This window comes from Streptomyces sp. NPDC058525, assembly GCF_042719495.1.
In the GTDB taxonomy this organism is placed as follows: Bacteria; Actinomycetota; Actinomycetes; order Streptomycetales; family Streptomycetaceae; genus Streptomyces.
Window position 1 is genome coordinate 109,570 of the sequence record NZ_JBHXNP010000003.1, and the last position, 54,962, is coordinate 164,531.

58 protein-coding genes and 3 pseudogenes (2 of these 61 only partly in view) are annotated in these 54,962 nt (G+C 70.7%); 35 read left to right on the forward strand and 26 right to left on the reverse strand.

From position 1 onward, the window contains the following. Positions 1-212 carry the beginning of an SRPBCC family protein gene (locus ACFWP3_RS02760; protein ID WP_384215610.1) on the reverse strand. 280 nt of this gene lie to the left of the window's left edge, so the window shows 212 of its 492 coding nt (coding positions 1-212); the start codon lies at positions 210-212; its stop codon lies beyond the left edge, outside the window. 477 nt (positions 213-689) lie between these two features. Between ACFWP3_RS02760 and ACFWP3_RS02765 the strand changes: the two genes are divergently transcribed. Beyond that, complete coding sequence (locus ACFWP3_RS02765) at positions 690-1,583, forward strand: Ig-like domain repeat protein (protein ID WP_384215611.1); 894 nt, start codon at positions 690-692, stop codon at positions 1,581-1,583. 43 nt (positions 1,584-1,626) lie between these two features. Here the strand turns inward: ACFWP3_RS02765 and ACFWP3_RS02770 are convergent, their stop codons facing one another. After that, entirely contained in the window at positions 1,627-2,121 is a 495-nt protein-coding gene (locus ACFWP3_RS02770) for an ArsI/CadI family heavy metal resistance metalloenzyme (protein ID WP_384215612.1), read from the reverse strand. Positions 2,122-2,207: 86 nt separating this feature from the next. Here ACFWP3_RS02770 and ACFWP3_RS02775 point away from each other — a divergent pair, with 86 nt between their 5' ends. Genes ACFWP3_RS02775 through ACFWP3_RS02790 form a run of 4 tightly spaced genes read left to right on the forward strand, consistent with a single transcriptional unit; the run spans position 2,208 to position 4,295 of the window. Further along, positions 2,208-2,597 carry an ArsR/SmtB family transcription factor gene (locus ACFWP3_RS02775; protein WP_384215613.1) on the forward strand — a complete coding sequence of 130 codons (390 nt, stop codon included), beginning with the start codon at positions 2,208-2,210 and terminating at the stop codon, positions 2,595-2,597. Next, on the forward strand, positions 2,594-3,367 hold the full coding sequence (locus ACFWP3_RS02780; RefSeq protein ID WP_384215614.1) for an aquaporin: 774 nt from the start codon (positions 2,594-2,596) through the stop codon (positions 3,365-3,367). Before ACFWP3_RS02775 ends, ACFWP3_RS02780 begins: the two co-directional genes overlap by 4 nt. After that, positions 3,367-3,786, forward strand: coding sequence for an arsenate reductase ArsC (locus tag ACFWP3_RS02785; RefSeq protein ID WP_384215615.1), 420 nt, complete (start codon positions 3,367-3,369; stop codon positions 3,784-3,786). Before ACFWP3_RS02780 ends, ACFWP3_RS02785 begins: the two co-directional genes overlap by 1 nt. Beyond that, positions 3,783-4,295, forward strand: coding sequence for a GNAT family N-acetyltransferase (locus ACFWP3_RS02790; RefSeq protein ID WP_384215616.1), 513 nt, complete (start codon positions 3,783-3,785; stop codon positions 4,293-4,295). Before ACFWP3_RS02785 ends, ACFWP3_RS02790 begins: the two co-directional genes overlap by 4 nt. A gap of 188 nt (positions 4,296-4,483) precedes the next feature. Here ACFWP3_RS02790 and ACFWP3_RS02795 read toward each other — a convergent pair. Continuing rightward, a pseudogene (locus ACFWP3_RS02795) lies at positions 4,484-4,723 on the reverse strand (DUF3592 domain-containing protein); the annotation flags it as partial. Positions 4,724-5,122: 399 nt separating this feature from the next. Between ACFWP3_RS02795 and ACFWP3_RS02800 the strand changes: the two are divergent. After that, positions 5,123-5,662, forward strand: a complete 540-nt coding sequence (locus ACFWP3_RS02800) for an ArsR/SmtB family transcription factor (RefSeq protein WP_384215617.1) — start codon at positions 5,123-5,125, stop codon at positions 5,660-5,662. Next, entirely contained in the window at positions 5,659-6,933 is a 1,275-nt protein-coding gene (locus ACFWP3_RS02805; RefSeq protein ID WP_384215618.1) for an MFS transporter, read from the forward strand. Before ACFWP3_RS02800 ends, ACFWP3_RS02805 begins: the two co-directional genes overlap by 4 nt. 193 nt (positions 6,934-7,126) lie before the next feature. Here ACFWP3_RS02805 and ACFWP3_RS02810 read toward each other — a convergent pair whose 3' ends face one another. After that, entirely contained in the window at positions 7,127-7,630 is a 504-nt protein-coding gene (locus tag ACFWP3_RS02810) for an N-acetyltransferase (protein WP_384215619.1), read from the reverse strand. Between the two features lie 608 nt (positions 7,631-8,238). Here ACFWP3_RS02810 and ACFWP3_RS02815 point away from each other — a divergent pair. From ACFWP3_RS02815 to ACFWP3_RS02825, 3 genes are all read left to right on the forward strand, one after another. Beyond that, a complete protein-coding gene (locus ACFWP3_RS02815; protein WP_384215620.1) occupies positions 8,239-9,531 on the forward strand; it encodes a hypothetical protein in 1,293 nt (430 codons plus the stop codon). A gap of 192 nt (positions 9,532-9,723) precedes the next feature. Beyond that, positions 9,724-10,404 (forward strand): hypothetical protein, encoded by a 681-nt coding sequence (locus tag ACFWP3_RS02820; RefSeq protein WP_384215621.1) that lies wholly within the window; start codon positions 9,724-9,726, stop codon positions 10,402-10,404. Positions 10,405-10,531: 127 nt separating this feature from the next. Beyond that, entirely contained in the window at positions 10,532-11,659 is a 1,128-nt protein-coding gene (locus ACFWP3_RS02825; protein WP_384215622.1) for an NADAR family protein, read from the forward strand. A gap of 181 nt (positions 11,660-11,840) precedes the next feature. On the opposite strand, the gene ACFWP3_RS02830 is transcribed toward ACFWP3_RS02825, so the two are convergent. Further along, positions 11,841-12,341 (reverse strand): SMI1/KNR4 family protein, encoded by a 501-nt coding sequence (locus ACFWP3_RS02830; RefSeq protein ID WP_384215623.1) that lies wholly within the window; start codon positions 12,339-12,341, stop codon positions 11,841-11,843. Positions 12,342-12,700: 359 nt separating this feature from the next. After that, positions 12,701-13,459 (reverse strand): maleylpyruvate isomerase family mycothiol-dependent enzyme, encoded by a 759-nt coding sequence (locus ACFWP3_RS02835; RefSeq protein ID WP_384215692.1) that lies wholly within the window; start codon positions 13,457-13,459, stop codon positions 12,701-12,703. 134 nt (positions 13,460-13,593) lie between these two features. Here ACFWP3_RS02835 and ACFWP3_RS02840 point away from each other — a divergent pair, with 134 nt between their 5' ends. Next, complete coding sequence (locus tag ACFWP3_RS02840) at positions 13,594-14,334, forward strand: class I SAM-dependent DNA methyltransferase (protein ID WP_384215624.1); 741 nt, start codon at positions 13,594-13,596, stop codon at positions 14,332-14,334. An 80-nt stretch (positions 14,335-14,414) separates the two neighbouring features. Here the strand turns inward: ACFWP3_RS02840 and ACFWP3_RS02845 are convergent, their stop codons facing one another. Next, positions 14,415-14,960: a DUF6886 family protein gene (locus ACFWP3_RS02845; protein WP_384215625.1), complete on the reverse strand. Its 546-nt coding sequence runs from the start codon at positions 14,958-14,960 to the stop codon at positions 14,415-14,417. 275 nt (positions 14,961-15,235) lie between these two features. Next, positions 15,236-15,772 (reverse strand): helix-turn-helix domain-containing protein, encoded by a 537-nt coding sequence (locus tag ACFWP3_RS02850; protein WP_384215693.1) that lies wholly within the window; start codon positions 15,770-15,772, stop codon positions 15,236-15,238. An 84-nt stretch (positions 15,773-15,856) separates the two neighbouring features. On the opposite strand from ACFWP3_RS02850, the gene ACFWP3_RS02855 reads away from it, so the two are divergent. The 4 genes from ACFWP3_RS02855 to ACFWP3_RS02870 all read left to right on the forward strand — a co-directional run bounded on the left by ACFWP3_RS02855 (position 15,857) and on the right by ACFWP3_RS02870 (position 19,638). After that, a complete protein-coding gene (locus ACFWP3_RS02855) occupies positions 15,857-16,723 on the forward strand; it encodes a class I SAM-dependent methyltransferase (RefSeq protein ID WP_384215626.1) in 867 nt (288 codons plus the stop codon). Between the two features lie 170 nt (positions 16,724-16,893). Then, positions 16,894-18,627: a hypothetical protein gene (locus tag ACFWP3_RS02860; protein ID WP_384215627.1), complete on the forward strand. Its 1,734-nt coding sequence runs from the start codon at positions 16,894-16,896 to the stop codon at positions 18,625-18,627. Next, positions 18,615-18,848: a hypothetical protein gene (locus ACFWP3_RS02865; protein ID WP_384215628.1), complete on the forward strand. Its 234-nt coding sequence runs from the start codon at positions 18,615-18,617 to the stop codon at positions 18,846-18,848. The genes ACFWP3_RS02860 and ACFWP3_RS02865 overlap by 13 nt, the downstream gene beginning before the upstream one ends. Before the next feature lie 172 nt (positions 18,849-19,020). Then, positions 19,021-19,638, forward strand: coding sequence for a hypothetical protein (locus tag ACFWP3_RS02870; RefSeq protein ID WP_384215629.1), 618 nt, complete (start codon positions 19,021-19,023; stop codon positions 19,636-19,638). A 143-nt stretch (positions 19,639-19,781) separates the two neighbouring features. On the opposite strand, the gene ACFWP3_RS02875 is transcribed toward ACFWP3_RS02870, so the two are convergent. Next, a complete protein-coding gene (locus ACFWP3_RS02875; protein WP_384215630.1) occupies positions 19,782-20,066 on the reverse strand; it encodes a hypothetical protein in 285 nt (94 codons plus the stop codon). Between the two features lie 2 nt (positions 20,067-20,068). Between ACFWP3_RS02875 and ACFWP3_RS02880 the strand changes: the two genes are divergently transcribed. The 3 genes from ACFWP3_RS02880 to ACFWP3_RS02890 all read left to right on the forward strand — a co-directional run bounded on the left by ACFWP3_RS02880 (position 20,069) and on the right by ACFWP3_RS02890 (position 24,156). Next, positions 20,069-20,884, forward strand: a complete 816-nt coding sequence (locus ACFWP3_RS02880) for a hypothetical protein (RefSeq protein ID WP_384215631.1) — start codon at positions 20,069-20,071, stop codon at positions 20,882-20,884. Positions 20,885-21,211: 327 nt separating this feature from the next. Further along, positions 21,212-22,642: an AI-2E family transporter gene (locus ACFWP3_RS02885; protein ID WP_384215632.1), complete on the forward strand. Its 1,431-nt coding sequence runs from the start codon at positions 21,212-21,214 to the stop codon at positions 22,640-22,642. Between the two features lie 941 nt (positions 22,643-23,583). Next, positions 23,584-24,156, forward strand: a complete 573-nt coding sequence (locus ACFWP3_RS02890; protein ID WP_384215633.1) for a snapalysin family zinc-dependent metalloprotease — start codon at positions 23,584-23,586, stop codon at positions 24,154-24,156. Positions 24,157-24,469: 313 nt separating this feature from the next. Here the strand turns inward: ACFWP3_RS02890 and ACFWP3_RS02895 are convergent, their stop codons facing one another. Then, on the reverse strand, positions 24,470-24,664 hold the full coding sequence (locus ACFWP3_RS02895; protein ID WP_384215634.1) for a hypothetical protein: 195 nt from the start codon (positions 24,662-24,664) through the stop codon (positions 24,470-24,472). Positions 24,665-25,243: 579 nt separating this feature from the next. Between ACFWP3_RS02895 and ACFWP3_RS02900 the strand changes: the two genes are divergently transcribed. Then, positions 25,244-25,447 (forward strand): hypothetical protein, encoded by a 204-nt coding sequence (locus ACFWP3_RS02900; protein ID WP_384215635.1) that lies wholly within the window; start codon positions 25,244-25,246, stop codon positions 25,445-25,447. Here the strand turns inward: ACFWP3_RS02900 and ACFWP3_RS02905 are convergent. From ACFWP3_RS02905 to ACFWP3_RS02930, 6 genes and pseudogenes are all read right to left on the reverse strand, one after another. After that, positions 25,432-26,013 carry a dihydrofolate reductase family protein gene (locus ACFWP3_RS02905; protein ID WP_384215636.1) on the reverse strand — a complete coding sequence of 194 codons (582 nt, stop codon included), beginning with the start codon at positions 26,011-26,013 and terminating at the stop codon, positions 25,432-25,434. The two genes, ACFWP3_RS02900 and ACFWP3_RS02905, sit on opposite strands and share 16 nt — an antisense overlap. A gap of 137 nt (positions 26,014-26,150) precedes the next feature. Beyond that, a complete protein-coding gene (locus ACFWP3_RS02910) occupies positions 26,151-26,477 on the reverse strand; it encodes a hypothetical protein (RefSeq protein WP_384215637.1) in 327 nt (108 codons plus the stop codon). 103 nt (positions 26,478-26,580) lie between these two features. After that, on the reverse strand, positions 26,581-26,787 hold the full coding sequence (locus ACFWP3_RS02915) for a hypothetical protein (protein WP_384215638.1): 207 nt from the start codon (positions 26,785-26,787) through the stop codon (positions 26,581-26,583). Between the two features lie 46 nt (positions 26,788-26,833). Beyond that, positions 26,834-27,154, reverse strand: coding sequence for a hypothetical protein (locus ACFWP3_RS02920; RefSeq protein ID WP_384215639.1), 321 nt, complete (start codon positions 27,152-27,154; stop codon positions 26,834-26,836). Positions 27,155-27,215: 61 nt separating this feature from the next. After that, positions 27,216-27,980: a maleylpyruvate isomerase family mycothiol-dependent enzyme gene (locus ACFWP3_RS02925; RefSeq protein WP_384215640.1), complete on the reverse strand. Its 765-nt coding sequence runs from the start codon at positions 27,978-27,980 to the stop codon at positions 27,216-27,218. A 62-nt stretch (positions 27,981-28,042) separates the two neighbouring features. Further along, a pseudogene (locus ACFWP3_RS02930) lies at positions 28,043-28,371 on the reverse strand (IS5/IS1182 family transposase); the annotation flags it as partial. Positions 28,372-28,787: 416 nt separating this feature from the next. Here ACFWP3_RS02930 and ACFWP3_RS02935 point away from each other — a divergent pair. Beyond that, entirely contained in the window at positions 28,788-29,765 is a 978-nt protein-coding gene (locus ACFWP3_RS02935; RefSeq protein ID WP_384215641.1) for a teichoic acid biosynthesis protein C, read from the forward strand. A 181-nt stretch (positions 29,766-29,946) separates the two neighbouring features. Then, positions 29,947-30,147: a DUF6479 family protein gene (locus tag ACFWP3_RS02940; RefSeq protein ID WP_384215642.1), complete on the forward strand. Its 201-nt coding sequence runs from the start codon at positions 29,947-29,949 to the stop codon at positions 30,145-30,147. 549 nt (positions 30,148-30,696) lie between these two features. On the opposite strand, the pseudogene ACFWP3_RS02945 reads toward ACFWP3_RS02940, so the two are convergent. Together ACFWP3_RS02945 and eno are read right to left on the reverse strand one after the other, a co-directional pair. After that, a pseudogene (locus ACFWP3_RS02945) lies at positions 30,697-30,904 on the reverse strand (DUF664 domain-containing protein); the annotation flags it as partial. A 77-nt stretch (positions 30,905-30,981) separates the two neighbouring features. Next, complete coding sequence (gene eno, locus ACFWP3_RS02950; RefSeq protein ID WP_384215643.1) at positions 30,982-32,289, reverse strand: phosphopyruvate hydratase; 1,308 nt, start codon at positions 32,287-32,289, stop codon at positions 30,982-30,984. Positions 32,290-32,451: 162 nt separating this feature from the next. Between eno and ACFWP3_RS02955 the strand changes: the two genes are divergently transcribed. From ACFWP3_RS02955 to ACFWP3_RS02975, 5 genes are all read left to right on the forward strand, one after another. Then, the gene (locus ACFWP3_RS02955; RefSeq protein ID WP_384215644.1) at positions 32,452-32,874 is read left to right on the forward strand and encodes a MarR family winged helix-turn-helix transcriptional regulator; all 423 of its coding nucleotides are present in this window, start codon (positions 32,452-32,454) and stop codon (positions 32,872-32,874) included. A gap of 631 nt (positions 32,875-33,505) precedes the next feature. Then, positions 33,506-36,394, forward strand: coding sequence for an ALF repeat-containing protein (locus ACFWP3_RS02960; RefSeq protein ID WP_384215645.1), 2,889 nt, complete (start codon positions 33,506-33,508; stop codon positions 36,392-36,394). Further along, a complete protein-coding gene (locus tag ACFWP3_RS02965; RefSeq protein ID WP_384215646.1) occupies positions 36,322-36,855 on the forward strand; it encodes an FG-GAP repeat domain-containing protein in 534 nt (177 codons plus the stop codon). Before ACFWP3_RS02960 ends, ACFWP3_RS02965 begins: the two co-directional genes overlap by 73 nt. 295 nt (positions 36,856-37,150) lie before the next feature. Further along, a complete protein-coding gene (locus ACFWP3_RS02970; RefSeq protein WP_384215647.1) occupies positions 37,151-38,395 on the forward strand; it encodes a Kelch repeat-containing protein in 1,245 nt (414 codons plus the stop codon). 192 nt (positions 38,396-38,587) lie between these two features. Continuing rightward, positions 38,588-39,238: a hypothetical protein gene (locus ACFWP3_RS02975; RefSeq protein WP_384215648.1), complete on the forward strand. Its 651-nt coding sequence runs from the start codon at positions 38,588-38,590 to the stop codon at positions 39,236-39,238. Between the two features lie 70 nt (positions 39,239-39,308). On the opposite strand, the gene ACFWP3_RS02980 is transcribed toward ACFWP3_RS02975, so the two are convergent. Continuing rightward, entirely contained in the window at positions 39,309-40,049 is a 741-nt protein-coding gene (locus ACFWP3_RS02980) for a class I SAM-dependent methyltransferase (RefSeq protein WP_384215649.1), read from the reverse strand. A 398-nt stretch (positions 40,050-40,447) separates the two neighbouring features. Here ACFWP3_RS02980 and ACFWP3_RS02985 point away from each other — a divergent pair, with 398 nt between their 5' ends. Both ACFWP3_RS02985 and ACFWP3_RS02990 read left to right on the forward strand, forming a co-directional pair. After that, positions 40,448-41,302: a hypothetical protein gene (locus tag ACFWP3_RS02985; RefSeq protein WP_384215650.1), complete on the forward strand. Its 855-nt coding sequence runs from the start codon at positions 40,448-40,450 to the stop codon at positions 41,300-41,302. Positions 41,303-41,422: 120 nt separating this feature from the next. Next, positions 41,423-42,175: an excalibur calcium-binding domain-containing protein gene (locus ACFWP3_RS02990; protein ID WP_384215651.1), complete on the forward strand. Its 753-nt coding sequence runs from the start codon at positions 41,423-41,425 to the stop codon at positions 42,173-42,175. 231 nt (positions 42,176-42,406) lie between these two features. Here the strand turns inward: ACFWP3_RS02990 and ACFWP3_RS02995 are convergent, their stop codons facing one another. Next, positions 42,407-43,090, reverse strand: a complete 684-nt coding sequence (locus ACFWP3_RS02995) for a hypothetical protein (protein WP_384215652.1) — start codon at positions 43,088-43,090, stop codon at positions 42,407-42,409. 605 nt (positions 43,091-43,695) lie between these two features. Between ACFWP3_RS02995 and ACFWP3_RS03000 the strand changes: the two genes are divergently transcribed. Then, positions 43,696-44,229, forward strand: coding sequence for an EF-hand domain-containing protein (locus tag ACFWP3_RS03000; protein WP_384215653.1), 534 nt, complete (start codon positions 43,696-43,698; stop codon positions 44,227-44,229). Between the two features lie 242 nt (positions 44,230-44,471). On the opposite strand, the gene ACFWP3_RS03005 is transcribed toward ACFWP3_RS03000, so the two are convergent. Together ACFWP3_RS03005 and ACFWP3_RS03010 are read right to left on the reverse strand one after the other, a co-directional pair. Beyond that, the gene (locus ACFWP3_RS03005; protein ID WP_384215654.1) at positions 44,472-44,693 is read right to left on the reverse strand and encodes a helix-turn-helix domain-containing protein; all 222 of its coding nucleotides are present in this window, start codon (positions 44,691-44,693) and stop codon (positions 44,472-44,474) included. Beyond that, positions 44,693-45,142, reverse strand: a complete 450-nt coding sequence (locus tag ACFWP3_RS03010) for a DUF2975 domain-containing protein (RefSeq protein ID WP_384215655.1) — start codon at positions 45,140-45,142, stop codon at positions 44,693-44,695. Before ACFWP3_RS03010 ends, ACFWP3_RS03005 begins: the two co-directional genes overlap by 1 nt. A 104-nt stretch (positions 45,143-45,246) precedes the next feature. On the opposite strand from ACFWP3_RS03010, the gene ACFWP3_RS03015 reads away from it, so the two are divergent. Next, positions 45,247-46,089, forward strand: a complete 843-nt coding sequence (locus tag ACFWP3_RS03015) for a MerR family transcriptional regulator (RefSeq protein ID WP_384215656.1) — start codon at positions 45,247-45,249, stop codon at positions 46,087-46,089. A 491-nt stretch (positions 46,090-46,580) separates the two neighbouring features. On the opposite strand, the gene ACFWP3_RS03020 is transcribed toward ACFWP3_RS03015, so the two are convergent. Further along, complete coding sequence (locus ACFWP3_RS03020) at positions 46,581-47,162, reverse strand: TetR/AcrR family transcriptional regulator (RefSeq protein WP_384215657.1); 582 nt, start codon at positions 47,160-47,162, stop codon at positions 46,581-46,583. 97 nt (positions 47,163-47,259) lie between these two features. Here ACFWP3_RS03020 and ACFWP3_RS03025 point away from each other — a divergent pair, with 97 nt between their 5' ends. The 5 genes from ACFWP3_RS03025 (at position 47,260) to ACFWP3_RS03045 (ending at position 51,033) form a co-directional block, all read left to right on the forward strand. After that, positions 47,260-47,745: a VOC family protein gene (locus ACFWP3_RS03025; protein ID WP_384215658.1), complete on the forward strand. Its 486-nt coding sequence runs from the start codon at positions 47,260-47,262 to the stop codon at positions 47,743-47,745. A 209-nt stretch (positions 47,746-47,954) separates the two neighbouring features. Further along, positions 47,955-48,518 (forward strand): TIGR03086 family metal-binding protein, encoded by a 564-nt coding sequence (locus ACFWP3_RS03030; RefSeq protein WP_384215659.1) that lies wholly within the window; start codon positions 47,955-47,957, stop codon positions 48,516-48,518. Positions 48,519-49,350: 832 nt separating this feature from the next. Beyond that, positions 49,351-49,905: an AAA family ATPase gene (locus ACFWP3_RS03035; protein ID WP_384215660.1), complete on the forward strand. Its 555-nt coding sequence runs from the start codon at positions 49,351-49,353 to the stop codon at positions 49,903-49,905. A 42-nt stretch (positions 49,906-49,947) separates the two neighbouring features. After that, complete coding sequence (locus tag ACFWP3_RS03040; protein ID WP_384215661.1) at positions 49,948-50,268, forward strand: hypothetical protein; 321 nt, start codon at positions 49,948-49,950, stop codon at positions 50,266-50,268. Positions 50,269-50,658: 390 nt separating this feature from the next. Then, complete coding sequence (locus ACFWP3_RS03045) at positions 50,659-51,033, forward strand: hypothetical protein (RefSeq protein WP_384215662.1); 375 nt, start codon at positions 50,659-50,661, stop codon at positions 51,031-51,033. Positions 51,034-51,730: 697 nt separating this feature from the next. Here the strand turns inward: ACFWP3_RS03045 and ACFWP3_RS03050 are convergent. The 3 genes from ACFWP3_RS03050 to ACFWP3_RS03060 form a co-directional block, all read right to left on the reverse strand. After that, complete coding sequence (locus tag ACFWP3_RS03050) at positions 51,731-52,822, reverse strand: GNAT family N-acetyltransferase (protein ID WP_384215663.1); 1,092 nt, start codon at positions 52,820-52,822, stop codon at positions 51,731-51,733. A 643-nt stretch (positions 52,823-53,465) separates the two neighbouring features. Continuing rightward, positions 53,466-54,191, reverse strand: coding sequence for a hypothetical protein (locus ACFWP3_RS03055; RefSeq protein ID WP_384215664.1), 726 nt, complete (start codon positions 54,189-54,191; stop codon positions 53,466-53,468). A gap of 684 nt (positions 54,192-54,875) precedes the next feature. Further along, on the reverse strand, positions 54,876-54,962 hold the final stretch of the coding sequence (locus ACFWP3_RS03060) for a hypothetical protein (RefSeq protein WP_384215665.1). The gene runs 453 nt beyond the window's last position; only the last 87 of its 540 coding nucleotides appear in the window; its start codon lies off the right edge, out of view — the gene reads right to left on this strand; it ends in the stop codon at positions 54,876-54,878.

The window sequence follows — 54,962 nt, forward strand, 5'->3', positions numbered from 1 at the left end:
TCCCGGCGTGTGATGGTCTCGGTGCACTCCATTTTCCGCTGGCCCATCTGAAACACGACCCGCGACGTGGTGCCGAGCTGCCCGTGTTCCCCGCTCAGCGGCTCGTGCAGCACCAGGCCCCGCAGCCATTTCGGCAGCTGTGCCGGGTCGGCGAGCAACTGGGCCACCTTCTCCCGCGGCAGGGCGATCTCGATGGAGGTCGTGTACTTCATGGGGCGCACCATTCTCTTCCTTCGAGGTGTGGGACAACGCGCATTCGTACCGCTCGTCGTGCTCCTCGGCTGAGGGCACTGCACCGCACTGCACGGCACTGCATTCATGTATCGCACTGGCGTCTACTCTGTGGGATCGCCACCCGCTGGTGCGTTTCCTCCGACTCTCGGGTTGTTCGCGGCGCACCGAGCCGCCGACCATCACCGGGGGAGTGAGACGGCCTTCCGAGTGGTTTCGGGCGCTGCCGTGGTGGCGGATGCCCGAGCGGCCGATCGGCGCTGTCAGAGTGCTGCCCTGCCGGATCGCGACAGGGGCGGTGGCTCACGCTCCGGTGTCCCGGCCGGCCGGCCGACCGTGATCTGTGAGGGTGCCGCGTGATCAACCTGTCCGTTCGATGCCCAGCCCGCACCACCGGCTCTCGTACGTCCAGCGCGGACCCTGGCGCAGAGCGCAGACGCAGGGGCGTCCTGGCAGCCGTGACCGGCGCGATGTGCCTCGCCGCGCTGCTCGGCGCTCCGGGGGCTCATGCCCAGGACTTCGGCACTCCGGCCGACCATCCCGTCGGCAATGCGCCGCGCACCGCGGCCACGCGTAACGTCGACGCGAACAGCAATCCGGCGCGCGCCGTCGCGCATTCGGTGGAGGACAGCGTGTCGCCAGCAGGCACAGCCCCGGCGACCACCGTACTGGTCTCGTCCGTCAACCCGTCCGTCGTCGGCCAGACGGTGACCTTCACCGCGACGGTGACCGGTGCCGAGGGCACCCCGACCGGTACGGTCCTCTTCAAGGACGGCGACACCAACCTGGGCCCCGACGCCCTCGACGCCACCGGCACGGCGTCGCTGCCCATCAGCGACTTGGCCGTCGGCATCCACCACATCACCGCCGTCTACGGCGGGAACACCACGTACGCGCCCTCCACCAGTAATACCGTCGTCCAGGTCGTGAACCCGCTGGCCTGCGACAACGCCGTCCTCACGGTCGTCGGCACCAACCGTGCGGACCGGCTCGTAGGCACCGCCGGCAACGACGTGATCTTCGCGCTGGGTGGCAACGACAGGGTCGACGGCGCCGGCGGCGACGACCTCATCTGCGGCGGGCAGGGCAACGACATCCTGGTCGGCGGCCCCGGGAACGACCGCATCGAGGGCGGCGACGGCAACGACAGGATCACGGGCAACGGCGGCGACGACACCCTCTTCGGCGGCAACGGAAGGGACATCCTCCGCGGCAACGCCGGCAACGACTCCCTGTTCGGCGAAGCAGGCAACGACCGCCTCAACGGCGGCACCGGTACCAACACCAACAACGGCGGTCCCGGCAGGAACATGTGCACCGCCCCCACCACCGGCCCCGGCTGCTCGATCTGACCTGCCCCCACCTGACTGGGGCCGTTTCTTGGGAGAACGTCGGTCAGTTGCCGCAGGCGCACCCTGCGGCCGTCTTATCCTCGGCATGAGCCTGCGCCGGCCCGGCTACCTGTTCGCCGGTGGTACCGCAGCACGCATCCGGGGCGCTGTCGGCACTCTTGCCAAGGGTGTCGGCGTCAGCCTTGACGACGTACACCTCCCAGGGCTCCTTGCCGGGGCCGGTGACCCAGACCTTGTCCTGGAGGGCGTAGCAGCAGGAGGTGTCGTTCTCCTCGAACGTCGCCAGGCCCGCGTCCCCGAGCCGGGCGGTGGCCGCGGTGACGTCCTCGGTGGAGGCGACCTCGACGCCGAGGTGGTCCAGGCGGGTGTCCTCGCCGGATTCACCCTCGATGAGGACGAGCTTGAGCGGGGGATCGGTGACGGCGAAGTTGGCGTAGCCCTCGCGGCGCTTGGCCGGCTCGGCGCCGAACAGCTTGGAGTAGAAAGCGATCGAGGCTTCGAGGTCGGCAACGCGCAGGGCGAGCTGGACACGGGACATGACGGACTCCCATCGAACGTCTTGTTTCGACAACTGTCGATACAGTCGACCTTGCCACCGGCATCGATGACTGTCAATATTGAAGAATGTCGAAACAAGCTGGTCTGCCGGTGCTCGGGCTCGGGCAGGATGACGATGCGGCGTGCTGCGCACCGATGACGCGCGAGCCGCTGGGCGAGGAGGCCGCGGCCGAGCTGTCGCGGATGTTCAAGGCGCTGTCGGACCCGATCCGGCTGCGACTGCTGTCCTTGATCGCCTCGCACGAGGGCGGCGAGGCGTGCGTGTGCGACCTCATCGGCCCGTTCGACGTCTCCCAGCCGACGATCTCCCACCACCTGAAGGTGCTGCGCGAAGCCGGACTGGTCGACTCCGAGCGGCGCGGGACCTGGGTGTACTACTGGGTGCTCCCTGAGGCGCTGGCGAAACTGTCCGCTCTCCTCGAGATCCCAGCCGTACCGGCGAAGGCCCTGGCGTGAGCGCGCCGGCCCCGCTGCTGCGGCGGGCCACCGTCGAGGGACTGGGTACGGCGGCACTGGTCGCGGTGGTGGTCGGCTCCGGGATACAGGCCGGCGAGCTGACCCACGACATCGGAACGCAGCTGCTGGCCAACTCCCTCGCCACCGTCTTCGGGCTCGGTGTGCTGATCGCCTTGCTCGACTCCGTGTCCGGGGCGCACTTCAACCCGGCGGTCACCCTCGCCGCCTGGTTCGCCGGGCGCCGCACCGGCGACGGCCCCGCCCTGCGCGACGTCGCCGCGTACCTGCCCGCTCAGGTCGCCGGGGCGGTCACGGGCGCGATGCTGGCCGACGCCATGTTCGGCAAGCCGCTGCTCGACTTCTCCACCCACGAGCGCTCCTCCTGGCACCTGTGGCTGGGGGAGGTCGTGGCCACCGCCGGGCTGGTCTGGCTCGTCTTCGGCCTGACCCGCGCCGGCCGCGTGCACCTCACGCCCCTGCTGGTCGCCTCCTACATCGGGGCGGCGTACTGGTTCACCTCCTCCACGTCCTTCGCGAACCCGGCCGTCACGATCGGCCGGGCGTTCACCGACACCTTCGCCGGCATCGCCCCCACCTCCGTACTGCCCTTCCTCGCCGCCCAGCTGCTCGGCGCCGCCGCAGGTCTCGGCCTGGTCGCCGTCTGCTTCGGCCGTCCGGCCGTCGCAGCCGGCGACGAGGTCATCGTCCCCGCCGACGGGCAGCCGCCCGCCGCTCCCGCACGTTCCGCAGAAGAAAGCGCCCTGGCCTGATGAGTACCTCCGCCGCCCCCTCCGTGCTGTTCGTCTGCGTGCACAACGCGGGCCGCTCCCAGATGGCCGCCGCCTTCCTCACCCGCCTCGGTGGAGACCGTGTCCAGGTGCGCTCCGCCGGGTCCGCTCCCGCCGACATGGTGAACCCGGCCGTGGTCGAGGCCATGCGGGAAGCCGGCATCGACATCTCGGCCGAGATCCCCAAGGTCCTCACCGCCGAGGCGGTGCGGTCCTCGGATGTGGTGATCACGATGGGATGCGGCGACGCCTGCCCGTACTTCCCCGGCAAGCGCTACCTGGACTGGCAGCTCGAAGACCCGGCCGGCCAGGGCGCCGCGGCGGTCCGGCCGATCCGCGACGAGATCGAACGGCGCATCCGCGGCCTGCTCGCCGAACTCGGCATCGAGCCGACGGCGTGACGGCCTCGGGGGCCGCTCTGCGCATCCAGCCCATGCGGCCGGAGCACGCCGAACAGGTCCTGGCGATCTACCAGCTGGGCATCGACGAGGGCAATGCCACCTTCGAGACCACGGCCCCGACCTGGGAAGCGTTCGACGCCGCCAAGCTGCCCGCCCACCGCCTGGTCGCCCTGGACGAGGCCGGCGGCCGGGTCCTGGGGTGGGCCGCCGTGGTGCCGGTCTCCGACCGGTGCGCGTACGCCGGCGTCGTCGAGCACTCCGTGTACGTCCACCCCGACGCCCGCGGCCGCGGCACGGGACTGGCCCTGCTGACCGCCCTGCTCGCCTCCACCGACACCGCAGGCATCTGGACGGTGCAGTCCGGCATCTTCCCGGAGAACACCGCCAGCCTCGCCCTGCACCAGCGCGCCGGGTTCCGAGTCGTCGGCACCCGCGAACGCATCGGCCGCCACCACGGAACGTGGCGCGACGTCGTCCTCGTGGAACGCCGCAGCCCCGGCCTCACCTGAACCGGCTGCCCAGTGCGCGCGGTCATCGCCCCACGGCCCGCCGCCGGCACCACTCCATGCGGTGTCGCGTGCGTGCCCAGCCGCCGAGCCTCAGAGAGGCGGGACGCGACGAAGCTCAACGACCGGTGGCGAGCATCCAGATCCCGATGGCCGTGAACAAGGTGCCGGGAAGGTAGCGCACCGGACCTCACCGCCCACGGGGAGGCCTTGACTCCGGATGACCTGGCCTGGAACGTATGCCGACTACCCTGCGCGTCGACGAATTCGACCACCGCGAAGTAGACAGGGCCGCTTTCGAGTCTGGGGCCGTCCATGTGGTGGCGGACCACTGTGCCCCTGACGCGGATCCCCTCGCGCTGGCGGCGGCACTGGGCCACGACCTCATACGTGCCGAACCCGAGGAGGGCGAGACCTGCCAGGAGCAACATCGCAACCCACACCGCTGCTTACCCTTCCCTTCCTTGCGCGACTCCTCGGGTACTTCCTGTCGCAGCGGTCGACGCGGCACCGGCCGGAGGCGGTTCCTGGTGACAACGCCGGGCTGTGCGGAGACGCTGACGCAGGCCACTCGGTCCACCATTCACCTCACTACGTAGGACACCGTCGCCGTGCGTACCCCTGCTCCGGCCCGTGATCCGAACCTCGGGCGAGAGCGCGCTGCGGATCACCGCCCGGCGCTCGCACCGCGTGCGGCCCCGCGGCGCTAACCCCGCCACCGCACCCCGTGCCGGCCCCGACTCGACGAACACCGTGCCCCAGCCGGTCCCGGCAGTCCTCGCAGCGAAATCCTCTTGCGCAATGGTCAAGAGTCGTTGACCATTGCTCGCATGCCTACCGATGATCTTCCCGAGACGTTTCACGTCACCACTGACGAGCAGTTGCGCGCCGTCTCCAACCTCACGCGTCACCGGATCATGGCCGTGCTCCGCTTCGAGCCGGCGACGATCACGCAGATCGCCGAGCGGGTCGGCCTCGCGAAGGGGAGCTCCAGCTATCACGTGCGGCTGCTGGAGCGGGCCGGCCTGGTGAAGGTGGTGCGGACGCGGAAGGTGAGGGGGGTCACCGAGCGGTACTACGCGATGGCCGCGCGGGCGATCGAGCTGCCGGATCCGGGCGAGGGAGGGCCGGATGTGCTGATGCGGCATGCGGTGGCGGACCTGGAGGCGTCGTCGGCGGAGGGCGCACGGCACGTGCGGATGGCGCATCTGCGGCTCACCGAGGAGCAGTTCGCAGAGCTGGGGGCGCGCCTGCAGGCGCTCGCGGACGAGTACCGGGAGCTGTCCGATCCGTCGCTGCCGGACGCGTCACTCGTTTTCGCACTGTTCCATCCGGCACCGCGTCAGCAGGTCGAAGGAGACGCCAAGTGACTTCAGACGTTCGGAAGCTGCCGACCGGGTTCGGACGGCTGTGGACCGCGCAGACGGTGTCCTCGCTCGGCGACGGGGTGACGCATGCCGCGCTGCCGCTGCTCGCGTTGACGCTGACACGGGACCCGATGGCGCTCGCCGTCGTCACGGCCGCGGGGACGCTGCCGTGGCTGCTCTTCGGGGTGCTCGGCGGTGCGCTGGTGGACCGCTGGGACCGTCGGCGCAGGATGTGGGTCGCCGACATGGCACGCGCCGTGCTGCTCGGGATACCCGTGGCGGCGGCCGTGCTCGGCGTGCTGAGCATCCCGCTGCTCGCGGCCGTCGCCTTCCTGCTCAGCCTCGGCGGACTCTTCTTCGATACGGCCGCCACGGCCTACCTGCCGGATCTGCTCCGCCGCGACCCCGCACTCCTGGAGCGCGCCAACTCCCGCTTGCGCGGCGCCCAGACCGCCATGTCCGGCTTCGCGGGTCCGCCTGCCGGCAGCGCGCTGCTCGCGTTCGGGCGGGCGGTTCCGCTGCTCGCCGACGCGGTGTCCTTCATGGTCTCCGCACTGCTCGTACGTACGCTGCCCGCCATGCCGCGGCCCGTGCCGGAGGTCCGCGAGTCGTTGCTTCGGCAGGCGCGGACCGGGGCCTCGTACGTCTTCCGGGACCGGCTGCTGCTCGGCCTCGCGCTCCGCCCGGCGGTCGGGAACGTGGCCTTCCTCGCCGTGGAGACCGTCCTCGCCCTCTTCGCGCACGACCGCCTCGGCATCGACACCTACGGCTTCGGCCTGCTCCTCACCGCGGAGGCCACCGGCGGCCTACTCGGCGCGGGCATCGCCTCCTACCTCGGCCGACGACTCGGCACCGGCACCGCACTGACCTGCACGGCCGCCGTCGAAGGCCTTGCCATCCTGGGCCTGGCAGCCGCCCCGAATCCGTACGTGGCCGGGCTGGCGCTCGCCGTCTGCGGGGCCGGCATGGGCGCCACGATGGTGCTCGCGCCCTCCCTCCGGCAGGCGATCGTCCCAGCCCACCTCATGGGCCGGGTCGCCTCCACCTCCCGCATGCTGGCCATGTGCGCCGCCCCCATCGGGGCGTTCCTCGGCGGCTGGCTGGCCACCACCTACGACATCCGCACCCCGCTCTACGCCGCCGCCGGCCTCCTCCTGGCGATGACGGCCGTCACGGCATCCATGACCAGCAACCGCCGGGTCGAAGCAGCGCTGCTTGCCGCCGCCCCGGCCGGCGAGCCGGACCTGGTCGATGGACATGCCGAGCTCCGCTAGGTCCTGGCGGCCGCGCGAAACACCGACGAGGCGCAGCACGCCCGCGGCGTACGTGACGCTGGCCCACAACCACGGCGAGAGGGCCGACGGCCGTGGATTCGTGCGACGGTCGGATCGCTTCCGCGGTCGGGGCTGACTAGCTCAAGCCGGCGGGGCGCCTGGGCATGGTCGGCGTGCATGACGACAAAGCTACTTACGCGTCGGGGTGTTCCGGCAGGGCTAGCCAGTCCGACCAGGAGATCTCTCGGCCGAGGAAGCGCGGCTGTTCGAACGGCCAGTCGGCGGCGATCCACCGTGGCACCAGCTCGTCGAGGGCCTGCTCGACCTTGCTGTCCACCAGCTCGTCCACCACCCACCAGGAGATCTCGCCATCCGCGCCGGCCCTCTCTGGTGGGTCGATGTAGACGCAGCCGAGCAGTGCTGTCTCCGCCGCGTCGAACAGTGCGTAGTTGAAAGACTGGTGTGCGGCGATCTCCTTCTCGTGCCGCAACAGGTCGGCCTGGTCGGCCTCGTAGGTCATGGTGGCTGCGGGCCAGCCCCAGGCTGGGCCGTAGATGGTCCACAGCCGCTCGCGCGAACCCATCACAGCCGGGTAGTCGAGCGGGGTGTCCGCCTCCCGGATCGGCCGCAGGTGATGACCACTGCCCGGCAGGGGTACCAGGACGGGATGGACGAAATTCTCGGGGAGCCAGCTCATAGCGCCCGACCGTAGCAGCGCGCTGCCGTCCGCTCCCCCTGGATTTTCCCCATATTCCGCCAGGTCCTGCTCTCACGCCCGGCAATGCCCGCGATCACCTGATCGAGACTCCCCTTTCGATCGACAGACTCCATGATCGGTAGGGCAACGGCTTCTCGGACGGGCCGGTGCGACGTCGGGGAAGCGGGCCCGAATGCGTTGCTGCTGGCGTCGGATCTCCTCCGCGGTCCCGCCGCCGATGGGCAGGCGGTCGCCACACGGACCGCGGTGGTGCTCGTCTCCTCCAATAGGTCGAGGTTCGCGCACAGGACACGCATCACCTCCTCTGGCTGGACACGGAGGGGCCGCGGTGTCCTCCGGCTCGTCCTCGTCGGGCATGTCCTCGGGCCAGAGCGCGACGTCGACCGGCTGTAGCGCGCGAACGTCCCTTCCTCGCGGTGGCCCCGCTGTCCGCGTTGGCGGAAGCGGTGGAACACCACGCTGGAACCTGATCTGATTATCGGTTGGGTCGTGTTCGCGTCAGTGCAGGTCAGCGATTCGGGGGCACCGGGCAACCGCGAATTTGCACGAACGTCCGCGAACACGCCGCCAGCCGAGGAGGGGGAGAGATGAGCAGACCAGGACGTCCGCCGGGCCCGTTGAAGGGCCGTACACCCGAGGCCAACGCCCTGGCGCGGTTCCTGCGCGAGCTGACAGCCGAGGACACCGTCAGCCAGCTCGAAGAGCGCTACCAGCTGAGCAGGAGCGTGTGGAGCGAGTACCGCTCCGGAACGAAGACCATTCCGCTCGCTCGGCTCAACCAGATCATCGAGAACCGCTACCCCCGCGACGCCCGCACCAGAACGGACAAGCTCCAGCAGGCGCGCCGCCTTCACACCGCTGCGACGACCGCGGCCCCCACGCCGGCCTCGCCCCCGACTCCGGCCACGCCCTTGGACCCGATACCCGCGACCGGTCGCGAAGTGGACCACGGCAGCGCGCGTGCGCAGAACGGCGGTCCACACGCTCCTGGCGAGGCTGCTGTGCTGACCGGTGCAGAACCGATCCCGCCAGCGGGCTCAGCGGCCCTGGAGCAGCCGGGGGACGGAACCGTCAATGAGCCGGACACCAGCACGGATCCGCGGGGCCGCCGGGCGCCGGCATCCGGGCGTGCGCCGCGCGCCGGGCGGTGGGGACGCTGGAGCGCCCCCGCGCAGTGGGCCGCACTCGCAGCCTTGGTCGCAGTGCTGGTGATCGCCAACCGAGACGGCAGCTCACCGCAGACGCCCGACGGGGCCTCCTCACCCGGAGACACAGCACAAGAACAGCCGATCGCCGCACCTGCCCCGCCGAACACCCCTGACACCCCTGCCGCAACCCCCACACCACCAGAAGGCGCCGCCCCCTCGTCCCCACCGCCGTCGAGCTCCGCGGAACAGACACCCCCACCGCTGCCGTCCGGCTGGCACATCGTCCGGGCGAAGGCGCTCCGCCTCGCCGTCGCCGTCCCCGACGGCTGGAGACTGGACGCCGACAACGCGCTCCAATCCACCTGGGTATCGCCCGACGACCGCTACGTGATCGGGGTGAAACGGGACGACACCAACGGCCACACCGCCCAGACGGCCGCCAAGGGACAACTCGCCTGGTACGCCAAGACGGAGGAGTCGAAGATGGTGGCCCTGACCGCAGAGACCCACGGGGACACACAAGGCGGAAAGGAAGCCGCACGGCTGGAGCTGGACTACCACTGGCCCGCCCGGGAGACCCCCTGCCACCGGACCGAACTCTTCGTCGCCGGTGACGGCGGACACGTCTACCAGCTCCTCGTCAACGACCAGCAGTACGACGAGCAGACTTCGGACCTCCCGCAGCTCCTGTCCACCGCCCGCGCCCAGTGGCGTACGGACGTCATCGACTGACCGACTGACCGACTGACCGACTGACCGACTGACCACGGTTCGACTCGATGCGCGGCCGGCCACGTCGAGCAGGGCCCGCTGTAGCACGTACGGGTCCCGTCCCGGGGGAACATGGCGATCCCCGTCCCCGAGCGACGGCGGTCTGGCTAGCGTGGTGCGACGGCTGCGGCGGTCGGAGGAGGGCGGCGCGAGATGGGCACGATGGTGGTGGGTTTCCGGCTCGGTTCGGACGCGAAGGGCCGGCAGGCGACGCTGGTGCTGACGCAGGCCGGCGTGCTGCACCAGAGCACGGGCGTTCTCGGGATGGCGCCCCGGCCCGCGAAGCCACATGCGCCGATCAGCCCCGACCCGCATCCGGTCCCGCGCCAGGCCGCCGAGCTGCGCAAGGTCTACGCAGCCTTGGTCGGCCGCGGCTTCACCCGCGAACTGATCGCGCCCGCATGCGTACGTCTGGAAACCGACGAGCATCCCCTGCACGACAAGCCGTACGGTCCGCACGCCCCGCTCCCGCACCCCGAACTCATCGAGGCCTTCACCGGCGCCGCACCCGCCGGCCCCGGCTCGCTCGAGGACGCCCTGGCCGCCTTCTACACGGCGATCGGCCTCACCCCCCGGCCCCGTACTGCCTTCCCACCCGGCACCGGCCGCGTGCCCGCGAGCGTACGTGAAGCACTGCGCACCCTGACCGAGGGCGGAGCCCTCAGCTCCGCCCCACGCCGCGGTCCTGGCTGGGCGGTCACAACCAGGGGATTACGCCTGCACTCCGGCACCACCAGCCGGACCCTCGATCCCCGCGAGGCAGCCGACCTTCAGGCAGCACTGACGGCCTGGCTCCACCACCAGCAACGCACCGGACGGCCGGGCGGTAGGTGAGTCCCGCCGCCGCGGGCGCAGCCCCTCGGGGCGTGAACGGCACAGGCCCCGGCCGAGTCCGCTCGGCGCCGATTCCCCGCCGGGAAAACCCACGTCACCTTGGCAGTCCGTGCGACACAATCACAGGATGATCGGCAAGCGCATCACCTATCGCACCGTGGACGGCGTCCGCATACCCGGCACATGGCGGCACGCCTTCATCCGCAACGGCAGATACTTCCTGACCGACCTCTTCATCTACGCCGACGGGCTCATCGACTGCTGGGGCCTGGTCACCATCGAGGAGTTCGAGGAGAAGCTCAGGTCCGGTTGGGTTGCCACGACCCTTCCCGACGGCGCCAAGGCATCCGCGCACGGCCTTGCGTACTGGAACTTCAGCGAGCCCCAGAGCCGGCTCACCCCGGAACTGCTGGCCGCCGAAGTCCGCGACACCATCGACCAGCTGAACGGGCGCCCCGACTCCACCGGCCGCTGCCTGGCCGCCGTCGACGCCTTCCTCGCCGATCGGACAGAGGAGAACCGAACCGCGGCACATACAGCCTTCCTGGCGATCCCGGCCTCCCGGCGCCGTTACGCGCTGAGCGACATGGACACCAAGGACTGGCCGCTGCGAGTGCTGGTGGCAGGGCCCGGAGGCCAGACCTACCGGCCTGGCGACCCGCCCGTCACACAAGAGGCCTACGACAGGGCCCTCGCGTACTTCGAGGATCGGGCCCGCTGGAGGAACGAGCGACGAACCCTCGTCTCAGCGGACGGTCCGACTGCTCCGCACGCTCCCGCAGTCCACCTCCACCACCGCTTCCCGAACCAGCCGGAGCCCGAACCCGGCCATCCCGGCCACCTCGCTCTGCGCAACGACTACCCCGCACCGATCACGGTGGGCAACGTCGACTACCCCTCCGTCGCCCACGCCTACTGGGCCCTGTCGGTCGCCCAGCCAGAGGTCGGCGCCGCCATCGCGACGGCAGACACCGATGCCGCTGCACGCAAGATCGCTGCCGGGGCACAGCGCCGCGAGGGCTGGGAGCAGTCCCGCACCGCCGTCATGACCAGCCTGCTGCGCGCCAAGTACGAACAGCATCCCGAGCTCGCCGAGATCCTGCTGGCCACGGAGGACGCCACGCTGATCTACGAAGACGTGGACTCGCTCTTCTGGGGCGACAACTCGGGCCGAGGCCGCAACTGGACCGGCCGTCTCCTCGAACTCATCCGCTCCGAGCTGTACATGCAACGCACCACGGTGTTGGGGCGCTAGGCGAAGCGGAGTTCGGGGCAGGGGGCCGACGGCAGGCTGGTTCGCCAGGGCTGGAGGACTGAAGGCGTACGCCGGCGCTGCTCTGTCGGACGTCGGTCCGTCAAGAACAACCGGTCAACCATGTCGTCGCCCATCTGTCCCTCCGGGCCAGGAAGTGACGAACAGCTGACCCGGGGACTGCCTACCAGTGCAAAGTGACACTGCCGTCGGCGTTGATCTCCTCGCGCACCGTCTCGACGTGATGCTTCCAGCCTGGAATCTCTGCTTCGGCGGTCGCACGAAGCCAGTCGGTGAACGACGCGTAGCTGCGGAGGGGAAGGTCTGCGTGCTCACCTTCGGAGTATGACCAGACCTCGGGATCAGGTCCGGTACCTCGCATGAACTCGAACTGATAGCCCTGGTGCATGAAGAAGACGCGGTCAGTGGGCTCGAAGTGAAAGGGCGATTCGTTCTCCTCGAGGAGCTCCCGGGCAGCGGTCCCAAGGCCAAGCACGCGGGGATGGTAGACGTCCTCCCCCTGCATGAAGCGCCCGGCACCACCGCCGATCAAGGAAAGGAACTCTCGGTAGGCATCTGCCATCGGAGCCTGTTGATCACGCTCGACGGCCAGGACGACCTCGGCAGACAGCCCCTGGAGCTGCTCGGGCCGGGCTGTGGTGCCGTCGGTGATCGCGTTGACCACAGCCCGTACCCGCTCCTTCGGCGTCAGCGGGCCAGACTCATTCGATGACCCCGACCACTGCTCAGGCGACCACGGACTCGCTGCGTTCTCGTCCTGGCGTCGCCTCCACCACATCTGGCACCCCCACCCTCTCCGCGATCGAGAGCTTACGCGCGCTTTCGGACGGGCCCGATCCCTAGAAGGGCCCGGGCGCGGTCACCCCCTCGGCGCGATCGGCCTGCTGACTTAGGCACGTAACACAAGGCCTGGCCGTAGCCGTATCCCCCTCCTGGCTGAGTCGGCAGTACTGCGGGAGGCGCTCGGTCCCGAGCTATACGAGGCCGTACGGCCGTCCGCCGGCGGCAGGGGCAAGGGGCTGGCTACTCCTCGGGATCCCAGGCGATCAGCTGCTCGAAGACCTGCCGGTCGCCCTCGACCTTCAGGTCGCTCAGATTGAGGCGGCCCCAGACGAAGAGGAGCAGCTGCTCGGCGGTGCCCGTGGCCGAAGCGGAGGCGGGCGCGGCGTCGTCCGGGAGGGGTGCGGGCCAGGCGCCGGTGCCGTCCAACGCGAGGAGCCAGGAGCGGCCCTCGGCGGCGTGGTAGTGGATGGTGGCGGCCTCGTGCGGCCATGCCGCCGGGGTGGAGTTGCAGGTGTCGAGGAACTCGGCCACGCCGTCGATCGCGACGTCCGTCGGCATCGGCTGCACGGTGCCTGCGGCGAGCTGGGCGTCGTAGGTGTGCACCAGGACCTCGTGCACCCGGCGCCGGGCAACGCCCCAGGCGTTCGCAGGCGATACGCCGGCGCTCCACCACGCCCAGCACTCGCGCTCCGGGCCGGCCTCGCGCAGCGCACTCAGCAGCAGTTCGTTCGACTCGGCGTACCAGGCCAGCAGCGCCTCGAGCTCGCGCGGCGCCCCCGCGGCATCCTTGGCCGGCGGAGCCGCGGCAGGGCCCGCGGTGACGATTGCGGCCCACCAGCGCTGGCCCGTACCCAGGTGCTGCACCAGATCGAACAACGTCCACTCGGGGCAGGACGGCACCCGCGCCTCAAGTCTGGGTGCGGCGGCAACGGCACTCCGGAACGCGGCCGACCGTACCTGTTTTCTAGGCGCGTAGCTGCGGGAGTTGGAGCACCTAATGGACGCCTGTCGTAGCCGCAGTCGGTGCAGGCGGACTCGGGCTTGATCACGACGAGTTGTGGGTTGCGCGCGCTGCGCCGCGGAGAACGTAAATGTGTCGACAGGGCCCTCGGCACCCGGCAAAGTGGCCGTCCGTGACGAGCAGTGAACTGTGGACCCGTGCGACCGCCGACCGCTACGACGCCGAGGAGGCCGAGGCGTCCTCGGCTGCCGTTCTCGGACCGACTCTCGCCTTCCTCGCCGAGCTCGCCGGAGACGGCCGGGCACTGGAGTTCGCCATCGGAACCGGACGAGTGGGAGTCCCGCTCCGGGAACGCGGCGTGCCGGTGGTGGGCATCGAATTGTCCGAGCACATGGCAGCGGTGCTGCGACGCAAGACGGACGAGGACACGCTCCCGGTGGTCATCGGGGACATGGCCACGACCGTCGTTCCCGGAGAGTTCACCCTGGTCTATCTCGTGTACAACACCATCACGAACCTGCTCACGCAGGACGAGCAGGTCGAGTGCTTCCGCAACGCCGCACGGCATCTGGAGCCCGGCGGCCGATTCGTCATCGAGCTGGGTGTGCCGCCGCTGCGGTTCCTTCCGCCGGGCCAGGTCGCGGTGCCGTTCGATGTTTCCGAGCAGCATCTCGGCTTCGACACCTTCGACCTGGTCGAGCAGATTCTCGTCTCGCACCACCTGACCCGCGATGGCGACGACGGCCGCTACCGCCGCGATGCCTCCCGGCACCGGTACGCCTGGCCGGCAGAGCTCGACCTGATGGCACGGATCGCCGGGCTCGAGCTGGAACGACGCGTCGCGAACTGGGACGGGGCACCGTTCACCCAGGACTCCGCGAAGCACATCTCCGTGTGGCGCAAGCCGACCTGAGGTCGACCACCGGGCTGTCGATGCCGGCCGTGCCTGTCTCCAAATTCCTATGGGAGCTAACCGCTCCACGCGTGGGTCCGCTACGACCCGGCGGGGCGGGGGAGGGCGTTGCGTAGGCGGATGCCGCCGTAGCCGAGGGTGCTGGTGGTGACGGCGTCCCAGAAGTCCCACAGGTTGTCCAGGATCCGGAGCTGGATGCCGGCGTCCTGGTGCAGGCGCAGGAGGCTGCCGACCGGCTCGGCCGGCCCGAGAGGTTCGACGGTCTCGCTGGAGACGTATGCGTGGGGTACGGGATCGCCTATGGGGCGGAAGGAGTCGACGGGGAGCCGGTAGGCGAAGAGCTCCACGCTGAGGAAGCGCTCCATCCATCCGTACTCGATCGCGTGCACACGCCGGCCGCCACCGGGGCCGATGATCCGCTCCGTGTCGTTCCCGGCCGTTGCGGGCGTGGTCCAGGCCATGGCGCGGGGGCACTGGCGGGGAAACCAATAGTCGGGAGCCTGCGCGGCATCAACGGCCCATACGACAGCTTCCGGATGCCGGGCGGTGGCAGCGATGTGCGGGCGGAAGAGGGTGATCGTGGGGTCTTCCGAGAAGTGCAGTACTTCCCCGGGCCGTGGACGCATGCGCCGGTTCTACCAGAGCGTCGATCCGCAAGCCCAACATCGCACTTCAGACCCAGCCGGCACCATCAGGCGGCCCCCACGCGGCCGGGGCACTGCCCGCTGCGGGGTCGCCACGGACAGCTCCACCATCACGGTGCCGACCGCCCGCGTCACGCGTTCGCGCACCCACCGCCGACGAAGTCGCCGTACTCCTCGCTGTGGACGCGGCCGCTGTCGCCGCCGCCCACGGTGCCGCCGTACTCGACGGTGTCGACGTCGACGTCGACGTCGATGGTTCAGGTGCCGAGGTGGCTGCGTTCCCCGTTGTGATCGAGGATGATCAGGATCTCGGCGGGGCCGCGGTCGCTGCGCAGGGTGTGCGGGGTCATGGTGGAGAACGACGCGGCTTGCCCGGCCTCGACGCGGATGACGCGTTCGCCGAGGTAGAGGACCACCGTGCCGGACAGCACGGTGAACCAGTCGCGGCCGGGGTGGACGCCCAGGTCGTCGGGGCTGACGTCGCCGGCCTGGTCGGTGATGCGCATCTTGCCCACGGTGAGGCCGTGGGGCCCGTCGTCCTTGCTGAGCAGCCAGGTCGTCAGGCCGCGGCGCTCGTCGCGCTCCGGCCGGATGACGACATCGGAGTCGTCGGGGGATTCGACGAGCTCGTCGAGGGACTTGCCCAGCGCCTCGGCGATGGCGGTGAGCTGGTCGAGACTGAGGCGCCGGTGACCGGTCTCGATGCGGCTGAGCTGGGAGGGGCTGATGCCCGCCCGCTCCGCAAGGTTGTCCAGTGACCAGCCCCGCGCCTTGCGCAGGGACCTGATCCGCATCCTGACGGTCGCGTCCAACGTCGATTCTTGCTCCACTGGCAAGACCCTATGCCAGGACAGCAACAGCCGCTCTACCGTCGAGACATGAACACACACCAAGACACTCACGGCCACATCGGGCACGGGCCGGCGGCGGGTTCCGATGTCGCGTTGGCGAAGCTGCTGGAGCTGGACGGCGAAGTCCTGGCTTCCTACTTCTCGGAGCTGACCGGCCGGCTCGCCGACCTCGCCGAACTCGCCGGCCCCTCGCCGGCCCGGATCCTGGATCTGGGCAGCGGTCCCGGCACCGGCAGCTTCGCACTGGCCCGCCGCTTCCCAGCGGCGCACGTGACGGCGGTCGACATCTCCGCGCGGATGCTGCACCGCCTGAGCCGGCAGGCCTCTGCGCACGGGCTCGCCGACCGGATCAGCACGGTCGAGGCGAACGTCGACGAGTCCTGGGCCAAGCTCAGTGAGGGTGGGCCGTACGACCTGATCTGGGCCGCAGCCTTCATGCACCACGTGGCCGACCCCGCCCGCACCTTCGCCCGGGCTTTCGAGCAGCTCCAGCCGGGCGGGCTCATCGCCGTCACCGAGATGGGCTTCTTCCCCCTGTACCTGCCCGAGGACACCGGCGTCGGCCGACCCGGTCTGGAAGCCCGCCTGCACGCCGCTACGAACACCCAGCCGCCCCACGAATGGACCGACCACCTCCGCGACGCCGGCTTCACCCTCCTGGAGCGGCGCCCCTTCGACATCCGCCTCGACGCCACGCAGGCAGGCCCGTCCCTGAACGCCTACGCCCAGGGTTCCCTGGCCAAACTGCGCTCCCACGCCACGGAAATCCTCAACGCGGATGACCTGGCCGCCCTGGACCTCCTGCTGGACGAAGAGCAGCCGCGCAGCCTCGCGCAGCGTGACGACCTGAGCGTGCGCACCACCCGCACGACATGGATCGCCCGCCGTCCCTGAACCCCAGGGCGGGTGTAGTTCTGGTCCTCTCCCGTGGTGATGCGGGCGGCGCGCACCGCTGAGGCGATCGAATGAAAGGAACAGGTGCTCGCCGACACCCCCATGGACATCGTCGACGCACCTGGGCTGAGAGCCTTGCCCCACCACGAGTCGGAGAGGATCATCACTGCGTGCAACACCGAGAAGAGCTCCACGGACTACTGCGATGCGCCGGACTCACCGTCGTCGAGGGCGTGCGCCCGGACAGCGTGTTCCCGCCGGAAGCCGGCTGGCGGATCGCGCGCGGGATCGCGGCGCCGGACGGCGCGGTACGGGAGGCGCTCGATGCCGAGTGGTGGCGCCGCCTTGCAGATGCCGACGGAGAGTTCCTGGTGGCCGTTCTCGGACACCGGATCGGCGGCAATGATTCCTGGTGGACACGGGTCCGCTACGCCGGCAGCGGTGTGCCGGGGCTGACCAGCGACCCCGGGTTCGTAGCGCTCTCCCTCGACGGTCAAGTGCTTCTCGCGGAGGTACCCGGCACGGACGGGCCTCGGGTGACGGCCCTTGACCGGCTGCCGGAGCGACTGGAGGAAGCCGCGGAGGCCGTCGGGCGTGAGACGGAGGCCGAGCGCGCCGAGGTGTGGGCAGCGGTGCCCGGCCAGCATGCGTGGCCTCTGCACTGGGCGGAGGGGATCGGATCCAATCCGGCCGCACCGGACGAACTGCTGATCCGGCTGCTGGATGTGGCGGAGGGCTTCCTCCACGGATGCGACCGGCCCGCGGTCCTCGACGCCGCCGTTTCGCACCCCGATCCGCAGGTGCGGTCGAGACCCGCCGACACCTTCCGGCCCAAGCTCACCTCCGGTCAGTGGACACGCCTGGTCCGCGCCGAACCCTCACCGAGCCGGCGCGTGCTCTGGGCCGAGCACGCCTGCATCTGGCGAGCCGAACTCCCCGAGGACCTGTACGACGACCTCCTCGCCGGCCCGTCCCGCGCCCAGGCCGCCGAACTCCCCGGGCTCCCCGCCCACCGTCTCCCGGGCCTCGCGGCCGACGCCGACCCCCGGGTGCGGTCGGCCGCCTGCGCCCGGTGGGAAGACCTCGCCGCACCGCTGCGGGAGCGGCTACTGGCCGATACGGACGACGCGGTGCGCACAGCGGCGCTCCTCGCCCATCACACGGGCGTCCCGATGCCTCGCGAGGTCTTCGCGGCACTGCCCGAGCCCCGGCGCGCGCTCGAACAATGCCGTCTCGCGCCCGAGCTGGAGGCGGAGCTGACCCGCGACGGGGACGCGCAGCTACGCCGAGCGCTGGCGGCCAACCCGGGGCTCAGCGCACACGGCGTAGCCGTCCTGGCGGAGGACCCGTACGAAGACGTCCGCTCGGCGGTGGCACTGCGGCCCGACCTCAGCGAGGAGCAGCGTGCCGCAGTGCGCTACGACTTCGACCCGACGTCGATGTCGCACACTCTGCCCTGGGTCGAGCGCCTGCACGGCGACACCGACGCAATGCGCCGCCTCGCCGGATCGTCCCATCCGCTCATCCGCCGCAGCGTGGCCCGTGCCCGCCATCTCCCACCGGACGTAGTGGAGCGTCTGGCCCGGGACGAGGACCGGCGGTCCGCCTGTTCCTCGCCGAATCATGCGACGGCGCACCAGCCGAGATGCTGCTGGAGGTCTGGCGCTGGTGGGACGGCAGCTTCAGTCACCCCGACCGCCCCCGCAGCCACCCCAACTTCCCCCGCACGGGCCTGCTGCGCTACGCCGGCGACCCCATCGGGCGGATGCGCCGCCTGGCCCTGGACGATCCGGAGTCAACGCCTGCCGACGTCGCACGTCTCGCCCGCGACCCCGAAGCCGAGGTCCGCCGCCGTGCGGCCGAGGATCCCCGGCTGTCACCGGCCGACGCGGTGCGGCTGCTGAGCGACCCCGCGTCCCACGTCCGCGCAACCGCGATACACAATCCGCAACTACCGGCCCGCGTCCTCGCCGGGCTGCTGCACGACCGCGACACGGCATGCGCGGCGGTCACCAACCCGGCGATCCCGATCTCCGTCCTGAACCGCATCCTGGCCGCAGCAGCGGCAGCGGTAGCAGCCCGGCGCCGCACACCGCCACCCCGCGGGGCCGCCGCGCTGGTCTGACCCTGAACTCCGGCACACCCCGCGGGCGGCTCGGGTCGGCCCCACTACTACAGCGAGGCCTTCGCCGGCTCGCCGGTGTGCTCTTTCGTTGATTCGGGCCCAGCTGCCGGCCTGGCTGCGGGATCGTCGGCTTCGGTGGTCCGGCCCGGGTCTGCCCGGCATGGTTGCGATCGTGGAGGGTGTTGTGGAGGAGCGGGAAGTGTGGACGACGGAGGAGTTCGGCTCCTCGCATGAAGGTGCGGTCGGGGTGCTCCTGGAGGACGGCAGTGTCCCGAGGCCGGTGTACCTCGATGCCGGTTCGGGTTCCGGCGGGGAGCCGGTGTCTCAGTGGAGTGTCTACGACGGCCGCTCGCACCATGTCCCGCGCGCGGCCGTCCTGCGTGCGGTGTGCTCCTGCGGCTGGGTTGGCCCCCGCCATGCGCTGGACTGGTCGGCGATCGCCGACCAGGACCTCGAGGAAGGCGGGGAGTCGCAGGCGGAGGCGTGCGAAGAGGACTGGGACGGCCACGCCGCCCAGGTCGAAGCCACCACCGTTCCCCTGCCCGAGAGCGTCACCATCCTGCTGGAGCGTCTGGAGGAGGAGATCGGCACGCTGGCCAAGACCTCCCCGATCGCGGCCGTACGGGCCGCACGACGGCTGGAGGTCACCGCTGAGCGGGTCGGCTACTGGGCCGCCCGGCACGCCCAGCAGGACCTGACCCCGGCACAGGCCGCCGCAGCGCTCGGCCTGGACAAGAGCGCGGCACGCAGGTTGATGGCCCGCTTCGGGCGTTGGAATCCCTACATGTGAACCGAGCTCCTGCGAGGCGATGAGGGTGTCGGGGTGGTTCGGGCCCAGCAGGCGCAGGCGGTCCTCCAGCAGCACGGCGGTTGCTTCCGCGGCCCCGGCTGCGCCCGGCCGGACAGGTGGTGGCGGGAGCCCCACCTGACAGGTCACACCGACCGCGCATCGGAGTGCGTGGCCTCGCCCGGTGACGCAGCGCGGGGCGAGGCCGGCCGGGTGACTTTGACCTTGACCGAGGCGATCACGTCGAGGAAGTGCACCTCGCCTCGGGCGCCGCGCTTGAGGGGTTCGCCGGCGATGGCGCTGGCGGCACGCACTTCTTCTGCGGTGAAGGCGGCGAGGAACGTCCCATCCTCTATGCCGACTCCGAAGGAGGCGCGGCTCTGATCGCCAAATCCGATGGCACCGACAGCTTTCCGGCGATAAGACTGCACCGGTGAACACCCAGCCACCACTGCCCGACCCGCTCCTCCTTCCGGTACGGGACCCGCGCGCCCGCGACCTCGTGCTCGACTATGCGGACATGCACGCCCTGGTTGCCGAGCTGGTCCTGCCCGGCAACGCGTCGATGTACGTCATGAGCGCCATGGAAACCTCCCGCGAGCTCATCCGGCACTCCTACTACCGGTACGAGTTCGCCACCGTCGCCGTCACGCATTCCCTGTTCGCCCTCGAGCACGTCCTCGCCGAGCGTCTGGCCACGAAGGAACCGCTCCACGCCCTCATCGAGCGGGCCACCGACGCAGGGCTCATCACGACCGAACTCGCCGCCGAACTCGACCGCAGCCGACTGCTGCGCGACAAGCTCACGCAGGGCGCCGAGTCGAGTGCCGCCCTCCGCCCTGCCGGGGCCGTCGCCATGGTGCGTGCCGTGTTCGATGCCGTCTCCCTGCTCCTTCGCCCGCCGTCCACGGCAGAGGCGACGGCCGCCGACGTGGGCGGCGCACAGCCCGACGGCGGACTCGCCCGGCTGTGGGAGGACCATCTGCGCGCACTGTTCCCCGACGGCTTCCGCGGCGTGGACTTCGACGGCGTCGACCTGGTCCTCCTGGACGCCGACGTCGCCGGCCTCGTACTGACGGAGCTGAAGGGCGGACTCGACGACAGTGGCATCGCCTACCTCTGGCGCTGCATCGCCAACCTCGACAAGATCGTCCCTTTGATCAACGAGGAGTACTGCGCCTCCTACTTCACGAAGCTTCGTACGATGGCCCAGGTCGCGGCAGCGCCCTACACACCCGCCGCGACCTGACCGCCAGGGTTGAAGCAGACTCGGAGCCTCCCCGCGACCTCGTCAGGGTCTGGCTCGATCACGCCAGGCGCCTACCCAGGGGAGGCGCGCGTATCGCCTGGGCCACGGCGAAATGACTGGTCGGCCTGGGCGCGCGAGTCCGACACATGCTGACTGAGATGCGGCGGCCGGTGTTCTCCGCGGGTCAGTCCTGGCACCACGCCCTCCTCGCAGAGCCAGGAGGGAACGGGGCGCCTGGCGCCCGACCCTCTCCAGAATCCCCGTACCGATCGTCTGATCAACGAAAACGCGGGCAGGCGGACAGGTGGGGCGGAGGGAGGTCCGAGGATGTCCGGAATCCGCGACCTGTTCGGCCGCGCGAAGGACTCCGCGACCGCGCTGGGTGAGCGGCGCGCACGGGCACTGGCCCGCCACGACGCCGAGGAGGCGGCCGAGCGGGAGCGCGCGGTGCGGGCCCGCCTGGACCGCGCCCGCGCGCCCGACCCGGCCCGTGCGGTGCCCTGGGGCATGCGGGTCGCGGCCGAGGTCGCCTGGCGGTTCCTGGTGCTCGCCGCCGCCCTGTGGGTGGTCATGCGGGTGATCGGTTCCGTCCGGCTGGTCGCGCTCGCCTTCGTCGCCTCGCTGCTGATCACCGCGCTGCTCCAGCCGACGGTCGCCCGGTTGCACCGCCGGGGCCTGCCCCAGGGGCTCGCCACCGTCGTCACGGCGCTCTGTGGATTCCTCGCCCTCGGCCTGATCGGCTGGTTCGTCGTATGGCAGGTGCTCGACAATTTGGACAGCCTGTCCAAACGTCTCCAGGAAGGCATCGCGGAGCTGAAACGGTGGCTCCTCGACAGTCCGTTCCACGTGACCGAGCAGCAGATCAACGACATCACCGAGCGCCTGAGCGACGCGATCGGCACCAGCACCAGCGAGATCACCTCGACCGGTCTCCAAGGGGTGACCGTCCTGATCGAGGTCATCACCGGCATGCTCCTGGCGATGTTCATCACGATCTTCCTGCTGTACGACGGCAGACGGGTCTGGGAGTGGACGGTGAGGCTGCTGCCGGTCAACGTGCGCCCCGGAATGGCCGGAGCCGGCCCGCCCGCCTGGCGGACGCTCACCGCATACATCCGCGGAACGCTGATCGTCGCCCTGATCGACGCCGTGTTCATCGGGGTGGGCATCTACTTCCTCGGGGTGCCGCTGGCCGTGCCCATCGCCGTGGTGATCTTCCTGGCCTCGTTCGTGCCGCTGATCGGCGCCATCGCCTCCGGGGCGCTCGCCGTGATCGTCGCGCTGGTGACCCGGGGCGTCTTCACTGCGCTGATGACCCTGCTGGTGGTACTTGTCGTCCAACAGATCGAGGGGCACATCCTGCAACCGTTCATCCTGGGGCGGGCCGTCCGGATCCATCCGCTGGCCGTGGCCCTGTCCGTCGCCACGGGCGGGCTGATCGCCGGTATCGGCGGAGCAGTCGTAGCCGTCCCCCTGGTGGCCGTCGTGAACACAGTGATCGTGCACCTCCGCGCCCACGCGGGCGAGGACGGGGGGCCGGCACCGGAACCGGTCGCCGGACCGCACCCCGAAGGGGCGCCCACACCGGACCCGGACCCGGGCGCGGACCTCGGGCCTCCCGCGGCGCCGGTGGGGCCCGCGGCTCCCGTGGTTCCCCCAGAGTCCGTGAAGTCCGCGGAGCCCGGCTCCCCGGCCGTCGACGAGGACCCCGCCGAGCGCGCTGAGCCGCCCAAGCGGCCACCCGATGCCGTGGAGTAGTCTCGGGTCGGGAACCGGGGCCCGTTCCCCGCGTCCACCCGGGTATTCCTTGCGCGTCCGCTGGGCACGGCCCCGGGCTCGTCGCGCCCGGCAACGCACAGCCCGCCATCCCGCGATCAGCGGCCAGAAAGCCGGACCGACGCTGGCACGCAATGGGCCGCGGCTCGTGCAGCGGTAGGCCCGGCTCGCCCGAGCGAGCCAGCAGTTGGCGACTTCTACGGTCCGCTCTTCGCGCTCATGGAGGCCAACACTCGCGCCTATGAGGCGTTTTGTGGGCGGTATGCCCGCCAATACTGACGGGGTACGAGAGCACCGTGGCGCGCTGGGCATCTGGTGAGTCGGCGCATACGAGTCCTTCACCCAGTTCCAGTGGCCCGACCTGAAGGACTACGCCGCTACTCGCTTCACGCGAGTCAAGCAGCAGCGGGCTGCCCTTCTCGGTCGGCGGCGGTGAAGCCCGAGGAGTAGCGGGCGCTACATCCCGGAACAGCGATCCGGTGATCCGACTCAAGCGGCATGGCGGACGGGGGAGCGGTGGGCCCTGGAGGGGGAGTGGGGGGCTTGGGATCTCTCATGGCAGGGGGCTGTTGGGCGGGGAGGAGTGGTTCTTCGGGCTGGGGCCGGTGCCGACGGGCCTCTAGGCGCTGCCGGGTCGGCCGGAAGCCGCATGGCTGCGCCGACGCGGCTGTCTGCGGCCCGCTCGCGAGTGAGGCCGCGCGAGCCCCTCGGATGGTGCCGCCCGCTGATCGGGCATCGGCTGGAGTGCCTGCCGTATTTGGCTGGCAGGTGCATGACGAAGTGGTGGGGTGCGGGGCTACCTTCTTAGGGCTCCGGAGGGGCGGCTGCCCGAACGTGTCGGCCACAGGCGGGCGATGGCGGCGTCTCCAGTGCCCCGGCTCCGCCGAGGGGCCGGGTCCCCCCACGCATGAAGGAAGACGACCATGTCTCTGGGCACCTGGCTGAAAGTCGGCACCTCCGCCGCCGCGATGGTCCTCGCGGCGGCCACCGCCGCGACCGCGGCACCCGCGCCCATACCGAACGCCGCCGCAGCGGTAGTGACGCTCCGATACGACGACAGCCGGGCCGGCGGCTGGGAAGCGGCCATCGCGGCCGGGGTCGCTTCCTGGAACGCGAACGTCAGCAACGTTCGGCTGGTGGAGGCCGCGCCGGGGGTTCGGGCCGAGATCGTCATCGTGGCCACGACCGGCTGGCCGCAGGCCACCCTCGGTCCGGTCCGTCCCGGGCGACAGGTGCGAGTCGAACTGGGCTCGCAGGCTGTGAGCCAGGGGTACGACAAGACGCGAATCGCCGCGCACGAACTGGGCCACAGCCTGGGTCTCCCGGACACCAAGCCGGGGCCGTGCTCCCAGCTGATGTCCGGGTCCAGCGCCGGGACGGCCTGCACCAACGCCGTGCCCAATGCGACCGAGCGGTCCCGCGTGCAGAACGCGTACGCGAACGGGCTTGCGTCAACTGTGCCGACCGACGGCCGGGTACTCATCGACGCCCCCTGACCGTCGGGTCGGCGGGTCTGAGGGTGGACCGGTGCGGGGGCCTGGCTGGGACGTGACTCCCGGCGGGCAGCCGTGCCGGTCCACAGCCCTTCATCGGGAAGCGGCTTCGGCGCGGGCAAGTCCCGCTGACCCGCCGCATACGGCCGTGGAGCAGCCGGGCGTCGGGGAGGCGGGGCTGTTGGTCAGCACCCGGTGCCGGCCTGTGCTCGCAGCCCGCGCAGCCGACATCGCGTGTTCCAGCCCTGCCGCCGGTCCGTCCTGGCACCGGCTGGTGCATGATCGTGTCCGTGCACACCGAACAAGAGCCGACGGCCTACGCCTGCATGATCGTCCGTAAGCCGGCCACCACCGTGTTCCAGGCGTTCGCCGACCCAGCCGTGACCACACGGTTCTGGTACAGCAAGAGCAGCGGGCCGATGGTCCCCGGCGCCGAACTGCGCTGGGAGTGGGAGACGTACGGGGCGAGCGTCACCGTGCGGGTGGTCGCGGTGGAGGAAGGCCGTCTCATCACCTTCGAGTGGGGCAAACTACGACCAGCCCACCACTGTCACGCTGACCTTCACCCCGCTGCCCGGCCGGTCGCAGGACACCTTCGTCGAAGTACGCGAGACCGGATTCCAGGGGCAGGGCGCAGAGCTCGTCACCTGGCTCAACAACACCGTGGGCGGATTCACCACGGCCCTGTGCGCCATGAAAGCCCTCCTCGAACACGACCTCGAAACCAACGCCGTCTCCGACCACCACCCTGCCTGACCCACGGCTTCCCCGTCCGGTCACCGTTCTCCTGCCCGGACCTAAGAGCCTGCTCTATCCAGCCGTGCCGTCCCTGTCTTCGCCGTCTGATCTCTCCCGGCACCCCGCGCCCCGCGCCGGGCCAGGCCGCGCTGCTGCGTCGGCGTGGTGGCACTCATGCAGGCCCCAACCGTCCCAGGCGGGCGCACCGCCGCGTGCTCGTAGGAGCGCGCGGGCGTTCTCGCCGGCGTGCCACCGCGCCACCTTGGTGAGGATCGCCGACTGGCTTGCTCCGGGTGGGCTCTTGGCGTTCGCCACCGTGCCCGTCGATGCACAGGACGTGCCGATTCAGTGGATGGGGCAGACCCTGCGTTGCACCAGCTACCCGGCCCGGACCTACGCACCGCTGCTGCGCGAGGCCGGCCTGAACATCGTCCACGAACACATCAGCACGTACCTCCCCGACTTCCCCGGAGCACGCCCCGAGGAACACCTCTTCATCCACGCCCGAAAGCCCAGCAGCCCGGCCGCGTCACCGTTCGGTCAACGGCGCACCTGATAGCGCAGGTGCAGCACCCGGTTGCCCTGAATCACCAGGTCAGGATCCTCCAGCAGGTGCTGCGCATGGACCGACCCGAAGTAGCGCTTGCCGGACCCGAACACGACGGGTACGACGTCCATGCGCACCTCGTCGATCAGGCCCGCGGCAAGCACCTGGCCGCCGACATCGCCAGCGGCGACCTCGACCATGCGGTCACCCGCAAGCTCCTGAGCCTTGGCCATGGCTGCTTCGACGCCGCTGACGAAGTGAAACGGTGCCTCGGGGTCCCAGCCCTCGGGCTCCGGCCGGTGCGTCACGACGACCACGTGGTCGATCCCGCTCGGCGGCTTCCCGTCCCAGCCGTCCGTCAGGTCGAAGACGCGGCGGCCGGCGATCGTGACTCCGATCGCGTCCCAGTACGGCCGGGTGTAGTCGTAGGACGTCTGCGACACCATCAGCGCGCCGCTCTCGTCCAACGGGACGTCACCGCTGGACAACCAGTCGAACAGCGGTCCGGGCTGGTCATTCTCGTCCGCGATGAAGCCGTCCACCGACACCGAGCTGTACATGACGACCTTGCCCACGGGGCTCTCCTCTGCTTTGGGGTGCCCCAAATTAGCGTGTCGTGAGCTGTCGCCCTGGTAAGAGGACAATCGGCTGGCAGAGGGTTAGCCATCCAAGCGCGTGGCCGGGATGTCTGCGCAGGAATCGCTCGGCTTGGTCACGCGGTGGGCCAGGTGCCGAGAGCGCGGGCCAGCCGATCGCTCTGTTCGCGGGTGATGCCTTGGGCAAGGCGGATGTCACACCGCGGGCTGTGGGGGTCGTCGCAGTACAGGATGCCGGGGAACGGGTCCTCGCCTCCCGAGAGCGGGGAGGTGCTGGGGAGCGTCCACTCGACTGGCTCCCACAGAGGGTGGTCCTCCAGGAGCGCCTGTGCCAGCCCGGGAGCCTCGTCGTCGGCGACGCCCACCTGGATCAGCGCGTCTGCGACCAGCCCGGTCGCTTCGGGGGGCAGGTCAGCGTCGCCGAGGACGGGCAGCAGGAGCAACAGGCGGGCGTGAGGCGCGTGTACAGCGGTGGCATCCGGGTCCGGTGTGGCAGCGATGTGAGTGAGCTCCTGCCACGAAAGTCCCGGACCCGCGTAATGCCCGTCAACCGAACCACCCCGGCTCTGGTTCGTTCTCCTCGGTCTGGCACAGCCACAGCAGGTAGGCGGGCCAGAACCCGGGCAGCAACAGCAGGTTCTCCCCGGCAGTCAGGGGGTCGTTCTCGATCCATCGATCAGCACGAGCCCAGGCTGCCAGCCGCCACTGACAGCCGTCCGTCTCGGGCGGGCATTTCCACCTCTCACCCTTCACGCGCGCAGTCTCTTCGACGAAGCGATCGCCTTCCCAGCAGACGCCGCTACGGGGTCACCTCCGGGACCCCCTTCTCCGGCATGGCCCTGACGAGACCCGAGCTGACGGGACGCTTGTCGTTGACAAGAATGAGCCGCCTTCTGGCCCAGGTATCGAGCTGGTCGCATGCCCAGGCGGGGTCGTACGCTGCCGTCGGCAGCTGAGGTATGCGCTTTCGGCCGGTCTCGTCGAGCCGATAGGGGACGACGAAGGCCGTGTTCCAGTCGTCCAGGTTTGCGGCGAACCGCTCCTCGGCTTCTGCCGCACTGATGCCCAGGTACTGGGCGATCTCTGTCCAGGAGCTTCCTCGCTCGCGTTCGTAGATCACGGCCGAGGCCAGAGCGCGCTCCGCATGCTCGACGAGCCGCTACCGCTGGGACGGCTCGGCCTCAGCCCCAGTCCTGCAGCTGCTGGAGCAGGTCGGCGTCGCCCTCGATCCGCAGCGAGTCGGCCGGGATGCGCATGTACATGAGCAGGGCCAGCTCGCTCGCCGTGCCGTAGATGGCGGCGGTGGGCTTGCTCTCGGCGGCCTGCGCCGCGGTGAGGCGGGTGAAGCGGGAACCGGCGGCGTCCACCGTCTGGCGCCAGGAGCCGGCCTCGGCTGCGTGGTAGTCCATGGTGGCGGGCTCGCCCGGCCACGGGACCGTGCCGGTGCAGACGGTGGCGAGGAACTCCTCGATGGTGTCGACCGCCTCGGTCGTCGGCAGCTCCCGCGGGGTACCGGAGGCCAGCTGGGCGTCGTAGGTGTGGATCAGCGATTCCGGGACGCGGCGGCGGGCCACGGCGGCCACCGTGTGCGGCGAGGCCAACGGCTCCCACCAGGCCCAGCAGCCCCGGTCCGGGCCGGCCTCGCGCAGAGCAGTGAGCAGCTGCTCCGTCGAGTCGGCCAGCCAGGTTATGAGGGCCTCGCGCTCCCTGGGCGCCGCCAGCCCGTCCTTGCTCGGCCGTTCGTCGCCCGGCGCGGTGTTCTGCACGATGTAGGCCCAGAAGCGGTCCCCCTCACTGAGGTGGTTCGCCAGGTCGTACAGCGTCCAGCCCGGGCAGGACGGGACGTCGGCGTCGAGGCTGGGGGCCGCGGCGACGGCGGCGCGGAACGCGGCGGAACGCTCGTCAATCATCCGCAGCAGGGTGGGGAAGTAGAGATGATCAGTCACGCGGACCTTGTATCACCCGGACCGGGACTCTCGCACTCGATTAAGACGGACCGGCAGATGGATCACTTGAGGCGTCGGGTGGTGGGGCGGCCGTCCCAGCGGTAGCGGCTCGTCGAGCGTCGGATGAGCATGCGGAGGGTGACGAGAGTCGCGGCAAGGTGGAGGTAGAACTCGACGACCGCTCCGTTCCCCTCGGTGCAGCGCCGGAGCTTGCCGTAGCCGTTCATCCACGAGTGCGTCCGTTCCCCGGTCCACCGCTTCTTGCCGGCCTGGATCGGGGCGGGTACACCCTTGCGGGCGATCTCACCAGTGAAGCCCAACTCTCCTGCAAGATACGGTACTTGTTGCTGCCGAAGCCCCGGTCGAAATTGACGTTCACATCCTCGGGCACTCCATGATCACGTGGACCAGTGGCCGTTCTGCCGCCCGGGTCACCTCGCCGACACCTATCGCCGGTCGCTCCTATCCGACCTCCGGGACCGGTGTCAGGGTCGTTCTCGGTGGCGACCAGGCCGGCTGCCGGCTGCGCCATCTGCAACATTCGTTGCGTGATCGCACAGGACGAGGCGTGCCAGAGCCTGGCGGGTGAATCGGGCACGGTCGGCGTCGTAAGGGGTCGTCTCAGTCACCCCCAGGGCCTCGCAGGCTGTATCCGACGCGATGACCCGATTTCCGCCGGATACCGGCCTTCCCTTGACGGCTCCCCAAATGCCCACCGAGGCCCGGCAGGTCACACCACACCTGAGGTCGATAGCATCACGTGGCACCACCCCCCCCACATACACGTACCTATGGAGTTTTCCCCCCATGAACCACAACCCTGGCTACGCCCTCTCCCGTCGCGGCCTCATACGCACCGGTGTTGGCGCCTCGCTTGCCGCGTTCGGCCTCGGCGTCGGCGCGCAGACCGCTTCGGCTGATGTGACCGCGACCAAGCGGTTCGATCTCACGGAACCGTCGTACGACCTGTTCCGGTCCAAGAACACGCACGGTGCGCGGGTCCAGCAGAGCTTTGCCTTCGACTGGGTGAACAAGTTCCTGTTCGTGGCGACCAAGCGCAGTGGCAGCGCCGAGTCCGCCGGTGATCTGTGCATCAACAAGATGGACTTCGACGGGAACTACATCTCGTACATGCACCTCAACGGCTTCGGCCACGGCGTCGCCTTCGCCGCACTGCCGAGCGGTTCCGGCACCGAGCTGTGGATCGAATGTGACGCGAATTCCAACGGCTATGGCACCGCGCTCGCCCCCATCCGCTACACCGCCAACACCACCCTGAACTCGCCGGCTGCCTCCGCTGCCTACCAGCCGATCTCCGGGGCCACCGAGTACACCTGTTCCGTCGACCCGGTCTACCGGCGCATGATCGTGCGCTACCACACCAGCGCCGGCAAGCGCATCGCCGTCTACCCCCTCTCCGCCTTCGAGACGCGCAGCTTCGGCTCGCCGCTGGTCGACTTCAAGCAGCCGACGATCTCCGGCACCGCGCAGGGGTACACCCTCTACGGCTCGTACATGTACTACCTGACGGGAGACGCGTACCCCGGCGACGGCACCCCCACCGGCGACGGCAACACCTACGTCACCAGCGTCGACATCAACACGGGCACCGTGAAGCAGGGTCCCGTCCTCACCAAGGCCGGCTCCACCCTCAACCACCGTGAGCCCGAGGGCCTGGCGATCTACCGCACCGACGCAGGCGAGGCCCGCCTCTTCATCGGGTTCGCGACGGGCGTGGAGGGCGACCGGCGCTCCAGCATCTTCTACAAGAACGCGCTGGTCTGAGCCATGCCCGCCCGGCGGCCGGTGGTCGGCCGCCGGGCCTCGACCGCTGAGGGTTGATGCCCGGGACACGTCGGCCGGCCGTTTCACGTACGGCTTCCGGCCTCCTCCTTGTTTTGCAGGGTGGGAAGCGGGAGCCGGCGGCCGGGGCCATAGACCTGCCGATCGTGGGTAGGCGCCGGTCATGACTGCCACTGAGAGTTTCGCGGCCGAAGGCCAGCCGGCGCTGTTCCTCATCTTCGCCGGTGTGGTCGTCGTCGTTCTTTTGATCGGTGCCTTCTGGTACGGCAGTCGACGACGGCGCAGGGAGTCGGCTCGAGCGGTCGAGCAGAACCCCGTGGCGCAGCGGCGCGCGCAGTCGTGGGAGACGCCGGAGCATGAGTAGTCGGCCGCGAGACGCCCGTGCGGCAGCGGCATACCCGTGCCGCTACCGAGATACCGAGGAGACTTGTCATGCATCGTGCCGCGTCGGATCCTGAGCTTCCGGATCGTGTGCCGGAGAAGCGCGACGCTGTCACCCCTGACCTTCCGCCCTCCGGCCCGCCCGCCCCCGATCTTCCGGACACCGAGGCCAGACGGCCCCGGCGCGACGGCCACGAGAAGGACGGGAACGACGAGGACGGACAGCCCGCTGCCGGCCCGGGCAATGCCAAGCCCCAAGAGCCGACCGATTGACCCGAGCCCGAGGCAGCCCAGTCACCGGCGGCACCCGCCGCGGCATTGGGTTCCGTAGCGGAGGAAGGCAGGCGGAAAACCATGGGTGAGAAGGACCCGGCCCCCCCGAACCCCCGCCCAGCGCTGCTCCCCGACCAGGGAGCGATGGTCGACGAACACGGCCGCCCGCCGGGAGCTGCGTCCAGGACCGGCCCGGGCGTCGGCGCGCCCGCCGACCCGGACCGCGTGGACCGCGCCCGCACGGACAAGGGACGAACCTCTAAGCCTTGAATGGTGCGGCCGACCTGGCGGCCTGCTCGATCTTCGCGCGGTAGGCCGTACGGGCTTCCTCGTCGATCGGCGTCTCGTGTTCGGCGCGCAACCCGGTCCGGCCGTCGAGATTCTCGCGGAGGATCGGCCTGCCCGGCATGCCGGATGGACTCGCCGAGGACATGGACCATGACGGCGAACAGGTTCGTGTCGGCATGGACTCTGTCACCCCGGCACACGAGTGGGCCCCCGACCACGATCGGGGGCCCACTCAATCTCTACTTCTGCGCGCTGTTCACGCCTGGCGCAGTGCGGAGCGGCCCGCGTAGCGCGCCGAGTCGCCCAGCTCCTCCTCGATGCGGATCAGTTGGTTGTACTTCGCGGTGCGGTCGGAGCGGGAGAGCGAGCCGGTCTTGATCTGGCCGCAGCCGGTGGCGACCGCCAGGTCGGCGATGGTGGTGTCCTCGGTCTCGCCCGAGCGGTGGGACATGACGGCGGTCCAGCCCGCCTGGTGGGCGGTGGCCACGGCGGCCAGCGCCTCGGTCAGGGTGCCGATCTGATTGACCTTGATCAGGATCGAGTTGCCGGCGCCGCTGGCGATGCCTTCGCGCAGCAGCGTTTCGTTGGTGCAGAACAGGTCGTCGCCGGTGAGCTGGCAGCGGTCGCCGACGCGGGCGGTCAGCTCGCGCCAGCCGTCCCAGTCGTTCTCCGCCATCGGGTCCTCGATGGAGAGGATCGGGTAGGAGTCGATGAGCTTGACCAGGTAGTCGACGTTCTCGGAGGAGCTGCGGCGCACTCCTTCGCCCGTGTAGTCGTACACCCCGTCGCGGAAGAACTCCGAGGACGCCGGGTCCATGATCAGGCCGATGTCCGTGCCGGGGCGGTAGCCGGTGCGCTCGATGGCGGCCACTACGAAGTCGAGGGCCTCCTCGGCGGTACGCAGTGAGGGCGCGAAGCCGCCCTCGTCGCCGACGCCCGTGGAGTGCCCGGCGGCCAGCAGGTCGCGGCGCAGCGTGTGGAACACCTCGCTGCCCATGCGGACGGCTTCGGCGAAGGTGTCCGCACCCACCGGCGCGATCATGAACTCCTGGAAGTCCAGCGGATTGTCGGCGTGGGCGCCGCCGTTGACGATGTTCATCATCGGCAGCGGCAGGAGGTTGGCGTCCGTGCCGCCGAGGTAGCGGTAGAGGGGCTGGCGCTGGGCGGCCGCGGCAGCCTTGGCGGCGGCGAGGGAGACGCCGAGGACCGCGTTGGCTCCGAGCCGGGCCTTCGTCGCGGTGCCGTCGAGGGCGACCAGCGCGGTGTCGAGCCCCGCCTGGTCCGCCGCGTCTCGGCCGCGCACGGACGCCGCGATCTCCCCGTTGACGTGGGCGACCGCACGGTCGACCCCCTTGCCGTGCCAGCGCGCGGAGTCCTGGTCGCGCAGTTCCACGGCCTCCCGGGCGCCGGTGGAGGCGCCGGAGGGGACTGCGGCGCGTCCCAGGGACCCGTCCGTCAGGACGACGTCGACTTCCACCGTGGGGTTGCCGCGGCTGTCGATGATCCTGCGGGCGGTGACCGTCTGGATGGTGGCGTCGACGGTCCCGACTGCCTGTGCGGACATGGTGGTTCCTCCCCGTTGTCGTGTGCCGGGGCCCCGGCTGCGACGACGCTGGCGCTGAGCCCGACGATCCAAACCATACAGCAATGCTGTTCAGTTTAGCTGTGCAGCAAGACTGTGCAGGTCAGGTGCGCAGCAACGCTGAATAGCGGGGTAAGGTGCCCTATGCCCACCTCGGAAGCCGCCGCCATCGCCGCCGACCTGCGCACCGCCATGGGCAAACTGCTGCGACGCGTGAAGAACGAGGACCGCATCCCGCTGGGCCAGGCCGCCGTACTGGGTGCGCTCGACCGCAACGGCGCCATGACCACCAGCGACCTCGCCGCCGACCAGCGCGTACGTCCGCAGTCGATGGCCCGGGCGGTGGGGCTGCTCATGGACCAGCAGCTGATCACGCGCCGGGCGCACCCCACGGACGGCCGCAAGTCTCTGGTCGAGCTGTCCGACGCGGGCCGGGCCGCTCTCGAAGCGGAGCGCGGCCGCAGGGCAGGCTGGCTCGCACAGGCCATCGAAGCCGAACTCAGCGACGAGGAACGGGCCTTGCTGGCACGCAGCGCCGCCCTGCTGGAGCGGCTCGCTGCACGCTAGTGCGGGTCAGGCGACGTTTGCCCTCTCGGCGACGGCTTGTAGGCGCCGGGCGTCGGCGTGCCGCTCTCGCCAGGTGATGCATCGGCGGATCAAGCTGCCCGGTTCTGCATGGTCAGGTGCGGGTCAGCATCAGCCCGTTCCGGCCTCGGCGTGCCGGAACGGCAGTCCCTCGCCGTCGGCGTAGCGCACCGGCGAGGTCGCGACGGTGCGCTAGGCCGGGCCGGTCACCGGTCCGCTCAGCACGTCCCCATCTGTTCCTGGCTCAGCCCTGCTGCTCCTGGCTCAGCCCTGCGGCCCGACGGCCGGCCCCGGGGTCTGGGCGGCAGTCCAATTATCTGCACTTTCACACCCTGGAAAGGGTGATCACTTCCCGCGAGACTCACTTCCGCCCTCCGGTGACAGCGTTCGGCCGTGGCGGGCAGACGCAGGCGATCGGGGGGAGCCGTCGGCCGCACCTGGGAGGTTCGCAGGGCCAACGGCATGGAATTTCACGGTGGTTGACGCACGGGCCGGGCATGGTTGCCGCCCCCGCGCCGCCGCATTGTCCGACGTACAGGCCCACAGGCCTGCGTCGCAGTATTCGTAGGGGGAATCACACGTGACGTCGCCGTCTTTCTGGAGCAGGCGCCGGATGCTCAGCACCATCGCGGGGGCCGCCGCCGTCGCCACCCTGCCCTCGGCCGTCACCCTGACGGCCGGCCCGGCCTACGCCGCCGGGCCCGATCCCGCGGGGGAGGGCCTGCCGGACACCGAGCGAGGCAGGGCCGTATGGGCGTACAAGACCGGGGGCCGGACGGTACGCGAGGCCGCGGCAGCCGCTCTCGTCGGAACCCCGGCCGCCCTCTCCGCCTTCCTGACCCATGAACTTCACGCCGCGAGGGTGGAGGACGACCGCTTCGGCATCCTCACCGTCCTCCCCTACGCGGGCCAGTCCGTCCGCGAGAGCGCGAGTGCGGCGCTGTCCGGCGGCGACGCGGCGATGGCCGCCTATCTGACCGACGGCGGATACCGGCAGTCGCTGGAGACGGATCAGCGCGCGGCCCTGTTCACCGTCATGAACAACGGCGGTACCGCGATCAAGCGGGAGGCCGGCAAGGCCCTGGAGACCGGAACCCAGGCCGCGCTGCGGAAGTTCCTGGAGGAAACGCAGTTCACCGCGCAGCAGGAGGACGAGCGGGCCGAGGTCTTCTCCCTTCTCGGTACGGCGTCCCCCGAGGTGAAGAAGTACGCCGAGCGTGCGCTGAGCGACGGGTCACCGCAGGCCATCCACCAGTTCCTCGTCTCCGGGCAGCACATCGCACGGGCGCGGGACGAGGAAGCAGCGACGATCGACCAGTTGGTCAAGATCGTGGTTCGGGAGGGCAACCGGGCGAAGCTCCAGACGGAGCAGGCCGTCGCCGCCTCCAACCGGGCGAAGGACGCGGCCGAGAAGGCGAAGGCCGCCGCGCTGAAGGCGGCGGAGGAGGCGCGGGCCGCCCAGAGCGACGTCCGGAAATCGGCGCGGGCGGCCAACAGCGCCGCGAGCGCCGCACGCGGTGCCGCCGGCGCCGCCCAGGTCGCGATATCCGCCGCCCGTACGGCGCAGTCGGCGTCGAGCCGTGCTGCGCAGGCCGCGCAGGCCGCCGCCGGCGCGGCCGCTTCCGCCGGCTATGCCGCCTCCCGGGCCTACAACGCGGCCATCGCCGCGTCGAAGGACTCCTCCAAGGCCGCGGGAGCACGTCAGGCCGCCCAGGGCGCACGGGACGCCGCCGCCCGTGCGCGTACCGCCGCCGCGGCCGCCGACCAGGCTGCCACCGCCTCCCAGCAGTCCGCCGCAGCCGGCTCGGCTGCCCGGCACGCGGCCCAGAACGCGGCGGCCGCCGCCAACGCCGCCTACGACGCCGCCGCATCCGCGGGCGCCGCCAAGTCGCAGGCCGCCCAGGCGAGGGCGGCAGCGGCCGAGGCCGACGCCGCCGCCGCGCGGGCCGGCCGGGCCGCGGGCATCGCCGAAACCCTGGCAAACCGGGCCGCGACCGCCGCCCGGGTGGCCAGGGACGCCGCCAACAGTGCCGCCACCCACGCCGAGAAGGCAGCGGCCGCGGCCGAGGAAGCCGCGGCGAACGCGGGCAAGGCGATCGACTACGCCAACCGGTCCACCGCCCATGCCGCGGCCGCGGTGCAGGCGGCCAACACGGCTGCCGACGCGGTCAAGGAGGCCCAGGCCGTGGAGCAGGCGGCCCGGGAGACCGAGACCAGCCGGATCGCCGCGGACACCGAAATGGCCATCGAGGAGGTGCGCCTGCTGACTCTGGAGGAGACCGACGAAGTCGGCCGGGCCGCCAGGCAGCGCACCCAGGCGGACAAGACCGCCTCGGAGATCAAGGACCTCGTCGCGGCAGCCACCGCGGCGCTGCGGGGCGGTGACATGGCCGCGGCCGTCACGTCCGGCCGGCAGGCCGCGGTCAAGCTCCTGGACTCCACTGGTACATGGACCCAGGAAGCCGCCGAGTTCGCCCTGGCCGGCTCCGACCACGACGTCGCCAACTGGATCGACACCGCCCGCCTCCTCGCCGAGCAGCAGGACGACCGGGAGACGGTGCTGGCCATGGCCACGAACGCGTCCTCCGCGGTCGCCGAGGCAGCTCACCGAGCCCTGGCCAGCGAAGATCCGAACGCGGCGCGGGACTTCCTCGCCGTCGGCGCGATAGAAGCCGCCGCCGAGCAGAACCGCGTCGCGGTATTCACGCTGCTGAACCAGAACCCGGGCGCCGCCGTCAATGCCAAGGCAGAGGCGGCGCTGAACGACGCGAGCGCCATGGCCCTGCACCGCTTCCTCAGCGTCGAACTCGTGGAAGCGGTGAAGGAGGACGACCACGTCGAGGTGTTCGCCCTCCTCAACTCCGGTGGGCCCTATACGAAGTCGGCCGCGCAGATCGTCCTGGAGGGCCCCGCCCGCATGCGGCGGAACTTCGTCACCCATGGCAAGTTCCACGTCACCCGGCTCGACCAGGACCACATCACCCACGTCTCCGCGATCCGCGCGGCCATCGCGCATGCCGCCAGGGTCGCCGCGAAGGCCCTCGAGGACGCCGCGTGGGCCTCCAAGGCCGCGGCGGAAGCCCGCAAGGCGGCGACGGAGGCAAACAACTGGAAGCTGAAGGCGGAGGGCCACGCCAAGGACGCGGCCGACTCGGCACGGACCGCGCGGGAGAACGCGGATGCCGCGGACGCGGCGGCAACCGCGGCGGCCAAGTCCGCGGCGAGCGCGAAGCAGGCCTCGTCCGTGGCCCAGGGGGCGGCCCGTTCCGCGAACCACTCGATGCGTCGGGCGATGGCCTCGGCCGAGCGGGCGGTGTCCTCCGCCGCGAGTGCGCAGGCGGACGCCAACAATGCGCACGCCTCCGCCCTTCGCGCCGGCCAGGACGCGAGGGCCGCCGCACAGGCTGCGTTGGACGCTCGCCATACGGCGTGGACCAAGCGCAGGACCGAGGCGGCAGCGGTCTGCCCACCACCGCCCAGGCCGTGGGCGTCGGCGACATGACCGGCGACGGACACCCCGACCTCGTCGTCCAGCACTCCGACAAGCTGTGGCGGTACGCGGGCATCCCCGGCACCACCCCGTCCCTCGGGGCACCCGTCCTCATCGGCACCGCCGGCTGGAACGTCATGACCCTGACGGCCCCCGGCGACGCCGACAAGGACGGCCTGGTCGACTTGCTCGCCCGGGACACCAGGGACGGCATCCTGTACCACTACCTCGGACAGCCCAACGGCACCTTCAGCAGCCGGACCGAGTACGGACGCGCCTACACCACGTCCTTCCGGCCGCTGATCGCCGGCGCCGCCGACGCCAACCTCGACGGCACCGCAGACATGTGGGCCACCGCGGGCGACGGCACCCTGAAGTTCTACAAGGGCGGCAGGGACATTCACGGCCCGATCGACGGCCCGGTGACGCAGGTCGGCAGCGGCGGCTGGAACGGCATCAAGGCCATCAGCTGAACCAGCCCGGTGTGGCCCGGCCTCGGCCGGGCCACACCGGTTCCCGGTCGGAGCCGGGGTCTGGGCGCCGGGGCCGGGATCGGCCGACCGGGTAAGACTCGGAACGCACGGTCGTCACGCTCCGCATTAATCGGATCATCGTAGGTAACTTTCGGGTGCTCCCATTTCCCGCCACGGCAGCTCTCGCCGAGGCACGCCCGGAGAGAGGTGCCCGATGAGGCGCGTCCCGCGAAGCGCATACGAGGCTTCCCCGCCGGCCCGACCCAGACGCCCGCTCTTGCGCCGGCTCGCCGTCATGTCCCTCGCCCCCATGCTGGCATTGGCGGCCACCGCGGCCACCGCCCAGGGCGTGTGGGTGACGCTCCCGGACATGCCGGGGCCGTTCTACAGCGTCGTGGCGAGTACGACTGCGAAATGCCCGGAAGGGCTCCACGGCACCTGCGTCTACGCCGTCAGCGCCGTCGATACGGGCGACCGACAAAAGCTCGAGGCGTACAGCCCCGCCTCCGGCACCTGGGTCACCCTGCCCGCCCACAAGTTCCCGCGCTACGACCCCGCGACCACGACGGCGCCTTGCCCCGGCGGGGTGAAGGGCGACTGCGTCTACGTCGTCGGCGGCATCGGCGGGCGCGGTGCGCACGTGAACAACGTGGAGGCCTACAGCACAGAGACCAACGTGTGGCTGACCGTGAGGTCCATGCCCACCGGGCGCGCGGAGACGGCTGCTGCCACGGCCCCCTGCCCCGAAGACCTGGGGCTGCGGGGAACTTGCGTGTACGTCTTCGGAGGACGCACCGACACCCCGCTCGCGACGGTCGAGGCGTTCAGCCCGGCCACCAACACCTGGGCCACCCTGCCGCCCCTCCAGGTCGCCCGCCAAGCCCACGGCGGCGCGGCCGCGCCCTGCCCCGGAGACCTGAAACTTCACGGCACCTGCGTGTACGCCATCAGCGGTACCGGCGTCCCCGGCTTGCTCCCCTCGGTGGAGGTGTACAGCCCCGCCCTCGGCCAATGGCAGTACGCGGCCGACATCCCGACCCCCCGCGCTGACTTCGGCACGGCGGCGGCCCCCTGCCCCAAGGGCATGAGCAACGGCTGCGTCTACACCGTGGGCGGCAGCACTGCTCTGGACCCTGTCCTGAACACCTTCGAGGCCTACACCCCGGCCGCGAACGCCTGGGCGACCCTGCCCCCGCTCCCCACGGCGCGCGTCAACCCGGGCGCGGCCACGGCTCCCTGCCCCGGGAACAAGCACAGCCACTGCGTCTACGCCCTCGGTGGCCCCAGCGCGACGGGATCCTCGCCGATCGCCGAGGCCTTCGTGATCGAAGGCGGCCACTCCGAGCACAAGCCGAAGCCGAACCCGGAGGCCAAGCCCGGCGACGGTCAGCACCAGCCCCACCCCGGAAGCCAGCCTGGCCACGATTCCTCGCCTCCGCTCGACCCGTCGGTCGACGCTTCGCCGGAAGCGCACTGGTTCCAGGGGCTGTCCGAGCAGCAGGATCAAGAGCAGGAACCGCGGACCGCCCCCGCACCCTGAAATGCCCGTGACACCAGCCCGGGCCGGCACCGCACGGCGCCGGCCCACCCGCCCCTGCCCCCGATGGCGACTACGCTGCCCGCCCACGGAACGGGGCCGTTGAGGACCTGGTCGTGAGGAGCATGATCCGGCGCCACTAGGCTGTGCGCCGGTCGGCCCCAGGCACGGGGTCCCAACGGGCCGGGGGACAGGATGTCCGTAGAACGTCACGTAGCGGGGATGCTCCAGCAGATCGCCCGTCAGCAGGACATCGTCGAGATCGCCCCCCAGGGCTCCACGCCGAAGGCGGCCGCCCTGGCGTACGTGGCGGAGCAGTACGGCTACACGTACGGCACGGCGTACAGGACGGGCTTCAAGAACTCGCTCGTCCAGGTCCGGATGTACCGGGACCCGCAGCCCGACGCACGCGTCCGCGAGGCGGCCACCATCACCGCCCATCCGCGGGCGGGCAACGGCGGGACAGCGCCGGGGCTGGAGCCGGACTCTCTGAAGCCGCTCCCGGAAGCGGCCGGTGCCGTGGCCGTGCTGAAGGACCTCATCACCTTCGACGTCATGGCCCTGTACGTCGCCGACCGGAGCCAGAAGGTGAAGGGCTACCTCGCCTGCGCGGTCCTGACCGTCCTCCTGCTCATCGACAGGTCGCCGGTCGAAGCGGTGGCCTCCGGCGGGGCGGTCGCACTGCTCCTCACCGTGGCGTTCAAGGTGGGCGCGATCCGCCGCGGGAGGATCGCACGGCGGCTGACGGCCGCCGGGTTCCTCGCGGTGCGCGACGAACTGGGCGGCCGGCGGTTCGTGCGCCCGGGGCAGCAGCTGCCCGGCCACACCAACCCGTTCGCCGCCTGAGGGCCGCCCCCACCCGGCCGAACCGAAAGCGACGGATCGGCCGGGTGAGTGCGAGAGGGCGGACGGTCGGTCAGGCGGTACAGCGGATCATGGTCAGCGGGCGGTTCCCGGCGTAGTCCTGCCAGTACTCCTCGCCGAACTCCTGCACGCCGGCCTCCGAGACGTCCAGGCGGACCCACTCGATCGCGGAGAACCCGGCCGCCGTCAGCGTCTTCTCGTACGTCTCCTGCGACGGCACGGTGGCCTCGAACGACACGGGCGGCTCCAGCAGGGCCGTGAGCCGGATCCCCCGGCCGATCTCGCTGTCCTTCCCGGTCGACTCGCACAGGAAGCCGTACTTGGACAGCGACGGGCCGTCGAAGTCGAAGTCCGGGCTCTGCACGAAGAGGAAGAACGAGGCGCCGGGGTTGAGGCTGCGGTGGATGTTGCGCATCATCTGCTCGATCTCGGCGACGTTTTGGGCGTAGTTGAACGCCTGCACGGCCACCGCGACATCGAAAGGCTCGTCGAAGGTCCGCAGGCTGGCGGTGTCCCCGACCTCGTAGGCGATGCCGAGGGGCTCTGCCTGCTCGATGGCTTCGGCGGCGTCGACCATCGCGCCGGAGATGTCGAACCCGAAGACCCGGGACGCGCCCCGGCGGCGGAGCTCACGGCTGTAGAAGCCGGTCCCGCAGGCGATGTCCAGCACGGACTTCCCGGTCACGTCGCCGACCAGGGCGAGGAAGCCCGGTACCTCGGCGTAGCGGATGATGGGCAGGGTCTTGAAGCCCTCGAAGGCTTCCCCGATACCGTCGTACAGCTGACCACTCATCGTGGCGGTTCCCCTCGATTTGTGGCGTCGGCTCCTGAAATGAGCCGCGGCCCGTGGAGGAAGTCTCATCCGCCAGCGGACTGACCTCGTACTGGTGAAAGATCCAAAAAGCGACCCCCGTCGATGTGTGGAGATCCCTCCAATCCGCCCCGCACGCTGGGGAATTCACCAAGCTGCCGTGTTCCGTTTCCCTCCCAGGTCCTTGCCCGGCGCGACGACCGCCGCCGCGCGGCTGTTCCGCTTCGGGCCGTGCGAGGACGCCCCTGAGGTCCTGGAGGCTGACGTCGGTGGGGGCGTCTTGACTTCCCAGCGGGGCGCTCTGGTGGGACGATGGCGCCGTCGGCAGCACCCGTCAGCGCGGGGGTGTGCTCGTCCGGCGCCACCGTCCTGGAGTCCCCATGATCATCAGGCTCCGGCCCACCCGGCCCCATCGGTTCCTCACCGCGGCGGCGATCACCGGGCTGCTGCTGACAGGCTGCAACGACGGCGCCCCGGAGCGGCCGGCGTCCACCGGCCGGCCGACCGGCTCACCCCACACACCCTCTGTCTCTGCGTCGGCGGCCCCCGAGCCCACCACGCCCACCTCGACCAGCCCTTCTCCTGCCCCTGCCGGCTCGGCAACCGGAGCGGCCGAACCGGCCCTCGGAGAGGGCCTGCAGCCGCTGTGGCCGTTCACCACGCCCGCGCACGTGCAGGAATGGCAACGGTCCTACCGTGAAGGCGGCCACCAGCCCTGGCACCTGGACGCCGACCAGACTGCGCTGGCCTTCGTCCAGGACTACCTGGGCTTCGGTGGGATCGACCGCATCTCCTCGCGTTCCGTCAGTGGCCGGCACGCCCGGATCGGCGTCGGCCTGAGCGCCCCCGAGGAGGCCCGTCGCGGCACCGCGGCAGTCATCCACCTGGTGCGTTACGGAACGGGACCGGATGCCCCCTGGGAGGTGGTGGGCACCGACGACACGACGTTCACGCTGACCGCACCCGCGTACGGCGCCACGGCGAGCTCCCCGCTCGGGGTCGGCGGACGGATCACCGGCGTGGACGAGAGCATCAGGGTGGACGTGCGCGAGCCGTCGTCGGCGCGGCCACTGGGCACCGCCTGCTGCACCCCGGGCGGGGGCTCGGACCAGCCCTGGACCGCGACAGTCTCGTACACCCGCCCCGCCGACCCGGTCCTGACGATCGTGGCCTCCACCGGCGGCCATTTGGCGGAAGTCGAGCGCTTCACCGTCACGGCCGTACGCACCCGCTGACGCCGACCGAACAGCCCTTCCCCGCCAAATCAGGAATGAACCATTTCGGTGGCATGTAGCGACATCATGATCAAAAATGGTTGCAGTCTGAACATCTGTTGCACTGTCACCAGGAGAAACGTGTACTCGCCACCTGCTCAGCACGCCCCCTATCCCCAGCAGCCCGTCCAGCGCTGGTGGCAGCGCACGGGTGTGATCATCGCCGCGCTCGTGCTGCTGCCCCCGCTCGGGATCGCGCTGGCCTGGATGACCCGGTGGACGCAAGGCAAGAAGATCGTTGCCACCGTGCTCTCGGCCCTCTGGTTCCTGATCGTGCTGTTCTCCGGTGGCGACGACAAGGCCGCGGATGACGACAAGGTCGGGGCGGCCAACGCCGCGACCGCCTCGCCGGGTTCCGCCGCCACCACTCCGGGGAAGCCCGCGGAGCCGAGTGCGGCTCCTGTGCTGCCCAACGTGGTCTCGATGCCGTTCGATCAGGCCGAAAAGGCCCTGAAGGGTGCCGGGGTGGCCAAGGTCAGCGCGCTGAGCGTCTACACCGATGTGCCCCTCGCCTCGTATCACTCCAACTGGGGCGTCTGCTTCCAGAGCCCCGCGGCCGGAGCGGCGCCCGCCGACGCCACCCTCCACCTCGTCGCGCCCGGCAAGACGTGCCCGGCCGCCACCGGCACCCGGCTGCACGCCGAGGTGACGAAGGCCCCGACCCCGACCCAGGAGGAGGCTGACGGGACCTCCGGTACCGGCGGGGGCGGAAGCGCCTACTACAAGAACTGCGACGCCGCCAAGGCGGCCGGCGCGGCGCCCATCCGTAAGGGCCAGCCCGGCTACCGGTCCGCCCTCGACAAGGACGGCGACGGCGTGGCCTGCGACAAGTAGCCCCAACTCTTGTGCGGCCGGACGACAAGTCCGGCCGCCTGAGCGGGGTCGGGGTACGGCGCCGGGACACGGCGCGAGTGTGCGGCGTGGCGGAACCTTTCTTCCTCCATGCTCAAGCATGAACAACTCGGCACCGCATCGCCGATCGTCCGCGCCGGGTGCTGCCCCACACCCTGCGCCGCGCTCCTGAGCTGCGACCCAAATCGAGACCGGCGACCCCTGCCGAATGCCTCAACCCTGCGGATAGCCGATCTCGGCGATGTCTCCGGCGAGATCGTCAAGGGTGACGTCAGGGTTCAACGCAGTGAGCACCGCTTCGGTCAGCGGGCGCAAGGCAAAGACATGACGGACAGCCTCCAAGCTGATACTGATTTCGTAGTAGTCCTCGGCCCACCGCTGAAACGCCTCTGCCGAGCGATCCGCGAGCAACTGGAACAAGCACCCGGCGCCATCCGGGTCGCCCACCACGCTCTCAGGGAAGTCGATGGTCCCCGTCTTCCAGGCATCGTCACCCGTCTCGCGCCATATGCATGCCGTGATGACAGGCATCCCGTCCTCGTCCGAGAACGCAGGTTCCTGAACACACGGCCGGAAGACCTCAGGAACCTCGTCGAGTACGCCGGGCCACGGCCCGTCCTCGACATAGGGACTCATGGGTGATTCATGGGCGAACCCCCTGATGTACGCGCCGACGGCCCCGAAGACGATCGAGTACTCATCACCCGACCCGTCGCGCATCGAGGCCATCGACTCGGTCCCGGACCAGTGGGCATCGAAGGAGTGGTAGCGGTCGCCCCACTCAGGACTCAGGGCCGCCTCCAGCATGGCCATGGAACGGCAATGGTCTCGGAGGACGGCTATCTCGGGCAGCTGCCGAGCGATGTCATGAACGGTCACGCGCTCATCCAAGCGCATGCCTCGGACACTCTGTGACCGCGGCCGTGTACCGCCGATTGTCCGCGCAGCTGGCCCAGGCGGGGCGGGAAGGCTGCTTCCGCGACCTGATCGACACCGTCTGCGAAGTCCATGTCAGCCGGCACGGTCTCGGCAGCCGAGCCCGTTCCATGCCGCGCATTGCGGCGTTCTCCATCGGCCCGATGCCCGATGGGAGTTCCAACTCCGCTTCGAATACCGCTACCTGGCGCTGGGTGCGACAACCGCGCTGCTGGGCCTGGCGGGGGAGCAGTGGGCACCCTCATCGTGTTCTCGTGGTGGAAACGGACCAGCGGTGGTCAGTCATTGGGGCTGATGTTGCGCCAGACCGGGGCGACACCCGGCTCATCGCCCTTGTTGGCCCAGTTGTACCGGGCACGACGGATGCCAGTGCCCGGTGTTCAGGGATGCAGTGCCGTTTCGGTGGTGAACCTGCTTCCCCGGCCGGGTGAACCTTGCGACGGAGGACTGTTGCTGATGGTGTGTCGGCCGGTACAACCGGGCTCGTGATCATCATGATGCGGGCCGCGGTGTGAGCGATGCGGGTCTGCGCGTGATCGTCGATCGAGCCGACAGGAGCAGGGACGATGTCTGAAGGAACCACGGTGACGGTCACCGATGCGGCCAAGCGGCGGATCTTCGCCATGCTGGACGTGGACGGTGACGGCGTCATCTCGCGAGCGGAGTACCTCGCGAGGGTGGATCGCGCGGCCGCGGCGATGGGCCGCGAAGCCGGACACTCCGTGGTTGTTGCCGCATACGCCGCCCACGAGGAGGTCTGGGCGGACATGGACGGCGACCGCGACGGCCGGGTGACGTTCGAGGAGTACCGTACCTGGGCCGGGCACGACGCGTTTGAGCGGTCTTGCCGCCCGGCGCTCGGCTCGCTCTTCGACCTCGCGGACCGCGACGGCGACGGCCGGCTGTCCCGGGAGGAGTTCACCCGCCTCAGGGTCGCCTCGCGGAACATCGCCTCGGACGCCGACCGGGCTTTCGACGACCTCGACATCGACCACGACGGACTCATCGAACGCGACGCGTACCTGGCCGGGATCCATGACTACGTCACTACCGGAGCTTCCCCCATGGGTGCCGTCTACGGCTCCGCTGCCAGGCCGTGACCGGCTCGGCTGGGGTGTCGCCACGGGTCGGGTGACGGGGGACTGCAAGAGCCACGGTGCGTGATCGTCGGGGCTGGTGGTTCCAGCAGCCCTCCGAGAGCGGGCGGCGTGCACAGCACCTCGGGCAGTACGATCACCAGCCGCCCGTCCGCTCCGCACCGGCGTACCGGCCCGTCCCGCCCGGCGCACCGTGGACAGCCCAGGAGATCGGGATTCGGCGATGAGGTGTCGGCGGGCGCGGTTCAAGCGCCTGGAGTGTCCTCGGTTTCCCAGCGGAGCAGGTCGCCTGGCTGGCAGTTGAGCACCTCGCACAGCGCGGCGAGCGTCGTGAAGCGCACCGCCTTGGCGCGGCCGTTCTTCAGTACCGCCAGGTTGGCGGGCGTGATCCCTACGCGGTCGGCGAGTTCGCCCACGGACATCTTCCGCCTGGCCAGCATCACGTCGATGTCGACGGTGATCGGCATCAGATGACCCCGTCCAACTCGGCCTGCATCTGTGACGCTTCGACGTCTCGGGCGACGGCCTGGGCGAGCAGCGTCCGCAGTACGAGCACGATGAGCGCGACTCCCAGGATGGCCAGGCCGATCCCGCCCATGATGAGGGTGACACCCGGGTCGTCCCGCTGGCCGGGCGCATTGAGGGCCGTGACCGCGAACCACACGAGAGCAGCCGCGAGGATCGCGCCGATGATGACGTCCACGTACCGGAAGGCGGCGTGGGAGAACACGGTACCGAGTTGCACCATGGTCACCAGTCGCCATACGCAGACCAGTGTGACTTGGGCCGTCCCGACGCCCAGGATTGTGAGCACGCGCAGCGGGGTCAGCGGCAGCGACCCGTCCTCCGGGTCGCTCCCGCTGACCAACGTCCACACCATCAATGCCTGTACGAACACGCTGCCGGTGAGCACCACGGCGAGGACGGTGCGCTTCTGGTGAGGCCTGGTTGGTGTTGTTGCACCTGCCGTAGCGGCATGTGGTGTGGTGGGGACACCCCGCACGAAAGGCCCCATCCACGATGTACCCCTCCCTCATGCCTCCCCGCCAGGTCAAGATCGGTGACGCTGCGGCCTTCGCCGGGACCACCCCACGCGCCATCCGCCACTACCACGCGATCGGTCTGCTGCCGGAGCCCGAGCGAGGCGGGGACGGCCGCCGCCGCTACGGCTACGAAGACATGATCCGCCTGCTGTGGATCCGCAAGATGGCAACGGCCGGCATCAGCCTGGACGACATGCGGGCCGCCTTCGACGAAGCCCGGGACATCGAGGAGATCCTGCGCAGACTGGAGGAGACGTTGGCGGTGCAGGAAGCCGCCATCAAACGTCAGCGTGCGGCCGTCCAGCGCTTGCAGGAGGTGGGCAATCCGCTCGGGCTGCTCTCAGAACTGGTGACGGACCGGCTCAGCCACCTTCCGCCGGGCGCGCTGCGGCCGTCGGACGTGGAAGCCCTCCTCGTCACGGAACGGATCTTCGGGCCGCTGGGCGCCGCCATCCAGGCCAGCGCGTTCATCGCGCTGGCCACGAACCCCGAGCTGCGAGCAGAGGAAGACCGTCTCGACGCGGCCGAGGCCGCCCTCGATGACGGCGTCGAGCCCGACGACCCGCGTGTCGAAGACCTCGCCGTACGCCGCTGCGCCCAGCAAATCGCCCTGGAGCAAGCCATCGAGGCAGCTGGGCTCGACACGGCAGAGGAGAAGCTCTTCGAGATCTACGACGCCGACCTGAAGGGGGAAGAGGACACGCAGATAAGCGCTTTCGAAGCGATCACCAAGATGCCCTACGACTTCTCTCCCGCCCGGATGCGCTGCATGGAGCTCACGGCGCAGCTCATCGGCGACGCCCATTCCGCAGACCACTGATCACTGCTGCCTGGTCCGACAGCCAACCGCACCAGCAGCACGGTTCACGGCCCCTGCCGCCAGTGGTCCGCCTCAGCGCGAGCCACTTCGCGCGGAGCAGGCTGGGCCGACCGGCCGGCAGCGCATCAGAGGTGTAGGGGCCGCGTCCGTCTTCGCCGACCGCCGCTTCGACGACGTCCTCGCCGTTGACCCAGAACCGCAACTGGGCTGCACCCTTGCCGCCGGGGCCCCGTCGTCCTCCCCAGTGGAGACGGGACAGGGTCGGCCGTACCCGATGCCGCGCTCGACCAGCCGTGCGGGCGGCTCCTTCGATGGTCGCCGGGCTGCGCAAAGGGTCCTGTTCCTCCGCGGCGCACAGTGACGCCTTCTCGGCTCGGTCGAGTTCGCCGTGCAGGCAGGTGACCAAGGTGCGCAGCCGGGGCAGGGCGGGCGGCAGGGCGGACACGGTTCAGCTCTCGTACTGCGCCCGCCGCGCGGCCCTGCACGAGACGCTACGCGGGGGTGCGCAGCCCTGCCAGGAGCCGGTCGAGCGCCTGCTCCGCGGCCTGTGGGTCCCCGCCCCGCGCGATCCAGAGCGCAGCCTCGTTCATCGCCCCCGAGAGCAGCCGGGCCAGGGGCTCCACCGGCTGATCGGCGATGGTCCCGGCTGCGGCAAGTGCCGCCAGGGCCTCCGTGAGATGCCGGGCGGAGGATTCCTCGTCCAGAGCCCGCCACTCGTCCCAGCCCAGCACGGTCGGCGCGTCGACCAGCAGGATCTGCCGCACCGCCGGGTCCGTTCCCGCGGCCAGGAAGGCCCGGCAGCCGGCCCGGAGCTGATCCCAGAGGTCCTCGTACTCCTCGGCTGCGTTCGCCACCCGCTCGCCCAGTTCCTGCTGGACCTCGGCGACTACGGCCCGGAAGAGCCCCGCTTTGCTGTCGAAGTGGTGGTAGGCGGCCCCCTTGGTGACCCCGGTCGCCCGCGCCACCTCAGCCAGCACCACGTGGTGGTACCCGTCGGCGGCGAACCGCCGCTGCCCTTCGGCCAGCAGCGCCTGCCGCGTGGCCTCCCGCTGCGCCGCCCGGTTTGCCGCCATCGCGCGCACCTCCCTTTCCATTTCGCATACCCGAGGTATGCTAACCCCATGGTTCACATACCCTGGGTATGTGAAATGGATCTGAAGGGCTTCTGCCATGACGAACGAACTCACGACCTCAGCCGCGACCGCGACCGTGGCGACTCCGACTCTGACTCCGACGACCAAGCTCGGCGGCTTCTACCCGGTGCTCGCCACCCGGGACGTGGCGGCCTCCCGGGACTTCTACACCCGCCACCTCGGGTTCGAGGTGACATTCGAGGCGGACTGGTACGTCAGCCTGCGCCGCCCCGACGCGCCGCAGTACGAGCTGGCCCTCCTGGACCACACCCACCCGACCGTCCCCAATGGCTACCGGAACGCACTTCAGGGCGGCCTGCTGCTCAACTTCGAGGTGGACGACGTGGACTCCGAGCACCAGCGGCTCGTGGCGCGGGCCGGCCTGCGCGAGGTCTTGCCGCTGCGTACGGAGAAGTTCGGGCAGCGCCACTTCATCGTCGCCGCCCCGGACGGCGTCCTGATCGACGTCATCACCGTCATACCCCCCAGCGAGGAGTACGCCGCCCAGTACACCGACGCCTAATTCCATCGCGCGTTCGAGTCCGTCTACGAGGGTGTGCCGCAGAGCGCCCGCTCCGCTTCTGTTGCGGACAGAAGCTGTCCGCAAGTGCGTGCACTCTGAGGTTGCTGGTCCGGCCGCCGGTCTTCCGACGGACGCTGGGGCCCGACCGGCGAGTCCCGCGGCTCCACTGCCGCCATGGGCTCTCAGACCTCCCGAGGAAAGGCGCAATCGTGTCCGACATCGTTCTGCTGGAAAAGGCCCTGAACCACACGGCCGGGCTGCTGGGCAACGTCACTCCCGCCCAGTACGGCCGTCCCACCCCGTGCGAGGACTTCGACGTGCGGGCCCTGGCCAACCACCTGGTTGCCGGTAACCCCTACTACGTCACCCTCGCGCAGGGCGGCGGCCCCGACTTCTCCCTCTTCGCCCGCGACCAGATTGGTGACGAGCAGCCTGGCGATGTGTACGCACGCGGCGCCAAGGAAGTCCTCGCCGCTTGGCGGGGCGAGGGTGCGGTGGAGCGGCGGATGCCGCTGCCCGGCGGCGGCGTGGGTCCCCGGATCGTGGACCTGCACCTGCTGGAGGTCGTCCTGCACGGCTGGGACCTGGCCACCGCCACCGGCCAGGACCGCACCGGCGACCCCGATGCCGTCGAGGCCGCATTCGCCGGCTGGTACGGGAACTTCCCCGACGAGATCCGCCCGGCCACCGGCATGTTCGGCCCCTCCAAGCCCGTCGCCGACAACGCCCCGACGGCGGACCGGCTCGCTGCGTACTTCGGTCGGACCGTCTGACCCGCTCGTCCGCGAAGAGGACGCCAACCTGGGCGTCGTAGCTTGCCGACGGCGCCAACTATGACGACCCAGGTCTGGTGGCACAGCGAGGCGACAGCGGAGCTGATGACGCCGCGGGCCTGCGCGGCACGGCTCCCGCATCGCCCTGGCGTCCGCTCCGGGTGTGGGCCGGGCAGGTCGGTGCGGCGCCGGGGCCTTCGGCCGCGCCTTCGCGCCCGGCCATTGCTCGAGCCTTCGGTTTCGCTGTGTGGGGGGCGTGGCCCGTTTCGGGGCTGTGTCGGTGCTGGTCGAGCCGCTTGGCGGGGTTCTGGCGCGGTGGGTCGGGTCTCGCGGGTCCTGTTGTGGTGGTGCGGTGGGGGGCCGGGCCCCGCACGCGGCGCGTCGCGCCGGCGCAGCCGGGCTCGCGTCACGTCTGGCGGTGGGTTCAGGGCGCGCCGAACAGGATGTTGCGCAGGGTCCGGGTCAGGTGGCGGATGAGCTTCTGGGGCCCGCTCGGCCCCAAGCCGGGAAGGCTTCGGCAAGCCGCAGTCCTGTCTCGGGCAGCCTCTCAGGCCCGATCCGGGCAGCGGGGGAGCAGCGGTCGGCAGCCGGCCTGGACGGGACACGGCTGGTGGCAGGATGCCGGTCACCCACCCGGATCCCCAGCCCCAGCGGCGTGGTCGGTGCGGGGCGGCGGGTGCGTGGCGGAGCCGGCCGGGGTGGGCTGTCTCGTCCGGCCGGGCCCCGCATGCGTGGGCCTCTCAACGCCCTGCACCACCCGGGGGCACTGGCGGGCGGGCGCGGATCGAAATCGGATCGCGTGAAGCGGTCGGGGGCTGGGACGCTGCCTCCCATGGACGATCCGGAAGTACTGCTCATCGGCGGGCGTGCCGGTGTCGGCAAGACGACGGTGGGGTGGGAGGTTTCGGCGCGCCTGCGGGCCGCGGCGGTCTCGCACGCGATCGTCGAGGGTGACTTCATGGGTCAGGTGCATCCGGCGCCGGCGGGGGATCCCGACCGTTCGGGGATCACTGAGAGCAATCTGACGGCCGTGTGGGCGAATTTCGCCCGGCTCGGCTACCGCCGCCTGATCTATACGAACACGGCGAGTGTGCTGCCCGAGGCGACGGGGATGTTCGAGCGTGCCATGGGGGCGGGTGTGCGGATCGTACGCGTGCTGCTCACTGCCTCCGATGCCACGACCGGCGAGCGGCTGGCAGGCCGGGAACTCGGCTCGGAGCTGGAGCAGGAGCTGAAGGGCAGCGCCCGCAGCGCGCGGCTCCTGGATGAGCGGGCGCCCGCGGACACGGTGCGGGTGGCGACCGACGGGCGGCCTGTCGTGCACATCGCGCGCGAAGTGGTGGCCGCCACCGGCTGGATCGGGCGGCACACCACGGGAAGATCGTGACCTTGCTGGTTGCCGCCTGACCGGGAACGGGTACGGCCACCGGTGATCATCAGCGTCGGATGGCAGAAGATCAGTCTGTGGCCGCAGATCACGGCACCCAGCGGTGTCGCCGGACCGGTGTTCTTCGATGCGGTTCGGGCGCGCGTTTCCATCGACGGCTCCTACCGCTTCTACGAGGTCAACCCGCTCACCGGGGACGCGACCGCCGCCGGGGCCTACCCGCGAACCGGCAGGTCTTCGACGTCGCCCTGCCCCTCAACCAGAGGTAACACCCCGACTCCTGCCGGTGCGGGTGAGAGAGAGCTCGATCAGGGGAAACCCGCTGGTGGCGAGCCGACGTACCGAGTGATGCTGCGGCTGTGATCGAACGGTATGACGCGATACGCATCCTTGAGGAACACCTGGACCGTGGCCGTCAGGCGTAGGCCCCCGCCGGGGCCGAGCAGGTCCGACGGATCGTGATCACGGGCGTGATCGAGCACGAGCTCGTCACCATGCTTCTCACGCTCCCCACGTCGGCCCCGGCCCTGGCCGCCATGCCCGCGGCCCTTCCGGCCGTGACGACGGGGCGCGGCGCCATGCCACGTCGAGCCCGCGCACCTTGGGTGGTGGGCTCGTAGTGCGATGGCCCGGGCCCGATCGGGTGCGGTGATGCCGGCATGCAGCGACGCGTGACTCCGGCCTCACGCCCAAGAGGCGGTAGGGCCGGCGGGTCAAGTCCGTGAAGTCCCACTACCGTCAGCCACCCCCGCCTTGAAGTTCCATTGCATCAAGCGAGCCGTGTGTTCCTCGGCGGTTGCCGGAGTCCTGGCCGCCGGCTTGATTGCCGGCACGGCCGGGAGCGCCTCGGCTTCCACCATCCGCAACGGCTCGGTCCAGCTGTGCGCGCAGGCCAACTACCCGGCCTATCTCGAGTTCCAGGACCGCGGTGCCGCGACCCGCATCGTCAACCCCGGCGAGTGCCAGTGGTGGGGCTTCGGCTCGATCGGCCGCTGGGAGCAGATCAATATCGTGGATGCCTGGTCGGGCAAGCGGGTCGGCTCGAAGTGGTACGAGGGCAGCCAGACCGGCATAGGCATTGGCGCCCAGGGCACCTCGGGCGGTTGGCAGAACGCCATCGACTGGTAGTCCCCCCCAGCCTTCGACGCCCGCCCGTCTAGCTCCCCAGGCGGGCGGGCGAGGCTGCCGGTCAGTGCCCGAGCAACTGGCCGACACCGCCCACAGCCGATCCGCCGTACAGCCCGCGTGCCGAGAGCGGTGCGGCATCACGGCTCCGCCGCTGCCTTGCACGGCTTCGCCCTGAAGCGGGACGGGGCCCGCTTCTACCCCCGTGAACGGTCCGACGATCTTCGACGGGACCAAGCTGCGGCTGGAGATCAAGCAGTCCCGGGAGGGCACCGACCCCGTGGTGACCGAACGGGACTGCCCTGGGCTCAAGGACAGCCTGGAGGACAGCATGTCCAGCGGGGTGCGGCACGGCACCTACCGGACCGCGACCATCAGCCACCGGCCCGGCTCCGGAGCACTGGGCGACTCGGGAAGCAGCCACGGTGTTCCGGTGGTGCGGCTACGGCACCCTCACACGCACCACCCCCGACGACGCAAAGCTCGAAGAACTCGGCGGCGCGGCCCACTCCCCGGGTGCCTGACGGCGCCGTCGGACTCAGGACGTCGGCGTCCGTGGACCGGCGGGGAGTCCCGGGTTACGGGTCCGAAGGGGGCCTTGGAACCCAAGGCCCCCTTCGGGCTGGGGCGGCCGGAAGCAACGGCTGCCGCAGTCGGGCCCCGACACCGGCCCGTGAGCGGGACCTGAGCTCGACGCTGTTCATGTGCGGCGGTCACGGATACTGCCGACCATGGCGAGGGTGCGCAGCGCTGCGGCTTTGAGCTGCGGCCGCTCGCGTACGAACCCCCGGACGGCGCGTGGCGGCTCGTGGCTGAGCCAGTGCAGGGCCGCCCCGGCCCCGGCCCTGAGCACGGCGCCCTCGTGCACGATCAGTTCCCGAGTCTTGAGCGAGTCCTTGTAGGCGGCGTCGCCCCTGCCGAGATCGAGCATGTCGATGCCCGCGGCGGCGGCCGCCTCGATCATGCGGAGGTAGAGGACGCGGCCGGGACTGAACGTGGCGAAGTCACGGTCGTAGGCGGGGAACCAGCACGACAGCACGGTGCGCGAGCGCAGGCCGAAGTGTGCGGCGACGGGCCGCCCGTCCGCGTAGAGCACCGACAGCAGGCCTGAGCAGGACGGCGCCCGGGTGGTGGCGAGCGTCCGGACCAGGTTGTTGATCCAGTCCTGGGCGAACCGGTCGCGCCGGCCGGTTCGGCGGTACTGGGCGGACTTCCACGCCATCAGCGTCCGTAGCACGGCCGGATCACGCTCGTCGAACACGAACCGCAGCGGCCCGGCCTGCCGGGCCAGGCGGCGTTCCTGCGCCCGGGTCGCCTTCAAGAAGGTGCGGGAACCGGCTCGGAGCAGGGCCTCGTAGCCGGTGTATCCGCCGGCCAGGTCGATGACGGGCGAGGCGAACTGCCCCGTGGCGAACGGCAGGAACAGGTCCTGGCCGCTTTCGAGGTGGTTGAACTCCCAGACGGACAGGGAACTGGCACGCAGCAGCTCGCGGGTGTCCACGACCGTACCGGGGCGCAGCACGGCCCCCTGGCAGTCGGACACCCCCAGGCCGATGGCGCGGCCGCGGCCGCACAGGCCTCGCTCGAAGGGGAAGAAGCCGGCCGGCTCGCCGTCCTGGCGTACCACCGCGATCCTGGCCCCCTGCCGGACTTGGCCTACGGCCTGGCAGAACTCCGGGCTCATGAAGGGATTGGCCTCCGGCGCCGTAGTGGCCCGCAGCTCGCCCCACACCTCCAGGTCGGCCGGGCTCAGCTCGGCAGGGCGAATCACGTCGATGCGTTGAACGGTCACTACGGCTCCTGATTCATCGGAAATCTCACCGGACGCTGACCGACTGCCAGCACACGAGTAGTGGGCTGCGGCCACGCCGGGGCGCACACACCCGGTTCCCGGGCGCCGTTGCGAGCCCGGGATTCCCCTACCGACCTCCGGCTTTGGAAGCGGCCGGAGAGCGGCTGTGAGGGCGCCCTACGGTGTCTAACGACGGTCGGAGTATCAGGCGGCGACGAGGGCGGACCCTCGTTCCGACGGCGTTCGTCCAGCGGAATGCCACCCGTCACGAGTGCCGCTCCGAGCCGGCGCCGGTTTCGCATCTGAAGGCGCCGGCGAACGCGGCTCGCCGGGTCGCAGGATCAGGGGTTGAGGGAGCGGCGCTTGAACCACCACACCAGGCTCGTGCCGAGATCGGCCCGGGCTCTGCGCTGTGCGGGGGTATGTGGCTCGCGGACTACGACGGTGTCTCGGTGCCCGACGCGGCGCGGCTGGACTCGCCCACACGGTCCCATTGGCGGGGCGTGGGACAGCGGGGTGGCGGAACGGACTCCGGCCCGGCGTGAGGCGTACGCCGATGACCAGGGCAGCTGTCTAGTCTGTGGCGGTGACAGCTCGGTAGAACCGGCAGAAGCCGGATCAGGATCGCGCCCAGTGGCCGCCGTCATCGCCGGAGGCCCCGTGCCGGTACGGTGCGCGGTGGACGGGCCACGAAGCTGCGCTGGGGCTTGGTCGTGGACGAGGGGCGTGCCCTGCTGGTGCTCCCCGGGGCTGCTTGACGATGACGGACAGCCTGAAGAGGTCCGCTGGGTGGCAAGCGACCCGCCGTTCCGGCTCGGTTCACGGTGAGCCTGCCCCGGCCCAAGGCAAGCGGCACCTCACCAACTCCCGGAGAGCCGCCCCCGTCCGCGAGGACCACCTCGTACGGGCATTCCGCGCCCTCCCCGTCACCGGGGGATGAGGCAGCGGGTCCGGCGGGGGCTGCGCCGGGCGGCAGGTACAGGGCGCGGGTGCCGTCGGGGCCGGTCACCGCGTAGCCGGTGCCCGGTACGTCGAGGGAGACCGCCCGCACCCGGTGCCCGGAAGCCGCCGCAAGCTGCTGCCCGGCGGGCAGCCGACTCGCCGGGGGCAGCCCGGGCAGCGCAGCTCCGGCCGGGCAGCCCTCCTCGGGGCGGGCCGGCAGCACGTACCGGATCCCGGACGGTGCGTGCCCGGCCCGGGCGGCACCCGCGCCGGCACCGGGCGCCACGTCGAGGAGCAGGACCCCGTCCACGAGGATTGCCGTCGCGGCGCGGGCGTGCGCGCCGACGGAAACGGCGCAGCCCGCGCAGGGGCAGCCGGGCCGGGGCAGCCCCTCGGGGGCCGCGGTGCCGAGCAGGGTGACTTCCACGGGTGGTCCTTCCGGAAGGGGCGGGCCGGGAGGCGGGGAGGCACTCGCTTTCCCGCCGATGCGATACCGGCCCCTCCAGGGAGCGCGCCCCGCCCTAACGCCGGCGTCCTCCAAACGGACCCGGGGCGGGGCGAACAGCCCAGCTCATCCTCGGCGAGGACTACCCTGCCCGCCGCCTCGAATGCACAGCACGACGAAGCCAGTGCTCATTCGACGGACGTAGCGCTGCTTGCCTTGTTGGCGGAGCGCGGTCGGGGCGGGGGCCGGTGACGCCGTGCGCGCGACGCAGCATGGCTCCGTCATGTCTGCGGCCCCCGTCCGGGGGGTCCGCTGGCCGCTCCGAGATGGTGAGCGGTGACGAGGCGCGTGGAACCACAGATCCTGATCATGGGGTCCGGCTCCGAGAGCCTGCCAGCCCTGGTCGCGCTTCCGGCTGTGGGCAGGACCCTGGCTGCCGTCACCTGTCGCCGGTCGCCGCCCCGGCTGACGGCATCCAGCGCTGACACCCGCCTCGCACCGCTTCTTGGCTCCGCTGTGTGGCGCGGGGGAGCGAGCCGGGCGGCCGCAGCGCCTCTCGTCTATCTGGTGGGGCGCTCCCGACTTCGTGCTGGCCCCGACTGCCCCAGCTTCGCTCCGGCGACGGGGCTGCGGGTAGGCGGGGGTGCGTCCTGAGCCCGGCGTTGGCTATGTCAGGCGCTTCTTCGGTCGGGGCTGGGCGTTGAGGAGTGCCCACCAGGCGTGGCCGTCGTGGTCGGTGTGGGCGCCGCAGGC

Excerpts from the sequence above, each read along its gene's own strand:
- ACFWP3_RS03020 (WP_384215657.1), bottom strand. The coding sequence starts at position 47,162 with ATGGCGGCAAACCGGGCGGCGCAGCGGGAGGCCACGCGGCAGGCGCTG.
- ACFWP3_RS02960 (WP_384215645.1), top strand. The coding sequence starts at position 33,506 with ATGCTCAGCACCATCGCGGGGGCCGCCGCCGTCGCCACCCTGCCCTCG.
- ACFWP3_RS02810 (WP_384215619.1), bottom strand. The coding sequence starts at position 7,630 with ATGAGCTGGCTCCCCGAGAATTTCGTCCATCCCGTCCTGGTACCCCTG.
- ACFWP3_RS02885 (WP_384215632.1), top strand. The coding sequence starts at position 21,212 with ATGTCCGGAATCCGCGACCTGTTCGGCCGCGCGAAGGACTCCGCGACC.
- ACFWP3_RS02935 (WP_384215641.1), top strand. The coding sequence starts at position 28,788 with ATGAACCACAACCCTGGCTACGCCCTCTCCCGTCGCGGCCTCATACGC.
- ACFWP3_RS02785 (WP_384215615.1), top strand. The coding sequence starts at position 3,367 with ATGAGTACCTCCGCCGCCCCCTCCGTGCTGTTCGTCTGCGTGCACAAC.
- ACFWP3_RS02815 (WP_384215620.1), top strand. The coding sequence starts at position 8,239 with ATGAGCAGACCAGGACGTCCGCCGGGCCCGTTGAAGGGCCGTACACCC.
- ACFWP3_RS02985 (WP_384215650.1), top strand. The coding sequence starts at position 40,448 with ATGATCATCAGGCTCCGGCCCACCCGGCCCCATCGGTTCCTCACCGCG.
- ACFWP3_RS02975 (WP_384215648.1), top strand. The coding sequence starts at position 38,588 with ATGTCCGTAGAACGTCACGTAGCGGGGATGCTCCAGCAGATCGCCCGT.
- ACFWP3_RS03025 (WP_384215658.1), top strand. The coding sequence starts at position 47,260 with ATGACGAACGAACTCACGACCTCAGCCGCGACCGCGACCGTGGCGACT.
- ACFWP3_RS02900 (WP_384215635.1), top strand. The coding sequence starts at position 25,244 with ATGGGGCAGACCCTGCGTTGCACCAGCTACCCGGCCCGGACCTACGCA.
- ACFWP3_RS02770 (WP_384215612.1), bottom strand. The coding sequence starts at position 2,121 with ATGTCCCGTGTCCAGCTCGCCCTGCGCGTTGCCGACCTCGAAGCCTCG.
- ACFWP3_RS02940 (WP_384215642.1), top strand. The coding sequence starts at position 29,947 with ATGACTGCCACTGAGAGTTTCGCGGCCGAAGGCCAGCCGGCGCTGTTC.
- ACFWP3_RS03015 (WP_384215656.1), top strand. The coding sequence starts at position 45,247 with ATGTACCCCTCCCTCATGCCTCCCCGCCAGGTCAAGATCGGTGACGCT.
- ACFWP3_RS02820 (WP_384215621.1), top strand. The coding sequence starts at position 9,724 with ATGGGCACGATGGTGGTGGGTTTCCGGCTCGGTTCGGACGCGAAGGGC.
- ACFWP3_RS02970 (WP_384215647.1), top strand. The coding sequence starts at position 37,151 with ATGTCCCTCGCCCCCATGCTGGCATTGGCGGCCACCGCGGCCACCGCC.
- ACFWP3_RS03005 (WP_384215654.1), bottom strand. The coding sequence starts at position 44,693 with ATGCCGATCACCGTCGACATCGACGTGATGCTGGCCAGGCGGAAGATG.
- ACFWP3_RS02995 (WP_384215652.1), bottom strand. The coding sequence starts at position 43,090 with ATGCGCTTGGATGAGCGCGTGACCGTTCATGACATCGCTCGGCAGCTG.
- ACFWP3_RS02845 (WP_384215625.1), bottom strand. The coding sequence starts at position 14,960 with ATGCGTCCACGGCCCGGGGAAGTACTGCACTTCTCGGAAGACCCCACG.
- ACFWP3_RS02895 (WP_384215634.1), bottom strand. The coding sequence starts at position 24,664 with ATGAGACGGCCTTCCTCCACCGCGACCACCCGCACGGTGACGCTCGCC.
- ACFWP3_RS02890 (WP_384215633.1), top strand. The coding sequence starts at position 23,584 with ATGTCTCTGGGCACCTGGCTGAAAGTCGGCACCTCCGCCGCCGCGATG.
- ACFWP3_RS02775 (WP_384215613.1), top strand. The coding sequence starts at position 2,208 with ATGTCGAAACAAGCTGGTCTGCCGGTGCTCGGGCTCGGGCAGGATGAC.
- ACFWP3_RS03035 (WP_384215660.1), top strand. The coding sequence starts at position 49,351 with ATGGACGATCCGGAAGTACTGCTCATCGGCGGGCGTGCCGGTGTCGGC.
- ACFWP3_RS02825 (WP_384215622.1), top strand. The coding sequence starts at position 10,532 with ATGATCGGCAAGCGCATCACCTATCGCACCGTGGACGGCGTCCGCATA.
- ACFWP3_RS02955 (WP_384215644.1), top strand. The coding sequence starts at position 32,452 with ATGCCCACCTCGGAAGCCGCCGCCATCGCCGCCGACCTGCGCACCGCC.
- eno (WP_384215643.1), bottom strand. The coding sequence starts at position 32,289 with ATGTCCGCACAGGCAGTCGGGACCGTCGACGCCACCATCCAGACGGTC.
- ACFWP3_RS02855 (WP_384215626.1), top strand. The coding sequence starts at position 15,857 with ATGAACACACACCAAGACACTCACGGCCACATCGGGCACGGGCCGGCG.
- ACFWP3_RS02980 (WP_384215649.1), bottom strand. The coding sequence starts at position 40,049 with ATGAGTGGTCAGCTGTACGACGGTATCGGGGAAGCCTTCGAGGGCTTC.
- ACFWP3_RS02850 (WP_384215693.1), bottom strand. The coding sequence starts at position 15,772 with ATGCGGATCAGGTCCCTGCGCAAGGCGCGGGGCTGGTCACTGGACAAC.
- ACFWP3_RS03000 (WP_384215653.1), top strand. The coding sequence starts at position 43,696 with ATGTCTGAAGGAACCACGGTGACGGTCACCGATGCGGCCAAGCGGCGG.
- ACFWP3_RS02800 (WP_384215617.1), top strand. The coding sequence starts at position 5,123 with ATGCCTACCGATGATCTTCCCGAGACGTTTCACGTCACCACTGACGAG.